This window comes from Peribacillus sp. Bi96, from assembly GCF_918698115.1.
Taxonomy (GTDB): domain Bacteria; phylum Bacillota; class Bacilli; order Bacillales; family DSM-1321; genus Peribacillus.
Window position 1 is genome coordinate 57672 of the sequence record NZ_CAKKLV010000014.1, and the last position, 57671, is coordinate 115342.

59 protein-coding genes and 5 pseudogenes (2 of these 64 cut by a window edge) are annotated in these 57671 nt (G+C 36.9%); 46 read left to right on the forward strand and 18 right to left on the reverse strand.

From position 1 onward, the window contains the following. On the reverse strand, positions 1 to 391 hold the 5' portion of the coding sequence (locus LQ203_RS17090; protein ID WP_230159563.1) for an SDR family NAD(P)-dependent oxidoreductase. It extends 269 nt beyond the left edge of the window; 391 of the gene's 660 nt are visible here — the first part of the coding sequence; it begins with the start codon at positions 389 to 391; its stop codon lies beyond the left edge, outside the window. Between the two features lie 126 nt (positions 392 to 517). On the opposite strand from LQ203_RS17090, the gene LQ203_RS17095 reads away from it, so the two are divergent. Continuing rightward, on the forward strand, positions 518 to 1072 hold the full coding sequence (locus LQ203_RS17095) for a TetR/AcrR family transcriptional regulator (protein ID WP_230159564.1): 555 nt from the start codon (positions 518 to 520) through the stop codon (positions 1070 to 1072). 105 nt (positions 1073 to 1177) lie between these two features. Here LQ203_RS17095 and LQ203_RS27695 read toward each other — a convergent pair. Beyond that, positions 1178 to 1270: pseudogene (locus tag LQ203_RS27695) on the reverse strand (IS3 family transposase); the annotation flags it as partial. Between the two features lie 3 nt (positions 1271 to 1273). Between LQ203_RS27695 and LQ203_RS17100 the strand changes: the two are divergent. Further along, positions 1274 to 1418 (forward strand): annotated as a pseudogene (locus LQ203_RS17100) (LLM class flavin-dependent oxidoreductase); the annotation flags it as partial. A 464-nt stretch (positions 1419 to 1882) separates the two neighbouring features. Here LQ203_RS17100 and LQ203_RS17105 read toward each other — a convergent pair. Continuing rightward, a complete protein-coding gene (locus LQ203_RS17105; protein WP_230159565.1) occupies positions 1883 to 2437 on the reverse strand; it encodes a helix-turn-helix domain-containing protein in 555 nt (184 codons plus the stop codon). Between the two features lie 110 nt (positions 2438 to 2547). On the opposite strand from LQ203_RS17105, the gene LQ203_RS17110 reads away from it, so the two are divergent. After that, positions 2548 to 3135: a LysE family transporter gene (locus LQ203_RS17110; protein WP_230159566.1), complete on the forward strand. Its 588-nt coding sequence runs from the start codon at positions 2548 to 2550 to the stop codon at positions 3133 to 3135. 400 nt (positions 3136 to 3535) lie between these two features. On the opposite strand, the gene LQ203_RS17115 is transcribed toward LQ203_RS17110, so the two are convergent. Both LQ203_RS17115 and LQ203_RS17120 read right to left on the reverse strand, forming a co-directional pair. Next, on the reverse strand, positions 3536 to 4099 hold the full coding sequence (locus tag LQ203_RS17115) for a hypothetical protein (protein WP_230159567.1): 564 nt from the start codon (positions 4097 to 4099) through the stop codon (positions 3536 to 3538). A gap of 248 nt (positions 4100 to 4347) precedes the next feature. Further along, positions 4348 to 4509, reverse strand: coding sequence for a hypothetical protein (locus LQ203_RS17120; protein WP_230159568.1), 162 nt, complete (start codon positions 4507 to 4509; stop codon positions 4348 to 4350). Between the two features lie 272 nt (positions 4510 to 4781). On the opposite strand from LQ203_RS17120, the gene LQ203_RS17125 reads away from it, so the two are divergent. Next, positions 4782 to 5516: an alpha/beta fold hydrolase gene (locus LQ203_RS17125; protein ID WP_230159569.1), complete on the forward strand. Its 735-nt coding sequence runs from the start codon at positions 4782 to 4784 to the stop codon at positions 5514 to 5516. Positions 5517 to 5827: 311 nt separating this feature from the next. Here the strand turns inward: LQ203_RS17125 and LQ203_RS17130 are convergent, their stop codons facing one another. The 3 genes from LQ203_RS17130 to LQ203_RS17140 all read right to left on the reverse strand — a co-directional run bounded on the left by LQ203_RS17130 (position 5828) and on the right by LQ203_RS17140 (position 7374). Further along, positions 5828 to 6121, reverse strand: coding sequence for a putative quinol monooxygenase (locus LQ203_RS17130; RefSeq protein ID WP_230159570.1), 294 nt, complete (start codon positions 6119 to 6121; stop codon positions 5828 to 5830). Positions 6122 to 6218: 97 nt separating this feature from the next. Continuing rightward, positions 6219 to 6860 (reverse strand): nitroreductase family protein, encoded by a 642-nt coding sequence (locus tag LQ203_RS17135; protein WP_230159571.1) that lies wholly within the window; start codon positions 6858 to 6860, stop codon positions 6219 to 6221. 85 nt (positions 6861 to 6945) lie between these two features. Beyond that, on the reverse strand, positions 6946 to 7374 hold the full coding sequence (locus LQ203_RS17140) for a MarR family transcriptional regulator (protein ID WP_230159572.1): 429 nt from the start codon (positions 7372 to 7374) through the stop codon (positions 6946 to 6948). 554 nt (positions 7375 to 7928) lie between these two features. Between LQ203_RS17140 and LQ203_RS17145 the strand changes: the two genes are divergently transcribed. Further along, on the forward strand, positions 7929 to 8567 hold the full coding sequence (locus tag LQ203_RS17145) for an NAD(P)-dependent oxidoreductase (RefSeq protein WP_230159573.1): 639 nt from the start codon (positions 7929 to 7931) through the stop codon (positions 8565 to 8567). Positions 8568 to 8787: 220 nt separating this feature from the next. Here LQ203_RS17145 and LQ203_RS17150 read toward each other — a convergent pair whose 3' ends face one another. After that, a complete protein-coding gene (locus LQ203_RS17150) occupies positions 8788 to 9423 on the reverse strand; it encodes a hypothetical protein (RefSeq protein WP_230159574.1) in 636 nt (211 codons plus the stop codon). A 532-nt stretch (positions 9424 to 9955) separates the two neighbouring features. Between LQ203_RS17150 and LQ203_RS17155 the strand changes: the two genes are divergently transcribed. From LQ203_RS17155 to LQ203_RS17185, 8 genes are all read left to right on the forward strand, one after another. Next, entirely contained in the window at positions 9956 to 10981 is a 1026-nt protein-coding gene (locus tag LQ203_RS17155) for a LacI family DNA-binding transcriptional regulator (RefSeq protein ID WP_230159575.1), read from the forward strand. 251 nt (positions 10982 to 11232) lie between these two features. Beyond that, a complete protein-coding gene (locus tag LQ203_RS27535) occupies positions 11233 to 11604 on the forward strand; it encodes an SDR family NAD(P)-dependent oxidoreductase (protein WP_290370604.1) in 372 nt (123 codons plus the stop codon). A gap of 386 nt (positions 11605 to 11990) precedes the next feature. After that, a complete protein-coding gene (locus LQ203_RS17165) occupies positions 11991 to 13001 on the forward strand; it encodes an ROK family protein (protein WP_230159576.1) in 1011 nt (336 codons plus the stop codon). Positions 13002 to 13022: 21 nt separating this feature from the next. After that, positions 13023 to 14234 (forward strand): MFS transporter, encoded by a 1212-nt coding sequence (locus tag LQ203_RS17170; RefSeq protein WP_230159577.1) that lies wholly within the window; start codon positions 13023 to 13025, stop codon positions 14232 to 14234. A gap of 243 nt (positions 14235 to 14477) precedes the next feature. After that, complete coding sequence (locus tag LQ203_RS17175) at positions 14478 to 15188, forward strand: glycine betaine ABC transporter substrate-binding protein (RefSeq protein ID WP_253074193.1); 711 nt, start codon at positions 14478 to 14480, stop codon at positions 15186 to 15188. Then, entirely contained in the window at positions 15166 to 15420 is a 255-nt protein-coding gene (locus tag LQ203_RS27360; protein WP_253074194.1) for a glycine betaine ABC transporter substrate-binding protein, read from the forward strand. The genes LQ203_RS17175 and LQ203_RS27360 overlap by 23 nt, the downstream gene beginning before the upstream one ends. Before the next feature lies 1 nt (position 15421). Further along, the gene (locus LQ203_RS17180; protein ID WP_230159578.1) at positions 15422 to 16036 is read left to right on the forward strand and encodes an MmgE/PrpD family protein; all 615 of its coding nucleotides are present in this window, start codon (positions 15422 to 15424) and stop codon (positions 16034 to 16036) included. A gap of 34 nt (positions 16037 to 16070) precedes the next feature. Continuing rightward, positions 16071 to 16751 carry an MmgE/PrpD family protein gene (locus LQ203_RS17185; RefSeq protein WP_230159579.1) on the forward strand — a complete coding sequence of 227 codons (681 nt, stop codon included), beginning with the start codon at positions 16071 to 16073 and terminating at the stop codon, positions 16749 to 16751. A gap of 267 nt (positions 16752 to 17018) precedes the next feature. On the opposite strand, the gene anmK is transcribed toward LQ203_RS17185, so the two are convergent. Next, positions 17019 to 18170, reverse strand: a complete 1152-nt coding sequence (anmK, locus tag LQ203_RS17190; protein WP_230159580.1) for an anhydro-N-acetylmuramic acid kinase AnmK — start codon at positions 18168 to 18170, stop codon at positions 17019 to 17021. A 167-nt stretch (positions 18171 to 18337) separates the two neighbouring features. Then, positions 18338 to 19948 (reverse strand): family 10 glycosylhydrolase, encoded by a 1611-nt coding sequence (locus LQ203_RS17195; protein ID WP_230159581.1) that lies wholly within the window; start codon positions 19946 to 19948, stop codon positions 18338 to 18340. 302 nt (positions 19949 to 20250) lie between these two features. On the opposite strand from LQ203_RS17195, the gene murQ reads away from it, so the two are divergent. The 12 genes from murQ to LQ203_RS17255 all read left to right on the forward strand — a co-directional run bounded on the left by murQ (position 20251) and on the right by LQ203_RS17255 (position 30316). Then, positions 20251 to 21144, forward strand: a complete 894-nt coding sequence (gene murQ / locus LQ203_RS17200; protein ID WP_290370605.1) for an N-acetylmuramic acid 6-phosphate etherase — start codon at positions 20251 to 20253, stop codon at positions 21142 to 21144. A 33-nt stretch (positions 21145 to 21177) separates the two neighbouring features. Beyond that, positions 21178 to 21483: a PTS sugar transporter subunit IIB gene (locus LQ203_RS17205; RefSeq protein ID WP_230159583.1), complete on the forward strand. Its 306-nt coding sequence runs from the start codon at positions 21178 to 21180 to the stop codon at positions 21481 to 21483. 52 nt (positions 21484 to 21535) lie between these two features. Further along, positions 21536 to 22825 carry a PTS sugar transporter subunit IIC gene (locus tag LQ203_RS17210; protein ID WP_230159584.1) on the forward strand — a complete coding sequence of 430 codons (1290 nt, stop codon included), beginning with the start codon at positions 21536 to 21538 and terminating at the stop codon, positions 22823 to 22825. 74 nt (positions 22826 to 22899) lie between these two features. Next, complete coding sequence (locus LQ203_RS17215) at positions 22900 to 23184, forward strand: hypothetical protein (protein WP_230159585.1); 285 nt, start codon at positions 22900 to 22902, stop codon at positions 23182 to 23184. A gap of 49 nt (positions 23185 to 23233) precedes the next feature. Further along, positions 23234 to 24565 (forward strand): 6-phospho-beta-glucosidase, encoded by a 1332-nt coding sequence (locus LQ203_RS17220; protein WP_230159586.1) that lies wholly within the window; start codon positions 23234 to 23236, stop codon positions 24563 to 24565. Between the two features lie 83 nt (positions 24566 to 24648). Beyond that, positions 24649 to 24978: a PTS lactose/cellobiose transporter subunit IIA gene (locus tag LQ203_RS17225; RefSeq protein ID WP_230159587.1), complete on the forward strand. Its 330-nt coding sequence runs from the start codon at positions 24649 to 24651 to the stop codon at positions 24976 to 24978. 24 nt (positions 24979 to 25002) lie between these two features. Beyond that, a complete protein-coding gene (locus LQ203_RS17230; protein ID WP_230159588.1) occupies positions 25003 to 26088 on the forward strand; it encodes a MupG family TIM beta-alpha barrel fold protein in 1086 nt (361 codons plus the stop codon). A 66-nt stretch (positions 26089 to 26154) separates the two neighbouring features. Next, positions 26155 to 27048: a BadF/BadG/BcrA/BcrD ATPase family protein gene (locus LQ203_RS17235; RefSeq protein WP_230159589.1), complete on the forward strand. Its 894-nt coding sequence runs from the start codon at positions 26155 to 26157 to the stop codon at positions 27046 to 27048. A 24-nt stretch (positions 27049 to 27072) separates the two neighbouring features. Beyond that, on the forward strand, positions 27073 to 27948 hold the full coding sequence (locus LQ203_RS17240; RefSeq protein ID WP_230159590.1) for a MurR/RpiR family transcriptional regulator: 876 nt from the start codon (positions 27073 to 27075) through the stop codon (positions 27946 to 27948). Positions 27949 to 28052: 104 nt separating this feature from the next. Beyond that, positions 28053 to 28781 carry a GntR family transcriptional regulator gene (locus LQ203_RS17245; RefSeq protein ID WP_230159591.1) on the forward strand — a complete coding sequence of 243 codons (729 nt, stop codon included), beginning with the start codon at positions 28053 to 28055 and terminating at the stop codon, positions 28779 to 28781. A 101-nt stretch (positions 28782 to 28882) separates the two neighbouring features. Next, positions 28883 to 29131, forward strand: a complete 249-nt coding sequence (locus LQ203_RS17250; RefSeq protein WP_230159592.1) for a hypothetical protein — start codon at positions 28883 to 28885, stop codon at positions 29129 to 29131. Positions 29132 to 29467: 336 nt separating this feature from the next. Then, positions 29468 to 30316, forward strand: a complete 849-nt coding sequence (locus tag LQ203_RS17255; RefSeq protein ID WP_230159593.1) for a pentapeptide repeat-containing protein — start codon at positions 29468 to 29470, stop codon at positions 30314 to 30316. A gap of 231 nt (positions 30317 to 30547) precedes the next feature. Here the strand turns inward: LQ203_RS17255 and LQ203_RS17260 are convergent, their stop codons facing one another. Continuing rightward, positions 30548 to 31225 (reverse strand): DUF1796 family putative cysteine peptidase, encoded by a 678-nt coding sequence (locus LQ203_RS17260; RefSeq protein ID WP_230159594.1) that lies wholly within the window; start codon positions 31223 to 31225, stop codon positions 30548 to 30550. Positions 31226 to 31526: 301 nt separating this feature from the next. Between LQ203_RS17260 and LQ203_RS17265 the strand changes: the two genes are divergently transcribed. The 4 genes from LQ203_RS17265 (at position 31527) to LQ203_RS17280 (ending at position 35436) form a co-directional block, all read left to right on the forward strand. Then, on the forward strand, positions 31527 to 31799 hold the full coding sequence (locus LQ203_RS17265; protein ID WP_230159595.1) for a DUF4190 domain-containing protein: 273 nt from the start codon (positions 31527 to 31529) through the stop codon (positions 31797 to 31799). 314 nt (positions 31800 to 32113) lie between these two features. Continuing rightward, positions 32114 to 33643 carry a multicopper oxidase gene (locus LQ203_RS17270; RefSeq protein ID WP_230159596.1) on the forward strand — a complete coding sequence of 510 codons (1530 nt, stop codon included), beginning with the start codon at positions 32114 to 32116 and terminating at the stop codon, positions 33641 to 33643. Positions 33644 to 34023: 380 nt separating this feature from the next. Continuing rightward, positions 34024 to 34479 carry a GNAT family N-acetyltransferase gene (locus tag LQ203_RS17275; protein WP_230159597.1) on the forward strand — a complete coding sequence of 152 codons (456 nt, stop codon included), beginning with the start codon at positions 34024 to 34026 and terminating at the stop codon, positions 34477 to 34479. Positions 34480 to 34662: 183 nt separating this feature from the next. Then, positions 34663 to 35436 (forward strand): GH25 family lysozyme, encoded by a 774-nt coding sequence (locus LQ203_RS17280; protein ID WP_230159598.1) that lies wholly within the window; start codon positions 34663 to 34665, stop codon positions 35434 to 35436. Between the two features lie 47 nt (positions 35437 to 35483). Here the strand turns inward: LQ203_RS17280 and LQ203_RS17285 are convergent, their stop codons facing one another. Continuing rightward, positions 35484 to 35663, reverse strand: a complete 180-nt coding sequence (locus LQ203_RS17285; protein WP_230159599.1) for an H-type small acid-soluble spore protein — start codon at positions 35661 to 35663, stop codon at positions 35484 to 35486. Between the two features lie 235 nt (positions 35664 to 35898). Here LQ203_RS17285 and blaOXA point away from each other — a divergent pair, with 235 nt between their 5' ends. Both blaOXA and LQ203_RS17295 read left to right on the forward strand, forming a co-directional pair. Further along, positions 35899 to 36693 carry a class D beta-lactamase gene (gene blaOXA / locus LQ203_RS17290; protein WP_230159600.1) on the forward strand — a complete coding sequence of 265 codons (795 nt, stop codon included), beginning with the start codon at positions 35899 to 35901 and terminating at the stop codon, positions 36691 to 36693. A gap of 301 nt (positions 36694 to 36994) precedes the next feature. Further along, complete coding sequence (locus tag LQ203_RS17295) at positions 36995 to 37741, forward strand: hypothetical protein (protein WP_230159601.1); 747 nt, start codon at positions 36995 to 36997, stop codon at positions 37739 to 37741. Positions 37742 to 37827: 86 nt separating this feature from the next. Here the strand turns inward: LQ203_RS17295 and LQ203_RS17300 are convergent. Both LQ203_RS17300 and LQ203_RS17305 read right to left on the reverse strand, forming a co-directional pair. Beyond that, positions 37828 to 38094, reverse strand: a pseudogene (locus LQ203_RS17300) (IS3 family transposase); the annotation flags it as partial. Between the two features lie 389 nt (positions 38095 to 38483). Continuing rightward, on the reverse strand, positions 38484 to 39914 hold the full coding sequence (locus tag LQ203_RS17305; RefSeq protein WP_230159602.1) for a sigma 54-interacting transcriptional regulator: 1431 nt from the start codon (positions 39912 to 39914) through the stop codon (positions 38484 to 38486). A gap of 307 nt (positions 39915 to 40221) precedes the next feature. Between LQ203_RS17305 and LQ203_RS17310 the strand changes: the two genes are divergently transcribed. The 5 genes from LQ203_RS17310 (at position 40222) to LQ203_RS17330 (ending at position 47228) form a co-directional block, all read left to right on the forward strand. Beyond that, positions 40222 to 41256: an SRPBCC family protein gene (locus LQ203_RS17310; protein ID WP_230159603.1), complete on the forward strand. Its 1035-nt coding sequence runs from the start codon at positions 40222 to 40224 to the stop codon at positions 41254 to 41256. Positions 41257 to 41402: 146 nt separating this feature from the next. Next, a complete protein-coding gene (locus LQ203_RS17315; protein ID WP_230159604.1) occupies positions 41403 to 42959 on the forward strand; it encodes a BCCT family transporter in 1557 nt (518 codons plus the stop codon). 543 nt (positions 42960 to 43502) lie between these two features. Then, positions 43503 to 44606 (forward strand): endospore germination permease, encoded by a 1104-nt coding sequence (locus tag LQ203_RS17320; protein ID WP_230159605.1) that lies wholly within the window; start codon positions 43503 to 43505, stop codon positions 44604 to 44606. Then, a complete protein-coding gene (locus LQ203_RS17325; protein WP_230159606.1) occupies positions 44578 to 46089 on the forward strand; it encodes a spore germination protein in 1512 nt (503 codons plus the stop codon). Before LQ203_RS17320 ends, LQ203_RS17325 begins: the two co-directional genes overlap by 29 nt. Before the next feature lie 5 nt (positions 46090 to 46094). Continuing rightward, positions 46095 to 47228 (forward strand): Ger(x)C family spore germination protein, encoded by a 1134-nt coding sequence (locus LQ203_RS17330; protein ID WP_290370607.1) that lies wholly within the window; start codon positions 46095 to 46097, stop codon positions 47226 to 47228. Positions 47229 to 47381: 153 nt separating this feature from the next. Here the strand turns inward: LQ203_RS17330 and LQ203_RS17335 are convergent, their stop codons facing one another. Then, positions 47382 to 48521: a LuxR C-terminal-related transcriptional regulator gene (locus LQ203_RS17335; RefSeq protein ID WP_230159607.1), complete on the reverse strand. Its 1140-nt coding sequence runs from the start codon at positions 48519 to 48521 to the stop codon at positions 47382 to 47384. A gap of 267 nt (positions 48522 to 48788) precedes the next feature. Between LQ203_RS17335 and LQ203_RS17340 the strand changes: the two genes are divergently transcribed. The 5 genes from LQ203_RS17340 to LQ203_RS17360 all read left to right on the forward strand — a co-directional run bounded on the left by LQ203_RS17340 (position 48789) and on the right by LQ203_RS17360 (position 52414). Next, entirely contained in the window at positions 48789 to 49541 is a 753-nt protein-coding gene (locus LQ203_RS17340; protein WP_230159608.1) for a glucose 1-dehydrogenase, read from the forward strand. A gap of 52 nt (positions 49542 to 49593) precedes the next feature. Next, positions 49594 to 50337, forward strand: coding sequence for a glucose 1-dehydrogenase (locus LQ203_RS17345; protein WP_230159609.1), 744 nt, complete (start codon positions 49594 to 49596; stop codon positions 50335 to 50337). A 447-nt stretch (positions 50338 to 50784) separates the two neighbouring features. Beyond that, complete coding sequence (locus LQ203_RS17350; RefSeq protein WP_230159610.1) at positions 50785 to 51210, forward strand: DMT family transporter; 426 nt, start codon at positions 50785 to 50787, stop codon at positions 51208 to 51210. A gap of 23 nt (positions 51211 to 51233) precedes the next feature. Next, positions 51234 to 51923 (forward strand): cyclic nucleotide-binding domain-containing protein, encoded by a 690-nt coding sequence (locus LQ203_RS17355; RefSeq protein WP_230159637.1) that lies wholly within the window; start codon positions 51234 to 51236, stop codon positions 51921 to 51923. Between the two features lie 17 nt (positions 51924 to 51940). Continuing rightward, positions 51941 to 52414, forward strand: a complete 474-nt coding sequence (locus tag LQ203_RS17360; protein WP_230159611.1) for a DMT family transporter — start codon at positions 51941 to 51943, stop codon at positions 52412 to 52414. A gap of 90 nt (positions 52415 to 52504) precedes the next feature. On the opposite strand, the gene LQ203_RS17365 is transcribed toward LQ203_RS17360, so the two are convergent. Then, positions 52505 to 53275 carry an SDR family NAD(P)-dependent oxidoreductase gene (locus tag LQ203_RS17365; RefSeq protein ID WP_230159612.1) on the reverse strand — a complete coding sequence of 257 codons (771 nt, stop codon included), beginning with the start codon at positions 53273 to 53275 and terminating at the stop codon, positions 52505 to 52507. Between the two features lie 89 nt (positions 53276 to 53364). On the opposite strand from LQ203_RS17365, the gene LQ203_RS17370 reads away from it, so the two are divergent. The 5 genes and pseudogenes from LQ203_RS17370 to sda all read left to right on the forward strand — a co-directional run. Beyond that, positions 53365 to 53724 (forward strand): MerR family transcriptional regulator, encoded by a 360-nt coding sequence (locus tag LQ203_RS17370; protein WP_230159638.1) that lies wholly within the window; start codon positions 53365 to 53367, stop codon positions 53722 to 53724. Between the two features lie 353 nt (positions 53725 to 54077). Further along, the gene (locus tag LQ203_RS17375) at positions 54078 to 54464 is read left to right on the forward strand and encodes a VOC family protein (RefSeq protein ID WP_230159613.1); all 387 of its coding nucleotides are present in this window, start codon (positions 54078 to 54080) and stop codon (positions 54462 to 54464) included. 252 nt (positions 54465 to 54716) lie between these two features. Beyond that, positions 54717 to 54893, forward strand: a pseudogene (locus LQ203_RS17380) (EamA family transporter); the annotation flags it as partial. A gap of 1140 nt (positions 54894 to 56033) precedes the next feature. Continuing rightward, a complete protein-coding gene (locus tag LQ203_RS17385; RefSeq protein WP_230159639.1) occupies positions 56034 to 56954 on the forward strand; it encodes a patatin-like phospholipase family protein in 921 nt (306 codons plus the stop codon). Between the two features lie 311 nt (positions 56955 to 57265). Beyond that, positions 57266 to 57370, forward strand: a pseudogene (gene sda, locus LQ203_RS17390) (sporulation histidine kinase inhibitor Sda); the annotation flags it as partial. Positions 57371 to 57601: 231 nt separating this feature from the next. Here sda and LQ203_RS17395 read toward each other — a convergent pair. Then, positions 57602 to 57671: the final stretch of a hypothetical protein gene (locus tag LQ203_RS17395; RefSeq protein WP_230159614.1), read on the reverse strand. Its footprint extends 218 nt past the window's final position; only the last 70 of its 288 coding nucleotides appear in the window; its start codon lies off the right edge, out of view; the stop codon is at positions 57602 to 57604.

The window sequence follows — 57671 nt, forward strand, 5'->3', positions numbered from 1 at the left end:
CACTTTTTTGTTGCATACCTGGTAATACGCTTTGGACGGCTTCAATTGCAGGCAATAAGTAATAATTAATTTGTTCTGTCACATTTTCCGCAGTTACGTCTAATGTGGGAATAAATGATTCAGGTCCAGAATATGGACTGAATTCTAGTACATCAATATTATGAAAATCTGTTTTTGCAGCTTCTAACGCTTGCTTTAATTGTTCTAAATTTCGTAAGTCTGCTAAATAATATTTAGCCTCAATATTTAAGCCTTTTAATTCTTTAACCATAGCTGATAACTTTTCTTTGTTACGAGCGATAAGTGCCACGTTAAATTGTTCAGAACCAAATTTCTTAGCGATTGCTAGACCTAAACCAGGGCCAGCACCGATAATCGCAATTGTTTTCATTGATTATTACCACCTTATTCATTAAAATTAAAGCAACATATGTTGCTTTAAAGTCATTGTAAAACAGCAAATATGATGGAACAACCAACAAAAATAACAGTTTGTTGTGATAAGGAGAAATAGTAAATGAAAGTTCAAAATATCCGTAGTACACCTACACGGAAAACGATTGTGAAGGCATTTACGGAACTTTTAAGGGAAAAAGAAATTGAAAAAGTAACAATAAAAAATATTACTGAACAAGCAAATATAAATCGAGCCACCTTCTATGCTCATTTTGAAGATAAATATCAATTATTTGATGAAATGATAAAGGATTCAGCAACTAATATACTTAAAAAACATACAAAAGAAGTGAATATATGGAATGAAAAGGGAATTGAGTGTTTATTCCAAGCCATTTTTGAATACTTACAGCAAGTAAAAAATAGCTGTCCATATAGCTATCAAAATTTATTCCCATTATTAAGAGTGAAAATGCTTAATGCTTTAAAAAAACATTTAGAATCATTGTTTCAAAAAAGTGATGTAAGTGATATACATGAATTTAAAATATTGTTATATTCGAGGATTTTATATGATGCTGCAGAGTTATTGGTAGTGGAGAAAACGAATTTATCTCAAAAGAAAATTATTAAAGAGGTATCTGCGCTATTGTTAAATAAGTATAAAAGTATGTAAATAGCTTCCCTTCAACAAATGGGGCTAGAGTAAAACAAGCCAAACACCAAAGCTCGATTCCTTAACGTATAAAGTGTAACCTTTGTAAAGGACATTAAAAAAAAGCTAGGCAACTTGAAGGAGATGCTGTCTATATTTTGCAGGCGGCATCTTTTTTAGGTTCCACTGTCCTCGATAATGGTTGTAATAGATCATATAACTTTGAATGATTTTGTCGACTTTGTCGTACCAATTCTCAAGTAAACGAGGACTACTTAGAACGGAATACGAAGCGGATACATTGAGTGGCAACCAAGGACTTCCTTTTCCAGAAAACCGTTATGCGAAAGAGCCGATAAATCATTGAATATAATTCATACAAAATCTATGACAATTATTTAGTATATGTGGCAACTAGAGGCCCACTATTTAAGATCGTACATCTTGAATGGTGGGCCTCTTTAGTATCCATTTCTAAATAGTTTATAAAGAAACGATTAGGTTCTGTTTGTTTAATTGATTGATAGGTTTTTAAAATATATTATTCTATCAGTTAAAGTATTGGCACTTCAATTTCTTCTGTAATAGATAAATTTCAACGAAACAAATGTTGATTTTCCATATCACCCTGGCAAGCCCCCCTAATATGATAATCATCTCTACTACAAGGGAGACCCTGCAGGCGCAAAGAGCTCCGAGGGCGGATCGCCAACGGAAAGCGAATGCCTGGAGGCAACGGTCAAATTTTAAAACCTAAAAAAAACTGTAGACAGACTCATTTATTATCGAGTTTGTCTACAATCTGACCCTGTTAACTTAAAACGGGGTTTTTTAATTTGGATAATATAAGATCATGCTCAATCGAGTTAATGTTTCCCCTGAATTGAGATAAGAGTGGGGCTTGTCTGCCTTGAATCGGATAGAATCACCTTTTTGTATTGTGTATTCCTTGTCTTTTACTCGTACAGTTAGTTCCCCTTCAAAAACAGTTAAGAATTCTTCAGTTCCCTCTCTGTGCGGATCCGCGCTTAGAAATCCACCTTCGTCTATCTCGATCGAATAAACTTCAAATCGTTTATCATCTTCGAAGGGAAAATAGGGATAGACCCGATATTTCCCGTTGTCCTCAGATAATGTTTGAATATCACTTCTGTGAACAACTTTTGTATCTGGCTGCGGATTATTTATAAGGGAAGAAAAAGAAATTTTCAAGCCATTTGCAATTTTCCAGATCGTTGTAATAGTGGGGCTCGACTCTCCTCTTTCAATTTGACCAATCATCGTTTTACTTACGCCACTCAACTCTGCAACCCTTTCAAGGCTCAATTTTTTACTTTCTCTAAAGGCTTTTAAGTTTTTTGCAAGGATAAGATTTATTTCCTCCATAAATACACTCCCATATATACAATATAACGATCGTATTGTACAATAAAAAGTAAGTCGTTATACTGTTCTTTATAGGCATTATAACATACATTAAAGAAAGAGGGTTCAACATGCCATTATTCACGTTTTTGCTATATGTTTTTGTCACGAGTTTTACCCCTGGTCCCAATAATATTATGGCAATGCTTTTTGCTAACAAATACGGGTTTAAAAAGACACTTAAATTCTGTTTAGGAGTTGGTGCTGGTTTCTTTGTAATCATGTTATTGTCCAGTTATTTTAATCTTTTGCTTAAAAATTTCATTCCTAAAATTGAATTTTTTATGACAATCCTAGCTGCAATCTATATGCTATATCTGGCTACAAAAATTATAATGAGTAGTAAAAATAAGGATAAAGGTGAAGATGGAGATAAAAATAACCGTTTTCTTTCAGGAATGCTTTTACAATTCGTAAATCCGAAAGGTATTTTATATGGGATAACAGCAGTATCAACCTTTATCATTCCTTATCACACTTCAAATATCAGTTTACTGTGTTTCTCTATATTTCTAGCTTTCGTTGGCTTTCTTAGTACCATGAGTTGGAGTGTATTTGGTTCGCTGTTTCAAAGGTTCCTAAAAAAGTATAGAAGTCAGTTTAATATAATTATGGCTTTGTTATTGGTGTATAGTGCCATTTCGATTCTTGTAGAATAAAATAGGTGTTTTGTTAACCTAGTGCTTTTCTTTAATACTTGGTATGTATCCCTATTGCCCCAACAATCTTTAAATAATACGAGATTGGATACTGTCCAATTACAGGGTTGCTGTGACAGCCCGTATATCGGATATAAGAAAGACAATAAGAACCATTTCCTTATATCTTTGTTGACCAATGATAAGTAAAGGCTACGGAGAGAAGGTAACTAACTTTAGCAGATATTAGTGAAATCTAATTATGGATAAAGGACTTGTTATGAGATACTATCTCTGAATTATTTTTGAGCGTATAAGATCAATAAATAAATATAATAGAAGAAACGCGACGAAAAGAAGCCTTTGGTTCAACTAGAGGCTTCTTTTTGATTGCTTCCATTACGTTAATGAGTCTCGACTTTTATTTTACGCTTTTTCCTTGTATCTCTAGGGAATTATCATTTTGTGGGAAGTGGGGATCTAGCTTGTAGTTTGTAAGCCATAGTAAACATAGAAAAATTAACTCAAATGCATTTGTAACAGCCGAACTTTCTAGTGGGATGGGGATAGCACTTCCAACAATCATGACAAGGACTCCTAAAAGCATCCAAATCCAACGTGTTCTCACATAAATGTTGAGGCTGATTATCAAAAGGGTAAAGGTTACAATAACCACCATAAGAGGGGGACCAGAAGATTCCTCACTAACATATCTTAAAACGCCATACTTGTAGACGGGTACAAATGTCTTATGCATATTGACAATGAATTCATAGATGATAAGTCCCACCGTAAGAAAAAAGAAAAAATAGAATGATATGATTTTTTCTGAAAAAGGAATATGTACCCTCTTTGCCATTCCCCAGCCAAACAAGATCAATGTGGGGGTGATAAAACCATGACTCCAGAAACGAGATGCATTTAACATTTCTAACAAAGGGCCATCACCTATAAATTTTCCAGAGGCAATGATTAAGTTATCCACGATGAGCCCGAAAGTAATTAAGAGGAGAAAGCTTGAAGACGATAAAAAACTACGATCCTGCCGAATGAACATCATTCCCATTATAAAAAGAATAATGTAAATGAATGAATAACAATAATAGAGAATAGTATCCAAATACATCCCCCCAATTATGTTTTTATCATTATAAAATACATCAAAACAAGTCACAAGAAATAACTGTAAATGAGACAGGAAGGAGTATCGATGTCAGGCATCATAGGTGCTTACTAGGTCCAATGGGTCACTTCATATATTGATTTCCCTGGAAACTTACTGGTCTGTATCGCATGTATCACATAGCTTGGACCGAGCACAATTACGACTGCTATCACGCAAATAGGCGTTTTAGAATTTTTGGAGCTGCCACCGCTTGTTTCTGTCTCCATCATTATTATTACGCTCTTTCTAGATGCCTTGATTCTTGTTATGATCATATATAAATAGTCATTCGTGACTAATGTGCTCATTCTAAGAAGAGATGATTATCTGTCAGCAAAAGGGAAGAAATTGACAAAAACATTAAAAAGTATTGGGAAGGAAATGTTAGTTCGTTTTATCCAAACAGAAAAAGAATTTTCGAAAAGGCGAAAAAACAAGACTACTATCCATTTTGTTTAGTCATCGTACACCAAGAGATAAGTTTTAGGAATAGAGGTATAGCATGAAGAAGGCTATTAAATACGGTCTTATTAGTATCATTGCATTAATGGTTATCGCATTCGGCGGCTTTTACATTTGGTCGGAGCAAACATATAAACCATCCGATGAATTGTATTCGTTTGTTGGGAAGGGGAATATAACAAAGGATAATGGGTTTGTCACATTCCAACCAACCAAAAGCAAGAAAGAGGGCATTGTCCTGTATCCAGGTGCTAAGGTAGAGCCGGAAGCATACAGCTATTATGCAAAGGAATTAGCGAAAGATGGATATACAGTAGTTATTCCAGATGTGAGGTTCAACTTCGCTTTGTTTGATAAAAACAAAGCTGCAAAAGCAAAAAATGAATATCCATCTGTGGAGAAGTGGTACGTTGGCGGACACTCGTTAGGAGGAGTAGCTGCGGCCGCATATGCGTATGAGAATCCGAGAGAAGTGGAAGGGATTATCTTCCTCGGTTCTTACCCGAGTGATTCTAATGACTTTTCGAAAACGAAAGTTCCAATGCTATCGTTATATGCAGAATATGATGGACTGTCCAAAGTAGAGAAGATCGAGGAGACAAAGCATTTATTATCTAAAGAGGCAAACATGCATAAGATAGCGGGGGGAAACCACGCCCAATTTGGCCTATACGGAAAGCAAAAAGGAGATAATGAAGCGACTATTTCAGCTAAGGAACAACAAGAAGAAATGATTGTCGTCACAAAAAAGTGGCTTCATGGAAATGGGGAGTAAGTAAGATTCTACATGAGCCTTGAGAGAAAAACATGGGACTAAAGGAATTGGTTGAGGCAGGAAAAGTCAGCTATAAAGGCTGAAAATCGTAAACTCAATCAATAATAGTTTCAGAAACTTGATTATGAACAACTGGGCGACCTTCTTAAGTAAGAAGGCGTCTATTTTGGTTTGTAGTGTTTATCCAAAGCCGGGAGCTTTATTACTGGTAATTGTCTAATAAGAAAAGACACTTTTAATCGGGATTAAATAAACAAGGGTTACAGCTTGAGCTGCAACCCTTGTAAGAATTCGATATAGTTTTTATCTTATTAGCTTAAAGGTTGTCCATCAAATGCTTTAACATCTAATGGCGCAGTGAGGAATTCTTTAGCTTTTCCAACAAACGAGGTGAAGTGCTCACTTGAATTATGGCTTGCTACCGCTTGTTTATCTTGCCAAATTTCAACCATTGTAAATTGATTGTCTTTCTCTGTAGCCTTGTGTAGGTTGTAAGAAACATTTCCGCTTTCCGCTCTTGAAGCTTCAATTAGTGGTTGAATCTCCTCTAGAAATGCATCTTGTTTTGCTGGGTTAATATTGAATACGGCATGAATGATAATCATTAAACGTCATCCTCTCTTTTGCTAAGCATCAAATTAATTATTTAAAGAAAGTAAAAATAACATACTTGTAAATATAGTGAATGGATTTATTAATAAATTACTTCCATTGAGCGACTTTATTAATTGGAAGACGAACAGATTGATGACCATTATCAGCTGCTTTACCGATTGAAATTAGCATGACTGGTACGTAGCGCTCTTTTTCTAATCCAAAAGCTTCTGCAATTTTGTCTTTTTCATAGCCGCCAATAGCATTCGTATCATAGCCATAAGCACGTGCAGCAAGCATAAGTTGCATGGATACAAGACCGCCATCAACTAGAACGACGTCTTTCATCTGTTCATTAGTGATGTTTTCGAAATATCCAGCAAATGAGGCTAATATTCCTTCTTTTACATCTAAAGGCATATACCCTAGCTCTACAGCTTTACCGTAGATTTCTTCAGCGTTATCAAAATTTTTCAAATCACCAAATACAGCAATTACGGCGGAAGACGTTTCGACCTGATTTTGGTTGAAGCGAGCAAGAGGTGCAAGTGTTGCTTTTGCCTCAGGACTTTCAATTACAAGAAAGCGCCATGGTTGCATATTGATTGAAGAAGGAGCTAGTGTTGCTAAGGTAAGTATTTCCTCCATTTCTTCTCTACTGATTTTTACGGATTGATCATAATTTTTTATGGACCGGCGTCCTGTGACAATTTCTTTGAAATCATTTGTTAATTGTACTGTTGCAGTCATAGTTGAAGTCTCCTCTTTTTATCTTATTTATCTTTAGTAGTTTTATTTTTAGTTATGCTTATTTCAAATGGTAATGAAGCGAGCATTAAACTTGGCTTATATTTTTTTGTATGCGTGTCAGCATATCTGTTAACTCTTGACGTTCTTCTTCGTTAAAATCTTTAAGCATCAAAGTGACAAAACGAGCTTTTTCTGCTTGGTAGGAAAAAATTTGTTTGCGGCCATGATCTGAAAGACAGACAAGTGTAAATCGATTATCCTCCGGATCTTTGCGTCTTACAATCATCCCAGTCGCTTCAAGTTGTTTTAAATGCCGTGTAATCGCTGCACCGTCAATGTTGACCTCTTTTTGAAGAGCTGTTTGACTCATTTCATCCGCTTGATAAAGCTGATATAAGATATCATGTCTTGATTGACTGATGCCCATACAACTTTCGAATTTTGAACTTATCTGTTTGTTAAGGCAGTTCATTTTATATAAAATAAGAGATTCATTAGAACATGAATTCGTCAAGTAACACCCTCTTTTCAGTTAGTGAAAAATAGTTGATAGCTCAATAGTTGATGCGTCAATTAATATACTACAGACCAAATAATATAGCAAGCATTTATGTGGTGCAATATTTTTGCCTACAACTGTATCCCATTATAAATACAGTCAAACTCGATTACTAGATCATCCTATGTGCTCATAATACTCTTGCATATTTCCTCCTCCACATTCCCATACTCTCCGTATGAGTAAAAAATTCAGCTGCACTTATTCATATACTTTAATGTTTTTCATTTAGCCTTTTTCTAATTCCTTTTACTTTATTCGTTTTGAAATTCCAGGCACCAATCTTTCAAGTTCACTGATTCGACTTGTTTTTTACAAATGGCACAGGATACTGATTTTTCTGTTACCTGTAATGAAGTTCAAGCCATGTAAATCCCTTTCTTTCCGAATGGTTCTGTTTTTGTGACTATGTTATAAAAAAATAACTACTTACAAATATATAGCTACTGAAATAAAATAAGAATGTGCGTAAACATAATCAAAAAAATAATCATTTGGAGGAATTAATTATGAAAATTGGAGTCATTGGTGCAAATGGTAAAGTTGGAAGCCTTATTTCGAAAGAGGCTATTGATAGAGGATATGAAGTAACAGCAATAGTGAGAAATGCTTCAAAAATCACAGATTCAAATGTTAACGTTCTTGAGAAAGATATTTTTTCTCTTACTGAATCAGACCTTAAATCATTTGACGTTGTTGTAAACACATTTAAAGCACCGGATGGCGAGGAATATCAGTATGTTGAATCTGGAAAAGTCTTGGTTTCAGCTCTTAAAGAAGCTCCAGATACAAAATTAATCGTAGTGGGAGGTGCGGGAAGTCTCTTTGTTGATGAAGAAAAAACAACAAAATTTATGGACACCCCTGATTTCCCGGATTTTGTTTATCCAACTGCGTCCAATGCGGCGAAACAACTTGAGGAATTACAAAGTGCAGATTCGATAACATGGACTTATATCAGCCCTGCTGGTTTCTTTGACCCAGAAGGAAAAAGGACGGGTTCTTATCAAGTAGGAAAGGATCATGTCATCTTAAATAGTAAAGGGCAAAGTTATATTAGCTATGCTGACTATGCCATCGCGGTATTGGATGAAATTGAAAAGCCACAACATGTTAATGAAAGATTTACCATTGTCGGAGAAGCATAATAAATGAAAGAGCTGTGATCTGTATGGATCACAGCTCTTCATTTTATACAGAAAAACGCTAAGCTAGAGGGAGGAGAACCACTTTGCGAAGATTGATTTACGAGTTTTTTAAATCCTATGTCTACAATAGGGTTGTTTACTGTATTTGTTACATTTATCGTTATCTTGACTTTAGCGATTCTTTACCTTTGCGTTTAGAGCAGCAAAATGGAATAGGTATTCATGTGATAACTTGAGAACCTTTGTGTTTGCGTTCAGCTGAATGCAGAAGTTTTCTGAAAAAAGCTAAAGAATATTGAAAAACTGGGCTTTGAATAAACGTATAGATAAAGGTCATGACAAAAACAGGTCCTCCCAAGAAATAACCTGCAATGAGAACTAGGCTTTCTACGATGATCCTAGCCTGACTAACCGATAACCGTGTCCTATCGGAGAGTGAAAGCATAAAACCATCTCTGGGACCGGCTCCAAGCCCAGCTGCTATATATAAACCTCCACCCATTCCAGTAATAACAATTCCAGCTAACAGGATCAAATAGTCCGTCCATGTATGTGAAGCATTGGGAAGAATATCAGACCACAAGAAAAAGTCAATAATGGGACCAATTAACATGGCGTTCAAAACCGTGCCGATATTAATATATCGACGGTCTGCCACAAAAGAAACCGCCATGAGAATCAGACCGCATATTATGCCCCAAGTTCCTATTGTTAAACCATGTTGATCATACAATGCAACATTCAAAACATCCCATGGGTGTAAACCGAGGTATTTTACCTCAACAGCCATCGCGGTTCCCAAACCAAAGAGAATCAGGCCAGAAAATAAAAAAAGGTAGCGGAGTAAAACCATCATTGTATTCACCTCTCATATTGTATATGTAATTTAGTGTTTATCTGGGCTCAAAGCTGCAAGATAAAGGAATTAAAACGCCTGGAAGGGCGATGCTTTGCAAGTGATTCATCATACCTCATGTTTCTTATAGGAATATGATATACGAGCTAGTAATACGTTCTTTTTCCACGATGGCAACTTTTTAGCCTTGTGGGCATCAACGAAAAAATATGAAGGGTTAATAAAGACAAATTGCTGTTTAATAAAGAGGCAGAAGGGACGATCGTCTAGATTTGGGAAAGAACTAGTAGTATCAATATCTTAAGATGCTTTCCATACTTGCAACTTAATTTGTCAAAGAGAAAAACGGCACAATGTTCGTATTATTTGGGTGTTCTGAAAAACAGCTTTTAACCAAAGAGAAATTTTGAATATTATGATATATTATAAAGGAAAGAAATTCATAAATGTTTACTTTTGTATAAATTATATAAAAAAGTTAATTTAGTTTTTTAGGATAACAATTTCTATATAGAGAAAGGAATAATGAAGTATGAAAAGAATAACAACAGAAGATGTGGCAAAAATAGCCGGTGTTTCACAGTCTACAGTATCTAGGGTTTTAAATGATTATCCATATATGAAGAAAAATACGCGTGATAAGGTTCTTGCTGTCATAAATGAGTTGGGATTCACAAGGGATGAAATTGCCAGAAGTCTTGTTGAAAAAAGAACGAAGTCAATAGGTTTAATAATAGGGAGCATTTCAAATCCATTCTTTGCCGAAACTGCGGAAGCCATCATAGAAAGGGCCCAGGAATTAAAATATGATGTAATCATATACAATACTGGACATAAAGATGAAAACTTGGAGCAGGCCATAAATTTATTGATAGGTAAACGCGTGGAGGGAATCATCTTAACAAGTGTTAGTAAAAACTATACTGAAAAAATCAAAAAACTACATGATAGCGGATTTCCAGTATTATTATATAATAGTTTCCTGGATATCAAAGATGTTAACTTTATCGTAATGGATAATAATAAAGGTGCAAGGCTCGCTGTTCAACACTTACTAAAATTAGGCCATAAAAAAATAGCGAAAATATCTGGTCCTTCCAAGTACTTAGCGACTTATGAGCGTACCATAGGTTATAAACAAGAGCTGAGGGAGAACGGATATGAAATTGATGAGGATTTAATATTCAATAGTGAATTTTCCTATGACCGAATTTATTCATTTACAAAAAAATTACTGAAAAAAAATGACAGACCCACTGCAATTCTTGCTGCATCAGATCAAATGGCACTCGCAGTTTTGGATGCAGCATCAAGCCTTAACCTGAAAGTCCCCGAAGATTTGTCTGTTGTTGGGTTTGATAATATTAGGTTGGCTGCTAATGAATTTATTGGGTTAACGACAATATCCCAACAAATGGACCACATGTCGCTAACCGCTTTAGAAAAACTAATTTATCTTATAGAAAATAAAGAAGCCTCATCTTCATCCATTCAAGTTTTCCTTAAGCCTGAACTAATTGTTCGTAAAACAACAGGACCAGCTCCCATACAAGCTTAAGGTAATAAGACCGGTTTTGGATTGGACCTTATACTTTCCTTTACATTCCTAAAAAAGAAATCGGTCATTTTTCTATGATTACAATTAGATTTTTATATTCGAAAAATTAATTTTACTATTTACAAAAGTCAGATAATTGTTTATATTTTTATTTGTAAGCGGGTAGAGGTTCTTGATGTTCGATTTTGAATACGTATTCAAAATCGAATGCTTAAGCCCGGTATTCAAAAAATCTCCTCGAAGAGGTAAAGATGGGTGATGGGTTGGAAGTAAATCAATTATTTAATTTAAGCGGTAAAGTGGCCATCATTACAGGTGCAAGCAAAGGCATTGGTAAAGATTTGGCCAAATTACTTGCACAAGCTGGGGCTAATATTGCCTTGGTCGCACGTAATAAGGCGCAACTGGAAGAAGCTGCACATGAAATTGAACAAACAGGTGTAAATGTATTACCCGTCCATGAAAAGCTCATCCACTACAGCTTTTGGAAGCATCAAGTGATATCGAACACAAAATCAAAGAAATGGACACTTCCACACAATATATCGTTAAAGGCATTCAACAAGTTGCAGGAGCTACAGAAGTACAATTGCACAGAAGTGAAGAATCATCTAGAGTCATAGAGGAAATGACCCTAGGGATACAAAAAATCGCCGAAGCTTCGTCGCAATGTGCCACTTGCTTTGATGCCTCAGCTGTTTCCTTTGTTAAACCAGCAAAATCCTCTATCGAAGCATGGATTTCCTGCGAACCTGCAGCCATTTGCTCAGTAATGGCAGATATTTCTTGAATCTGATCCATGTTGATATGGTGGTTTTACTTATTAAACCAATTTAATAAGTTAAGATAATAAGTGTGGGATGTGGAACATGACAACAATATAAGAAAAAATGATAAAAGGTGGGTTTAGACAATGCGGTTAATCGTCTCTGTTAGATTGATGAAACATGCAAGGAATTAGAGTACATACATATACTTATTAAACAATTTAATTAAGTGGGTGATCTACATGGATGAGCAATTGTATACCCCTAAAAACTTGAGGATACGGATACTTCACGGAATTCGATTAACTCTAATAAAGCTGGGGAGTGCAACTAAGGTTGAACTTAGCCAGAAGTTAGACATCAGTTTTCCCACTGTCAGCAAAATGATTGTCCAAATGGAGAAGAGCGGGGAGGTACTTGTTGTCGGTTTGGATAAATCCAGTGGAGGCAGGCGAGCACATCGTTATGCATATAACCCCGAGCATAAGCTAGGAATGTCTATTTTATTGGAAAAGGAAGAAACAGCCTGTACGATATTTAATTGTTTCGGTGAAGTTAAGGAACAAGGAGTGCATAAAAGTATTATCCATGACGATCTGGACTCCTTAAAGAGATTGATTGGGGATACTCTTGCACAATTTCCGGAAATTTGCGCAATAGCAATCGGTGTACCTGGTTCCGTTGAAAATGGGCGAATTATCTATATTCCTGGTTATGAGAAGTTTCTTAATCTAGACTTACAAAGTTGCCTAGAAGAAACATTCACCATCCCAGTAGTATTGGAGAATGATATGAATGCGGCCATTCTTGGGTATCATAACCGGACTGAAAAATTCCAAGAAAAACAATCAATCGTTTATATTTACTTAGGACATAATGGACCGGGAGCCGGTTTGCTGATTAATGGTGATGTTGTTCGGGGAAGCTCCTTTTTTACAGGTGAGATTTCTTTCGTTCCATTGTATGATGATCTTAATTTTCTTCAGGCAGTGAAACAGGAAAAGGAATCAAAAAAGGGCGAGAGCATTGAGTCTCTCAGTCGATTAATCGCGTCGCTGACAGCAATCATCAACCCTCATGCGGTTATTTTCAGTAAGGCAGAAGTCAGTGTGGAAATGCTTGATCGGCTAAAAAAAGAAAGCGCAAAATACGTACCAATGAAGCATCTCCCTAACTTTGCATTAAGTGAATGGCGGGAAGATTATCTTCATGGGCTGCAGCATCTTGCGCTCGAGCAAATGCTAAGTTTATAGAAAGAAAGTGAGGGGAAATTCTTGGCTACTCTCTTATTAATTATGATCTATTTGGCATTTATTAGCCTTGGAATACCGGATTCTTTATTGGGTGTCGCATGGCCGGTTATGCAGTCGGATTTTGGGCAGCAACTGGAGACTGCCGGTTTTCTTTATATGATCATCGCTGCAGGTACAATCCTCTCGAGCTTAGCTAGCGGGTGGCTTAATGACCGTATGGGGACCGGGAAAGTCACATTAATTAGTGTAATCCTTACGGCTGCAGCCTTGTTAGGCTTTTCCTATGCCCCCTCCCTCTATTGGCTTATCATATGTGCGGTGCCGCTAGGGCTTGGTGCCGGGGCTATCGATGCTGCATTGAATAACTATGTCGCGCTCCATTATAAATCTCATCATATGAGCTGGCTTCATTGTTTTTGGGGTGTGGGAGCAAGTATAGGGCCAATCATGATATCTTACTTTATAGCAAATAAAGGTTCATGGAGAGATGGTTATTTTACCATTGCTTTTCTCCAATTAGGCTTAGCCTGCTTGCTTTTATTGACTCTTCCTTTATGGTCCAAAGTTTCAAGAAAAAAACAAATGGAGGCTGAAGCAGGACGTTCAGAGCCTTTGCCGGATGAGCGAGCTTATGGGGTGAAACCGTTAAAAATTAAAGGTGTCAAATTTGCATTGCTTTCATTCTTCTTTTATTGCGGAGTCGAATCAACACTGGGACTTTGGGGAAGCAGTTATCTTGTTGGTAGCAAGGGTATTTCCGCAGCTGTGGCCGCGCAGTGGGTTTCTTTTTTTTATGGTGGAATTACACTAGGTCGGCTTATTACAGGGTTCATTACCTTTAAGGTCAGCAACGAGAAACTGATTCGATCGGGACAAATTACAGCGATAATTGGTATAGCGCTTTTTATTTTGCCATTACCGGTTTACATGTCACTAGCAGGCTTCATTTTGGCTGGACTAGGCTTAGCCCCTATTTATCCATGCATGATTCATGAAACGCCAATTCGATTTGGAAAAAAGCATTCACAATCCATTATAGGTTATCAAATGGCTGTCGCTTACACGGGCACTACCTTTTTGCCGCCATTGCTCGGGGTATTGGCTTCGCATACGTCAATCGGCATATTCCCGTACTTTGCACTAGCTTACATGATTGCCATGCTTCTTGGTTCCGAAAAAGTGAATCGAATGATGAAAATCCGTCACAAAATTTCAATTGAAAAAGAACTCTAGGTTCTTGATTAAACTCCAGATGGAACATTACTACAGTAGAAACATCATATCTATTTTAATAGGTACAATCACATCAAAGGTTGACGAAATCAGTGGCTCCTGAACTTCCTGGCTTAAACTAAAAACGGGGGTTCATTCTTTGCAGAACAGTAATTGTAGAGGGTGCTTTTGATTGAGAGGTGCACTCCTTCCTAGAAGGAGTAACACTTTGCACGGTTAGTGGCAAAGGGAACGTAATTAGGAATGAAGTGCCACGTAGATAAAAGCCAATTAGGCGCTCCATTTTCTTGTGCCGCACTTCTTGCCTGTATGCTTACAGCATGCAGTTCTTCGGAGTCTAATGCCGGTTCAAATGAAAATAAAGGGAAAATTACAGTAGGCGGAAAGGATTTTACTGAACAGCACATTTTGACACAAATTACTTCTATTTATTTGAAAGAAAAAGGATACAAAGTCGATGAAGCAAGTAGTATGGGCAGCACAGTGGCACGGTCCGCGCTTGAAAATGGTCAGCTCGATGTGTACTGGGAGTATACGGGTACGGCACTGATGGTTTATTTAAAGGAACCTGTTGAAACTGATCCCGATAAGGCATATAAAAAAGTAAAAGAACTCGACAAAAAGAATAAACTTGAATGGTTAAATAAATCTGCATTTAATAACACATATGCTATTTTAATGCGCGAAGATTATGCAAAAGAATTAGGAATCAAATCCGTATCAGATCTAGCTGAATTTGTAAATCAAGATTCTAATCAATTAAAATTTGGATCGAACTCTGAGTTCTATGCGCGAAAAGATGGAATGAAAGGTTTAGAGAAAGAATATAATTTCTCTTTACCAGCTAAAAATGTTGTCAAAATGGATACAGGACTTCTATATAACTCTTTAAAAGAAGGCCAGGTTGATGTAGCTGTAGGTTTTGCGACAGATGGACGCATTAAAGGTTTTTAAACTTGTTGTGTTAGAAGATGATAATCAGTTTTTTCCGGCATATAATGGAGCCCCGGTCATTCGTCAAGAAGTAGTAGAGAAATATCCGGAATTAAGAGATCTTCTTAATGCACTGTCAGATAAATTAGATTCAGATACAATGAAGAATTTAAATTATCGTGTAGATATTAAGCATGAAGATATTAATGAAGTAGCTAAAACATGGCTGGATGAACAGGGATTGCTAGATTGAGATGAAAGCTAATAATTCACTCATCACCTATATTGAATCTGAGTCGATACAGAGTTTGGACAGAGGCACACTAACTTCACTCAAAGAAGCTCTAGCAGACATAATCGCTTGTACCATTGCAGGCCGTAATACGAAAGCAGCAGAGATTGCAAAAGAATTTGCTGCTTCGCAGTGGGGGATGGGAAACAGTTCGCTGTTCCTGTTCCCAGAAAGATTAACGCCTGCCGGGGCAGCCTTTGTCAATGCGACAATGGCAAATGCCCTCGATTTAGATGATGGACATCGCCTCACAAAAGGACATCCGGGGGCAGTTATTTTTCCCGCGGTACTCGCCGTTGCAGAGGATCATAATATAAGCGGAGCAGAATTTTTGACGGCACTTCTTATAGGCTATGAAGTGGGGATCCGTGCAGGTATTGCTGCACACCTGACCCGGCTAGATTATCACTGCACCGGTTCATGGGGAGCCGTTGGAGCTGCCGCTGGTGTTTCGTACATTTTAGGGCTTAAGGGAGGAACAATTGGAGCACGCACTGGGCAATGCAGAATATTTTGGTGCTTATTATCCAATGATGCGCTGCATCGAACATCCTTCCATGTTAAAAGACGGGATTAATTGGGGGTGTATGGCCGGGGTTAGTGCTGCCCATTTGGCAAAAGCAGGCTATACAGGGATTCCATCATTATTTACAACAGAAGAAGCTGTGGGGCTTACAGACGATTTAGGAAAAAAATATCGTGTAAATGAACTATATTATAAGCCGCATGCATGCTGTCGGTGGGCACAACCAACTATTGAAGCAATCAAGGAAATTCAAAGTAGGCATATACTAATATCCCAAAATATAAAAAAAATAGTCATTCATACATTTACAGAAGCTGCAGCATTATCGAAAGATTATCCTGAAACTACAGAGGAAGCACAGTATAATTTGTATTTTCCTGTTGCAGCATTTCTTTCTTATGGTGAAGTTGGACCAAAACAAGTATTAGGACAACTGGATGATCCAATAATTCTAGGCATGATGAACAAGATTTCAGTGGTAATTGATCAGCAACTTAACGAAGCTTTTCCTGAAAAAGCATTAAGTAGGGTTCAAATAATCATGCAGGATGGTAACACTTATCAATCTTCTATAATACAAGCAAGGGGAGATTATGATTTTCCGTTAAAGGCTGAAGAAAAAAAAGAAAAGTTTTTCTGGCTGACCACGCCGCTCCTAGGCAAAGAATCTGCGAAGTGGATATTTGAAACCATTCAAAACATTGAATATATGAAAAGTATTCGGGAGTTTATGCCTGCCATGGAGACACATAAAAAAACATTCTAAGAATTGTAGTGGTGCACATCAAGACATTGGTGTGCACCACTATTTTTTAACCATAAGGAGTTGCCGTAGGATGCACCTTTAAGAAAACATTCGGCCACGTTCGATTTTTCCAAAATAGAACTCATTCCCAAAATATAATCCGACCTACACCGGAAAGAATCCGACCTACAATCAAAGAATTCGGCCGAAAGGGTGCTCTCAATGAAAATTCCCCTAAGATATATCATCTAAGGGGAATTGATTATTTTATAGTATTTTCTCTATCATTCAATGTTTTGAAGGAGGGAAGGTGATGTTTCCAAGAATGACATCATTTTTAGCGCCGGTTGCTTTGGGAACGTTACTTGGGTTACGGTGAAAGGTCTCATTTGCAAGCAGGGCAAATGCTACCGCTTCTTTTGCTTCAGAAGAGTATCCCAACTCTTCTTGGGTTAAGACTTGAATAGACGTTCCAAGTAAGGATTGGATCATATCTAATAATGTTTTATTGTAGCTGCCACCGCCGCCAATAATCACTTCTTCTATTTCGGTTTTTGGAAAGATGAAATTGCGATAGTTCTCTACAATAGATTTTGCCGTAAACATCGTGACGGTTGCTAAAATATCATGGCTTGGAAGTGCTTCGAACCTCTTTAATAGTTCGATTACATACTGCTTGCCAAACATTTCTCTACCAGTTGATTTTGGTGGAGGGCTCATAATATAAGAGTGACTGATACAATAAGATAATAGTTCGTCATTAATGTTTCCTTGCTTTGCTAATTTACCACCGTCATCATATTTTAAATGGAACAGTTGGCGGCATACTTCATCAATGATCATATTACCAGGCCCTGTATCAAAAGCATACATGTCATCCAGAGATGCTTGCTTGGGTAGGACGGTTACATTTCCTATGCCCCCTATGTTTTGAAGTAATCTCCCCTTCGTTTCACTTCTATAAAGAATATATTCAGTAAAAGGAACAAGCGGAGCTCCTTGTCCTCCTGCAGCCATGTCCATCGTACGAAAATTTGATATCACCATAGTGTTCGTATCATGAGCGATAACAGCAGCCTCCCCAATTTGCAAGGTTGAGGGTATCCAATTTTGTTCCTGTAAAGGATGGTGGTAAATGGTTTGACCGTGGGATCCTATTAGATCCAATTCTTCAATTGGAAATCTAGCTTTATTACAAACTTCCTTTACCGCTTCGGCAAATAATTTTCCTAACTTAAAATTCAAGCTGCAAATTAACTGCACATTGGATGTTTCTATGGACAAAGACTGCATAATTTCATTTTCAATATCTTTTGGAAAAGGATAGGTAATGAACTCAATCATTTCAATTTCAGTCTCTAGCCCACTATTATTCACTCGAACAAGTGCAGCATCAATTCCATCTAATGATGTTCCAGACATTAATCCAACTATGTACATTGTCAATCCACCTACTTCTAATTGTCTTATCCTTAATAACCAATCATTTTGCAAGAGTCCATTTATACACAAAGATACTTGCCTGTTTTATCCTTCACCATTGTAAGGAAAAAAACGCTTATTATGGTTACTTTTCGGACTCTATCATACTTTAATGATGTTGATGATTATTTTACTTTTATTATCATTTGCTTCGTTTGTTTGCTTTCATTATGGGTGCGGTCCAAGGCTGTCACAACATATGTGTAAGTCTTTCCTTTTTCTACAGTGGGATCATTAAATAATTGACTTTTCATTTCTTTATGAACTGTTGTCAGCAAGTTCTTAGAATCTTCAATGTTTCCTTTTTTCTTCCCTTCAAAACGATAAATAGCATAATAGGATGAATCTGAATGCTTGTGATCGGCAATTTCAAATTGTATGCCATCGCCTGTTGGTTTTGCTCTGCTCAAATTTGGAGCCTTTGGGGCATTATCGTCTATCCAAGGCATTGGCGGAACCAATGCGGGATATTTATAAATATCGTTGCTTAATCGATCTGCTATCCCCAGGGGATTATTACGAAGATCTTTCGCACTGAAATGCATGCTTCCATCAAATTCTTTATAGGTTCGATTTAATTTTAACTGATTTGGCATTTCCTCTGGATTAAACCAGTTTTGGACACCGTTCGACTCTGTATTAATTTTATAGTCTCCTTGTCCAATATAGAGCTGAACGTTTTTACCTTCGACTTCTTTAGTCCACCAATCAAGGAGTTTTGCATAGTCGGCTACTGGCAACCCTATATTCCAGTATAATTGGGGAGCGATATAATCAATGTATCCATTATTGATCCATGTTCTAGTATCCGCATATAAATCATCGTAATTCGTTTGTCCTGCAGCAGTGTCGGAACCTGTGGGATCGGCTGCTTTGTTACGCCAAACTCCAAATGGACTAATACCAAACTTCACATATGGTTTTTCGGCTTTGATTTGTTCATTAATATGCTTTACAAGATTGTTTACATTATTCCTGCGCCAATCTTCTACATTTGGAAATTTACTTGCACCATATTTTTGATAGGATTCTTCATCAGGGAAAGGTACTCCAGCAATCTTGTAAGGGTAAAAATAATCGTCCATATGGACTGCATCGATATCATAATCTTTAACAACTTCCATAATTCCGTCAATCACAAACTGCTGTACTTCAGGAACGCCTGGGTTAAAGTACAATTGTTGTCCATAGGGTATAACCCAATCCGGGTGCTTTCTAGCAGGATGAGATTCTGGAAGTTTATCAAGATCCGTTAGCTCAGCCGTTTTACCTAGAGGCATGGTAATGCGGTAAGGATTAAACCACGCATGGAATTCCATATTGCGTTCGTGTGCTGCTTCAACCATGAATGCAAGAGGGTTGTATCCCGGATCTTTTCCTTGAACGCCTGTTAAATATTGTGACCAAAGACCATATTCAGAAGGATAAAAAGCATCAGCGGTCGGTTTAATCTGCATGACGACAGCATTCATCCCCATCGCTTTTTGTTCATCCAAATATTTTATAAATTCTTCTTTCTGAGTGGAAACAGATAATCCAGGTTTGGACGGCCAGTCAATGTTTAACACACTCGCAATCCAAGTTGCGCGCAGTTCCTGTTTTACGTAAGTCGTTTGTTGTGGGAGTGGTGTTGACTCCGCACTTGCAATCAAATCAGCTGGAAGGAGAAGGGATCCTCCCACCAATGCAGACAGTGCCAATGAACCTAATTTTCTCTTTGCAATTCTTCCATTCATCAATAGAACAACCTCATTTCATTTTGTAATTTTTATATGCGATTATTTGTAAGCGTTAACAAATAATGAATATACGCATGTCGTCACATCAATAGAGAGAGGTCTAGTAAAAACATCGAAATAGCTATTTTAGTGTAAAACGACATTTTTAGTAGAAATATAGCAAATAATTCAAGTAGATTACGTATATTCTAAAATTAATTTTTAAAAAAGTATATACAATATTGAAATTTATTTTTAGTAATGTTATATTCTCTATAGATAAAAGATATTTCAACACCATCACTACTGAATTAAAAAGGATGATATGTATGCTAGAGCATTTAACGACAGAGCGTCGTAATGAAAAGACCATGTGTTTGGATGAAATGAAAACGCTTGAATTTTTAGAGGTGATGAACGAAGAAGACATAAAAGTTGCCCATTGTGTAAAAAAAGAACTTCCGCAAATTTCAAAAGCTGTGGAAATGATCGTTGAAGCAATGAAAAATAACGGCAGATTAATTTACATGGGTGCCGGAACAAGCGGGCGCATCGGTTTATTGGATGCCGTGGAATGTCCCCCAACATTCAATACTGATCCTAGTGAAGTAGTAGGTATAATAGCAGGCGGGGAAAAGGCTTTCATTAAAGCAGTAGAAGGTGCCGAAGACAGTTTTGAATTAGGCCCTGAAGATTTAAAGAAAATCGAATTAACAAACAAAGACGTTTTAGTAGGGATTGCGGCTAGTGGACGCACTCCATATGTCATTGCCGGTTTGGAATATGCCAATCAAGTTGGGGCAGGTACAGTATCCATTAGCTGTAACAAAGGATCAGAGATAGGGAAGATCGCAAAAGTTGCGATTGAAGTTGTAAGTGGGCCTGAGGTTCTGACTGGTTCTACACGTTTAAAAGCTGGAACATCCCAAAAATTAGTATGTAATATGCTTTCCACAGCTTCAATGGTTGGTGTTGGAAAAGTTTATGGGAATTTAATGGTAGATTTACAACTGACAAACGAAAAGTTAGTTGAACGTGCAAAACGCATTATCATGGACGCTACTGACTGTAGTTATGAAGTTGCAGATGAATTTTTAGAAAAGGCACATTCTCAGCCTAAAGTTGCAATTGTCATGATATTAACAAATGTTTCATATGAAGAAGCATTAAATCGTTTGGAAAAGGCACAAGGATTCATTAGAAAAACGATTTAAAGCTTTTAATAAAAAATAATGGAGGAATTAATAATGAAAGTATTATTCGTATGTTCAGGTGGAATGTCAAGTGCAATCGTTGTAAGCGCTTTAAAAAAGGAAGGAGAAAAACAAGGTGTAAATATAGAAGTGTTAGCTGTTGGCTCACAAGAATTTGATGCGGAGGTTCGAAACGGTTGGGATGTTGCAATGGTAGCTCCCCAAGTCAAGCATCGTTTTGATGGCTTTAAGGCATCTGCCGATGAAGCGGGAGTCCCATGTGAAGCAATACCTGCTCAAGCTTACAGTCCTCTTGGTGGTCCTAAGCTATTAAAACTAGTAATCGACCTAGCAAAATAATAACCTAACGAGAACTTCTTATCTATCAAAACGTAAAAGGGGAAAACAACCAATGGACAAGTTTGTAGCTTTTTTAGAAAATAATCTTTCAACACCGATGGCTAAATTGTCTGAGCAAAAACATTTGCGCGCAATTCGGGATGGTGTGGTTTCTGCGTTACCATTCATCATCTTTGGGAGTTTATTCTTAATCATTGCTTTCCCGCCTGTTTCAGCAGACTCTGCAGTAGGTGAATGGGCAGCAAAACACATAGCAGAAATTTTAATACCGTATCGATTAACGATGTTTATTATGACGTTATATATTACTTTTGGTATAGGCTACAGTTTGTCTCAAAGCTATAAACTTGATCCGCTTTCAGGAGGTTTACTATCTTTAGCAGCCTTCTTGTTCACAATAGGTGTAAAAATGATGGATGGTGTAGGGTTTGTATTGCCAATGACAAATCTCGGGGGCCATGGTCTTTTTGTAGGAATGATTGTTTCCATTTTTGCTGTTGAAATTTTACGTCTATGTAAGACCAAAAATATCACGATTAAAATGCCGGATTCCGTTCCAACTTCAGTAGCCCGTTCATTTGAAGCTTTAATACCGGTTACAATCGTACTGCTTGTCATGACCTTAATTACAGTCGTTTTTGCTGTTGATTTACATTCACTTGTAGATAAAGCGGTTGCACCTCTCATTAGTGCAGGCGATACATTGCCAGGTGTATTGATCCCAGTGTTCTTGATTACATTCTTCTGGTCATTTGGTATTCATGGCGTATCAGTAGTGGGTGCAGTTGCTCGTCCCGTTTGGGAAGTGTACTTAGCGAATAACTCGGCAGCAGTTGCAGCTGGAGAGGTAATTCCCCACGTGGCTCCTGAAACATTCTTCCAATGGTTCATTTGGATTGGTGGGTCTGGTGCAACATTGGGGTTAGTCATCGCCATGCTCTTAACGGCAAAATCTACCTATAGTAAAGCAATGGGGAAAGCAACAATTGTTCCAAGCATCTTTAACATCAATGAACCTGTTATTTTTGGGATGCCAATCGTATTAAACCCAATTTTGATCATTCCATTTATAATAACGCCATTAATTGGTGCGACACTTGCCTATATAGCAACGTCCATAGGACTGGTAAACCCCACATATGTAATGGTTCCCTGGACATTACCAGCTCCAATAGGTGCCTACCTTTCAACAGGCGGTGATTGGCGAGCCATTGTTCTAGTCATGGTGAATTTAACAATTTCCGTTATTATTTATCTGCCATTCTTTAAAATGTACGATAAAAAGCTTTTGGCACAAGAAAACATGGTAGAAACAACAGATAATAAAAATATCGCTTTATAAGGAACACGCTAAAAGGGAGTTTGGACTAAGTGCTCCAAGCTCCTTTTACTATAATAGAGAGAGGGAGGATAAACATGAATTCAACATCCAGAATTCACTTTTTTAGTTACAAAAGTGCCTTTCTATTTTTTAGCTTTATTCTTGTTTTTAATTTTATCTTTAACACAGTAATGAATGCCTTTGAGATAGATAAACGATTTTCACTGTACTTAGGAAATACCTTTGCCATAAGCGCAGGTTTGACGATGGTTGTTTGTTTGGTTGAAGGTAAGTTTAAAAACAAGAAACAAGCGTCACTATTATTCTTGTCATTACTAGCAGTAAGCGCAATGGTTTGTTATGCCATTATTTATGTGTAATTGGCTAAAATGTTATTAAAAATATGCTTACTTATGAGGTGTTAGGAAAATGGAAAAGAAGAAAGGGCTAAAAATCGCCACAATTGGTGGTGGCTCTAGTTATACACCAGAATTAATAGAAGGTTTCATTAAACGTTTTGATGAGTTGCCTATTAGTGAACTTTGGTTAGTGGATATCGAAGCAGGAAAAGAAAAACTGGAGATTGTAGGAACCTTAGCAAGGAGAATGGTAGAAAAAGCAGGGATTCCAATGGAAATTCATCTTACATTAGATCGCCGTCAAGCCTTGAAAAATGCGGATTTTGTCACAACGCAAATGAGAGTCGGTTTACTTGATGCACGGGTCAAAGACGAGCGGATCCCGTTGGAATTAGGATTAATTGGTCAAGAAACGAATGGTGCGGGTGGATTGTCTAAGGCATTACGAACAATCCCCATTCTGTTGGAAATTGCAGAAGAAATGCAAGAGCTTTGCCCTGATGCATGGTTAATTAACTTCACAAACCCCGCTGGCATGATAACGGAAGCTCTTCTCCGGTACAGTAAGCATAAAAAAGTCATTGGGGTATGCAACGTCCCATTCAATATGCATATGTCCATTTCTAACATGTTGGGTGTTGAAATGAAGAGAGTACACATAGATTTCGCTGGGTTAAATCATATGGTATTCGGGATACATGTGTTCGTTGATGATCAAGAAGTAACAGATAAAGTGCTTGATATGCTTGGTGACCCGGAAATACAGATGACGATGAAGAATATTGCTCCTCTAGCTTGGAACAGAAGGTTTTTGAAATCATTAGGGGTGGTTCCTTGTCCATACCATCGCTACTATTACAAAACAAAAATGATTTTAGAAGAAGAGCTGGAAGCATTCAAATCAGGGAAAACCAGAGCTGAAATTGTGAAAAGATTAGAAGAAGGTTTGTTCGACCTATACAAAGATGAAAACCTGGACATCAAGCCTCCACAATTAGAGCAGCGTGGTGGAGCTTACTATAGCGATGCAGCATGTAATGTCATTTCTTCTATTTATAATGATAAAAAGGACATTCAAGTGTTAAATGTACAAAATAAAGGATCGCTTACTGAAATTGATTATGATTCAGCAGTCGAAGTAAGCTGTATTGTCACCAAAAATGGTCCAATTCCGATGACAATGGGTAAATTACCCGTCCAAGTGCATGGCTTGATTCAACAAATTAAATCATTCGAAAGAATAGGAGCAGAAGCAGCTGTTACAGGTTCTTATGATAAAGCGTTGTTAGCTTTAACGATTAACCCGCTTATCCCAAGTGATGATCTGGCGGAATTGGTTTTACAAAGACTGTTAAAAGCACATGAAGAATATTTACCAAAGTTCTTCAATAAAAATGCGTGAATGATTTTCAAGCATTAATATGGAATACAGCTTTTTAATGAAAGATTACTTCAAAATCGAACATCAATAGGAGTGTAAATGATATGTCAATGGAAATGAACAATAACGAAATGGAAATTTTTGAAATAATATCACATAGTGGAAATGCGAGAGGATTAGCATTTGAAGCATTGTCAGAAGCGGAAGAATTCAATTTTGAAAAAGCAGATGAACTTATTAAACAGGCTCAGGATGAATTAAACTTGGCCCATAAGACTCAAACCAAGCTTATTCAAGCAGAATTGAATGGAGCTCCCAGTGAAAAGACTTTATTAATGATTCATGCTCAGGATCACTTGATGACGGCAATGAGTGAACAAAAACTAATTGAACATATGATTCGGATTGTAAAAAAGCTAGCCCCACAACAGTAATAAAAACAAAGAGGTGATTAAACAATGGGCAAACTAGGTATTTCCATCTATCCAGAGCATTCCACCGTTGAAAAAGACATGGAATACATTGCATTGGCACACAAATACGGATTCAAAAAGATTTTTACATGCTTGCTTTCAGTCGAAGGTGATAAAGAGAAGATTTTAAAAGAATTTAAAGAAACGATTTTATTTGCCAATCAATTGAATATGGAAGTGATGGTCGATATTTCGCCTCGAGTATTTGGGGCTTTAGGCATTTCTTATAATGACTTATCATTTTTTGCAGAGTTAGGTGCGTATGGAATCAGACTTGATATGGGCTTTACTGGGAATGAAGAGTCGATTATGACACATAATCCATATGGCCTTAAAATTGAGATAAACATGAGCAATGCAACAAAATATTTAGAAAACATCATGGATTACAAACCTAATAAAGAAAACTTGGTCGGATCACATAACTTCTATCCTCATCGCTATGCAGGGTTGAGCTATCCTCATTTTATAAAATGCTGTGAGTCTTTCAAAAAGCATAATATCCGCACGGGGGCATTCGTAAGCTCACAAGCAGCAACATATGGACCTTGGCCTATAACGGAAGGATTATGTACATTAGAAATGCACAGGGAATTGCCCATTACGACACAAGCGAAGCACTTGTTTGCGACAGGATTAATAGATGATGTAATTATTGCAAATGCCTACGCATCTGAACAAGAATTGAAACAGCTTAGCATGCTAAACAGTGGTCTGTTAGCATTTAATGTAAATCTACACGAAACCATTACTGATTTAGAGAAAAAGATCGTCTTGGAAGAATTTCATTTTTACCGTGGAGATGTATCCGATTATCTTATTCGCTCGACTCAATCACGCGTGAAGTATAAAAACGAAGATTTTAAACCAACATTTACGCCAGATATTAGACGTGGTGATATTTTAATTGAAAATGAGCTCTATGGGCAATATAAAGGTGAATTGCAAATTGCATTGAAAGATATGAAGAACTCAGGGAAAACGAATGTAGTTGGCAGATTAGCAGAAGAGGAAGTTTTTCTGCTAGATTATTTGGAGCCATGGGGAAAATTCCAATTCAATATGAATTAGAATCTTCAAAGGGAAAGGGGCAGGAAGATTAACATTCCTCCCTTTTTTCATGAATAGGAGAATGATATGAGTTATATTATCGGTGTTGACGGTGGTGGCACGAAAACCGAAGCAGTTGCTTATGATTTGGGTGGTCATAAAATAAGTGAAGGCAAAGCGGGATATGGAAATTTGCTTATAAATGAAAAACAAGCCATTGCTAACATCATTTCTGCAATAGAACAATGCTTGGCCCCTATTAAAGGAAAGTGTCACTACATTTGCTTAGGATTAGCTGGGTTTGGAGGAGTAGAAAATTCAGAGGGGATAGAAAATGCATTAAGAATGGCATTTAATACCCCATTTACCATTGTAAATGACGGAATTATCGCTCATGCTGCATTACTAAAAGGCAAAGATGGCATTTTGACCATTTCCGGAACAGGTTCTGTAAGTATTGGCATCCATAATGGAACCGAGAAGATGGCTGGTGGCTGGGGACATATACTTGGAGATGAAGGAAGCGGCTATTGGATTGCCATGCAGGCTTTTATAAAAATGACCAAGGAAGAAGATGAAGGATTGAATTATAGCCACTTAACTAAGTCATTCCTTAAAAAACTAGGCTATCACAGTGTAGTAGAACTGAAGAAATTCATTTATTCTTCAACGAAAGCCCAGATTGCAGCTTTTGTTCCTCTGATTGTCCAACATGCAGATACTGGCGATGATTTCTCGCAAAATATTCTTAGAAAAGCAGGTTATCACCTTTCTAAAAATACCCTTGATGTTTGCAGGAAGTTAAAGTTTAGTGAACATGTTACAATTGCAATAAAAGGTAGCATTTTGACTAATATCCCATTAGTGCAAAGCTCTTTTATTCATCATATTCAACTTGAAAAACCGGACGTAAAACTTGTTATAGAAGACGTATCGTCCACTTTAGGTTGCTATTACATAGCATTGAAGCATTTAAGGTAATTAAAGATCAAGGGAGCCAATAATATGCACGTTGAAAATGTCTTATTAAAAATAGAAAGTTTATTAAATCAATTGCCTAAATCTGAAAGAAAAATTGCCCAATATATCTTAGAAAATCCTAAAGATACAATAAGGATGACGATACATGAATTAGCTGCTCAAGCCAACGCCAGCAGTTCGGCTGTAACAAGATTTTGTCGTTCCATAAAAGTTAACAGTTTTTCAGAATTAAAGGTATCTTTATCATCTCTTACTTCGCAACCAGAGAAAAAAGGATTCTATGACATTGAACCTAATGAAACGATTGCTTCAATTAAAAATAAAATAGTTTCTAACTCTGTCCAAGCTATACAAGAAACAGCACATTATCTAGATGAAGCCGTGCTAGACAATATAGTTGAAACCATGAGAAATGCAGATGTCATTTATGTCTATGGATTAGGAGCTTCATGGCTCATTGCTGAAGATATTACACAGAAATGGTTGCGATTAGGAAAGATTGTAAGTGCCAATCAAGACCCGCATGTTACGGCCACGGCGCTTGCTTCATCATCGAAGAATACCGTTTTTTTCTGCATTTCTAATAGTGGCGAAACGGAAGAAGTTCTGCAACTTGTTGATATTGCAAAAGCATATGGGATTAAAACAATTGGATTATCGCGCTTGGGGAACAATGGATTAACTAAAAAAGTCGATATGTCTTTACATCATGTACGTGCACCAGAGGCTAAGTTTCGAAGCGCAGCAACAAGTTCGCTGTTTGCACAATTTCTAACCGTCAGTATTATTTTCTATGCGTATGTATCAAAATACTATAATGAAAATAAAAGTGGAATTGAACGTTCAAGGGAATCTGTATTAAAATTCACAAAAAGAAATCTAGATACTTCTGATAAGTGAGATCTAATCTGCAGGAATTATTTATCGTGAGTTTTTTACTTGAGATGTCCCCAATCTGGATGCCAATCAAATTGACATCACGATGAAAGGAAGATGTACGCTAGATGATCCAAAAGAATATTCCGCTTCCGATTTATTATCAACTTGAAGAGACGATTAAACAATCGATTCAAAATCATGAAATAGTGCCAGGAGAAATGATCCCTTCAGAAAGAGAATACACTGAAAAATATCAAATAAGCAGAATGACGGTGAGACAAGCCATTTCTAATCTTGTGAATGATGGCTATTTATACAGGCAGCGCGGAAAAGGAACATTCGTTTCCCACCAAAAACTCGACCAACCCCTACAAGGATTAACAAGCTTTTCAGAGGATATGCGTTTAAGAGGACTTGAACCAAGTTCACGTGTAATCAGTTTTACAGAGGTCAAAGCTGATCAGGATCTTGCGGCAAAGCTTGAGGTTGAAGCGGGAACAACTATTTTCGAGCTAAAACGTATAAGGCTTGCTGATCGGTTGCCGATGGCATATGAAAAGCTATATATTTCAAAAGAACTTGCCTACGGTCTCACGGAAGAAATAGCTGCAACCTCCATATATAGCTATGTAGAAAAAACGTTTGGCCTAAAAATCCAGCATGGCAGACAGGTGATAGAAGCCTCCATTGCTCAAAAAAGGGAGGCGGAAATGCTCGAGATTGCAGAGGGTTCCCCGGTAATGCTAATTGAACGAAGAAGCACCCTTGATACAAAAAAGCCACTTGAGGTTGTCAGATCCGTTTACCGTGCAGATCGATATAAACTAACAATTAATTTGGACCGATTATCATAATTAGCAAAACGAATTAATAATTGACTAATATTTTTTCTGAAGCTAATAAAAATCGTTGGTAATAAAGAAAGTTACAATAATTTGTAAAGTGATATACATGAATGCTGGAAAACAAAGATTATCAAGGCGATTCCTTAGCAAGGAGAATCGCCTTTTCGTGTGACAGGCATGTTCAGCAATTAGTTGGGGCAATTCGATTATGGATACTAGCTGATGTTGATGCCATTGATCAGCCTCAAGCAATATCGTCATTCGATGTTCAAAACTCCTTAAAATTATGGACTACGATTAGGGAGCAAGCAAGGTGCATCATAAAACCCCTTATACTGCAGTTCTTGAGATATAGTTGATCTAATGGAACTAAAAGCTCCTCGAATCAATTGATTCGAGGAGCTTTTTAAAGCGATAATATCAAACTCAGCAGTAATGGCATTTAATATTTACTAGCTGCTCAAACATTGAGAAAGAGGAATTACAATTTACAAAGATGAATTCCTTGAATAAAAAAGGTGACCGCCCGCGGAAAGCGAGTGCCTGGAGTGGAAGACAAACTCCATTATTATCGAGTTTGTCTACTGTCTGAATAATCATAATGATGATTGTTTTTATATGGTATTATTCTTGTAGAGGAACACATCTCAAGATAAGTATTTAAAAGGAATTTTTCATTAAAGGATGTGTAAGTATTGTCTAGTCAATTGAATAATGACAATATTCAAAATGAATTTAGTGCAGACTGTAAAAAATGTTTTGGTTTGTGCTGTGTAGCTTTGCCTTATGCAAAATCAGCGGATTTTGCTCTTAATAAAGATGGAGGGACTCCTTGCAAAAACTTGCAATCAGATTATCGTTGTGGGATTCATAAAAATCTCAGAGTGAAAGGTTATCGAGGTTGTACTGTATATGAGTGCTTTGGGGCAGGTCAAAAGGTTTCGCAAGTGACATATCAAGGAAATGATTGGCGAAATAACCCAGCATCAGCAAAGGGAATATTCGATGTATTTCCAATTATGCAACAACTTCACGAGATGCTTTGTTACTTAAATGAAGCACTAAACTTAGAAGAAGCTCAACCTATATATAAAGAATTGCAGGATGCATTGACGGAAACTGAACAACTCACTTTTCTAAATCCAAAATCTATCATGGAACTAAATGTACCGGCTCATAGAGCTATTGTTAATGATTTACTTCTACAAACAAGTGAATTAGTACGTGTAAAAGTTAAGAAAAACAAAAGTCAAAGAAAAAAAAGCAAAATAAATAGGGGAAGTGACCTTATCGGTGCTAATTTAAGAGGTGCTGACCTTAAAGGAACCGATTTAAGAGGTGCTTTACTCATAGCCTGTAACCTTAGAGAATCTGACATGAGAGTGACTGACCTAATTGGTGCAGACTTGAGAGATGCTGATTTACGTGGAGCTAACCTCATGGGAAGTATCTTTCTCACTCAAGCACAAGTAAACTCGGCTAAGGGCGATTTGACTACTAAATTGCCACCTTCTTTAAGTATTCCTGAACATTGGTTTACTTAAATTTGTAATAATCTATTTTAATAATTAATTAAATTAGACTGTAGACAAACTCAATTTTCAAAAAGTTTGTCTAGAGCTTGAACCTCGGACTATTAAAAGGAAACCCATCTAGTTTGCTCCTATCATTCTTCCCTCAGTTAGAAGCTTCCAGAATAATGAAACCAGTAAAGTGAATGAAGTTCATATTGTACAATACCTCTGCCTCCCAAATAAGCAGTTTTCCAATTCTTACTATGTTAAAATTACTCCTTTAAGAACTTCATCCCAAATGGCATGATCATCAGGGTTTTGACGTGGAACCTGTACTAAACAAATCCCATTCAAACCCCAGTTCACTTCTTTTACTCCCTGTAAACCATCAAGGGGCTCCATTATCAGGATATTTATTTTCCCCTTTGTTATTTGAGACAAGATAGATTGTAATTCAACGACTTCATCATCATTCGCCTTTCCCCATTCGTATCTTATGAATAAAATAGATTGACTTTGAGTAATATGCGTAAAAAATCTCTCTATCCGTTGCTTCAATTTTTCTTTATAAGAGGGATATTGAACAATCCAATCTTGATTGGGAATCCTAGGGAAATCATGGACGGAATCTATATGATAATAGCTATCATGAATGAAATGTGCTTTGGCCGGTTCAGTACCTCCCTGCTCAAAGACAGTATTTCCTTCATCAACAAAATGTGCCAGTATCTCTTTTTCAACCATATTTCCTAACTCCATATAGCCCTCAAATCTATTTTTTAACAATTTATTTACATCGGAGAGAAAGGGGGATTGAACCCAATCAAATGGAAAGGAATTCTTTCTCAAATTATGACGTTTTGTGTGTAGTGCAGGGCCACACCAAGAACCTAAACTAGCTACAAGGTCATATGATCCCTGTATTTCTCGTAAATTCATATTATTATTACCCCCACCTAATTTTTCTATATTTTACGCGTGCAAGCCTCCATTCGATTGGATAAGAGAGTAATTATTTGATGAATGTTTTCAAGCAAAAATGGTGAAAGTGGGATTTTTTTAGAATTTCACTAACTTTTCTTCCTAACTGGGTAGGTTAGTTGTTGAACATTAATTGAACACGTATGAAAAGAAATGATTATTTGTGCAGAGATAAAATGAAATAAAGAGGACGGATGTTTAATAATAGATAGTCATTTCGAATACAATCTAGGAGGCGAATCATATAAGGAGGGGAACTATGAAAGGTACTACAAATAGAAAATCTATTTATTCATTAACGCTAGGAATTTTGTCCATCATTATTCCTTATATAGGTTTAGTACTTGGAATGATTGGGCTATTGCTCTCATCAAAAAGTATGAAAGAGATAGAAAAGTCCAAACAACAAGGTAGAAAGCTATCTTCTTCAGGAAAGATTTGTAGTATTGTAGGTATATGTTTGCAGGCTCTTCTGATAGTACTTTTAACGTTGTCAATCAGTGTATATTTTATTACCGATGTTTCACCATAATTTCACAAACGTGTTCTAGAGCCGAAGATCAAGCGAAGGGTTTTGTACTATGAAGAGGTTAGTGGGATAGCTAGTTTAGAATTATTCCTAGTAAATGAAACAGGTTATGGCTCAGCAACTTAAATCAGAAAAAGAAATACCGGTGTAAAGAACAGCCAACAGTAGGGGTGCTGCGGTAATCCTTTTTTTGCAGCTAATAGGGCTGGATACTATTTTTACCTTAAGACTAATTTGAATTGTCATACAAGGCTAGTACTTTTAATAAAATTTAGAAGGAAGATAATGATTAGCAACAGTTAATAAGGAGCGAAAATATGATTCTCTCTAAATTTGTAGATGAACTCCCCATTCCCCCTATTTTAAAACCTCGATGGAAAGATCAGGTTCATACTTATTATGAAGTGAATATGACGGAATTTAAGCAATCACTCCATAGTGAGTTAAATGATACAACTGTATGGGGCTATGAAGGCAGCTATCCTGGACCTACAATTGAGGTAGAGAGCGGAGAGAAAGTGTTTATTAAATGGATCAATAACCTTCCAGAAAAGCATCTTTTTCCGGTAGACTATTCGGTTCATGGTGCCCATTTTGACGTACCGGAAGTTCGAACGGTGGTACACGTACATGGCGCTAGTGTTGAATCGGACAGTGATGGTTACCCGGAGGCTTGGTTTACAAAAGGATTCGAACGAGTAGGACCTTATTTTAAAAAGAAAGTATATCAATATGATAATAACCAAAAATCTGTTACTCAATGGTATCATGACCATACACTTGGGATTACAAGACTCAATGTCTATGCGGGACTGGCAGGTTTTTATCTTATAAGAGATAAAAAGGAACGTGTATTGAATCTGCCCTGCGGTGACTATGAAATTCCTCTTATTATTCAAGACAGGTCCTTTCATAAAAATGGCGCTCTTTTTTATCCAAACCAGCCAGTTAAACCGATCGGGGAATTAGAAACATCGATCGTTCCTGAATTTTTTGGGGACACCATCCTTGTTAATGGAAAAGTATGGCCCTATTTAAAAGTGGAACCACGAAAATACCGATTCAGGTTGTTAAATGGATCTAACAATCGTTTTTATAGGATAAAGCTTGATTCAGGGCAACGCTTTTATCTAATCGGGACGGATAGCGGTTTAATGGAATATCCGATAGGGGTCAAAGAAATCATGCTTGCTCCTGCAGAAAGAGCGGATGTCATCATTGATTTTACTAATCTTGCTGGAAGGAACATTATCGTGACAAATGACGCCCCGGCTCCCTTTCCTGATGGAGATCCCGCTAATGCGGTTGGAGTAGTGATGGAATTCAGAATCACTCTTCCTCTTACAAGTATTGATACCAGTGTTATTCCGGCTAATATGATGCCTCTTCCAAAAATGAATGAACAGTCAGCTTCAAAGATACGATATCTAACATTAAATGATAATATGGATAAGTACGGCCGTGAATTTATGTTATTGGATAATAAACAGTGGGATGCACCCGTAACAGAAAATCCAAAATTAGGATCAACCGAAATATGGTATCTTATAAACTTAACTACAGATACACACCCAATTCACGTTCACTTAATTGATTTCCAGGTGATAGACCGAAGACCTTTCGATGTCGATAAATATAATATGGAAGGGCTCATCCAATACACTGGCCCAGCAATCCCCCCCGAACCAGAAGAACGAGGAGGGAAGGATACAGTAAGAGCCAATCCGAAACAAGTAACGCGGATTATCATGAATTTTGGTCCTTATACAGGCAGATATGTATGGCATTGTCATATCTTGGAGCATGAGGATTATGAAATGATGAGACCGTATTTCGTTATTCCATAAAGATGGGAACTGTTAACTTATATATTCGAAAAAAGAAAACCCCTGAATTTAAATTTTCAGGGGTTTTCTTCTAATGTTTAAGTAAAGCTAGCTAGCTGCTTCAACTTACGGAAATGAGAATTGACATGAAAAGCCCCCTTGCCTGATAAAAGTGTCCTGGAGATTGCCAAATTATTAAAATCTGGAGGGTTATCATGAATGATATGGACAAAGGCACCTGGTAGGGTTCATGGATATATGGTGTGTTCCTGCCTTTTTCTTACAGAACTAAAGAGCAGATTAACTCAATAAAAAAAAAGTGGTAAAATATGAATTGTGAGTGTGCACATGGAAAATATTTGGGCACCTTTTTCATTATAATGTCGTGGGAGGGTATTTTTATGGAAATTAAAATAGATGATTTAACTGGATCTGAAGTGATTGAATTGGTGAGGGAGCACCTTCATGGTATGACGCTTCATTCCCCGCCGGAAAGTATACATGCATTAAATCTAGAGGAATTGCGGAGACCAGAGATTACATTCTGGAGCGTATGGGATGGAGAGGTATTAGTTGGATGCGGGGCACTTAAAGAACTTGATGGTCAACATGGTGAGATCAAATCAATGCGAACGTCTTCAGCACATCAAAAAAAAGGTGTTGCAAAACAACTCCTTCAATACATAGTTGATGAAGCCAAGCGACGTGGATATCGGCGTTTAAGTTTGGAAACGGGATCAATGGATGCTTTCTTACCGGCAAGAAAACTATATGCAAGTTTCGAATTCCAATATTGTAAGCCGTTTTCCGATTACAAGGAGGACACGAACAGCGTATTTATGACAAAGGAACTATGAGTTCTTTTTCTTCAAGAAAAGTCACATATTATTATAGTATGGCTTGAACGTGGAAAGTAATGTTATTTATAATAGCGGGAATGTTTTTTAAATGCAATGTTCATCTGAACTATTACACAATCTTATGTTGTAGAAATAATATGTCAGTGAATTTAGGTAGAAAAAGAGGAGGAGAATAATAATATGACACATTTAAAGGGGATTGATGTTTCGCACTGGCAAGGAAAGATTAATTGGGATAAAGTTGTAAAGGCAGGAGTGCAGTTTGTATTTATTAAAGCAACCGAGGGAACCAGCTATTCTAAGCTATCCTATTTTCAAGAAAATGCTCCTAAAGCTCTGGAAGCCGGATTAAAAGTCGGGGCCTATCACTATGCCAAGTTTGCCACTGTAGAGGAAGCAAAGGCAGAGGCTGCCTATTTTTTAGAGTCTATCAGTTTTGTTGCTTTAAATTTCCCTATTGTTCTTGACCTTGAAGAAAATAAAAAAGAGGCTAAGAAAAAAACACTGACAGATGCTGCAATAGCTTTTTTAGAAGCTATTGAAGAAGCAGGACACATTGCTATGCTTTATACTGGAAAATCATTTCTTGAAAATACTTTAGATGAATCAAGATTATCGAAGTACGCTTTATGGATCGCACGATATAACAGCACGTTGGGACGTCACACAGACATTTGGCAGCATTCAGATTCAGGTCAAGTAAACGGCATCAGCACAAAGGTGGATTTAAATGTAGCTTATCGGGATTTTACAAAAAACGTAAATACCTTTAGGACACCCAATAGCTCCTGTGCATTGAAATCTACATCTGCAAATTATACTGTAAAAAAAGGTGACACACTTAGCTTGATTGCAAAAAAACACAAAACAACCGTAAAATCCCTTGTTAGTCTTAACGGAATTAAAGACCCGGACAAAATTTATATTGGTCAAAAATTATTGGTGAATAAGTAAAAGCCCTTCTCTTAACGAGAGGAGCTTAATTTTAATGGAAGAGTTCCTTAAAATTCTTTAAGTTCATCAATTCCGACTTCAGATCTTTCCTCCAATGGCCCTCTTAGATGTACTGTAGCTGTTTTACCATCTGCATTTAAATTATCAATCCAAACTGAAGATCCATTATATCTTACCTCAATGTCAGATGAAGAAGATAGAATCTGTTTTACACGATTAGCATCCACATAAATCCCTCCCTGATGATTAGTCTAATTATTATTAGGAGAATTATTGAATTTTATTCTTTATAAAAAGTAAGCAAAAAAATTAGATACCAAAGTAAATTTAACTACAGATGTTCATTAACGTTATCCGAGAAGGCAGCTTCTAAATTCACATTCATTATTTTAATTTTAAAAACATTCGGTTAATATGATATAATGGAATGGTTTGTAAATAAATGTATAGAGGTGATTATATATGAAAAAACGTAAGGTTCTGATGCTAATTGGTGCCCTAGTTCTAATTACATGTATGCAACAACCTATTGGAGCTGATGCTACCAAGGATAAGCTAAATATAAAGGAACTAGACGTCGATGAATTTTTTTCAGAACATGAAGGAACCTTCATATTACGTGAAATGAAAAAAGACAAGACTTTTATCTATAATAAAGAACGAGCCGCTCAAAGATTTGCGCCGCAATCGACTTTTAAAGTACCCAATGCACTCATTGGATTACAGGTAGGAGCCGTAGAAGATGAATATGACATTAAATATTGGGATGGAGTGAAACGGGAAATCGAAATTTGGAATCAGGATCATACGCTCGGGTCTGGTTTAAGGAACTCTGTAGTCTGGTACTATCAAGCAATGGCCCGGGATATTGGAGAGGATCGTATGGAGGAGTGGGTTCAAAAAATTTCTTATGGCAACCAAGATATTAGTGGGGGGATTGATCAGTTTTGGTTAAGTAGCTCACTAAAAATTTCTCCTATTGAACAAGCGGATTTTATGGAATCTTTATATAAAGAGAATCTCCCTTTTGATAAGGTTACCATGAAAACCGTTAAACGAATGATGATTCAGACTGAAGGGGACAACTTTACACTTTACGGTAAAACAGGTCAAGGATCAAACTTGGGCTGGTATGTTGGTTTTATTGAAACAAACGATCACGATTATGTTTTTGTAACAAACATTTCCGGTACTTCAGCAGACGCTAAAAGCATCACAATGGCCATTTTAAAGAAATATCACTTAATGGCACAGTGAGGAGAAATCTATACAAAAAATCTTGATTATGTACTTCAACGAACGTGGTTGGTTGCAGGCCTTAATCAAGTTTTTTTTATTAGTCCTAGATGAAAAAATCCCAATGTATCCAAGTGGAACTATGTCTGAATAAGAGAATATATTATAGAGCTAACGGGACTGAAGTGTTGAATAAGGAAGTGGATACAATGGAACAATATTGGAATGAGAAAAGGTTCAAGGGTGACTTATGCCTGTAATGAATGCAAGACGTTCAAGATTATTTTTACTGGCTTAGGAAGAGATATTTTAGGGGGGCAAAATGGAACTATCTTTGTTATTGGAATATGGATGGGTTTTAATCATCTTAATTATTTTAGAAGGTTTATTATCTGCTGATAATGCATTGGTTTTAGCCATTATGTCAAAGCATTTACCACAAGAACAGCAAAAAAAAGCGATCAATATTGGATTGCTATTAGCTTTTGTATTTAGGATCGGTGCAATCTTCATCATTTCGTACCTTTTCCACGTTTGGCAAGTTCAAGCAATTGGGGCTGCATATTTGATTTTCATCTCCATAAAACATTTACTTAAAAAGGACCACGGGGAAGATGGGGAAAAAGGGAAAAGTTATCGTATGACTGTTGCGCAAATTGCATTAGCGGATATTGCGTTTGCTGTTGATTCTATTTTAGCTGCAGTTGCTCTTGTTCTTGCTTTGCCAGATACGCCAATGGGTGATATAGGTGGTATGGACGGAGCTAAATTCATTGTTATTTTAATAGGAGCAATTGCAGGCTTGATTGTCATTCGGTTTGCAGCAGGATACTTCGTTAAGATATTGACGGAACGACCTAGCCTTGAAACGGCAGCCATGTTAATCGTTGGTTGGGTTGGGGTGAAGTTATTAATGCATACACTTGCACATCCATCCCTGCACATTATCCCTCACGATTTTGTTGAAGGGCCGATTTGGAACATAATCTTTTGGTCAGTCATGCTCCTTATTGCTTTAGGTGGATGGTTTTTATCTGGAAAAACAGAAAAAAAACGATTAACAAAATGACTAACTTTATCAGAATAAAATTCCCTATTTTCCTAAGGGTTAATTTTTATAACGTTATGTTTGCTAAATAAGGATTTAAGACGACTTCAAATTTGAAGTGAACCCAAAAATTTTAGACACTCGGCAACCTTGAGGGTATGAACCCGGTAATTTACTGGGCTCATGCCTTTTAATTTCACTTTGATCCGTCGGTGATTATAATAAAAGCTATATTCATATAGTTCTTGTTTGTAATGCTCCATGCTGCCGAACTTCTGTAAAGAAAGCAATTCAATTTTTAGTAAGCCTCCTTTTCGGGACATACTTTGAGTAAGACCATGTGTTTTCAGGGCTTGTTAATAAGATCTTCGTTTCTTTTTTCATGAATGGACGACCTTTTTATTCGTTTCAAGAGCGCCAATTCCGTTCTCCTCCAATTGCTTTAGCCACTTATTAATAGTTTTGAAGGAGAAGCAATGTTAAATACAGCAGCTGAATGGGTACTAAGTACTCCAAAAACGTTCACATCGTTTAGTATTTGTGTACTATGCAATGATGAGGATACTATGGGCACATACATCGTTCAGAACGATCAGAGGCAGCACTGCGAAAAAGTAAGAAAGGGCATAGCTCCGTTTATAAATTCAACCCGATAACCAGGTCTGATCGGCTGGGATATTTTCCTGTTTTTTATGACTCCGAGGACGTGTGGATTGTGCCGTAAACAAGCCCACTAATATTTATGATTTACTATTTAATGGAATCAATTATAAAGGTCTAAATCTTTACAGTATTTCCGCACTAACCGTGATGCTTTTGATTGGCTAATCGATAATTGATGAGCGACCTTCCTTGTATTCCTGAATTTTGTATAAGAGGTAACAATCAGGTTTCTTTCAAGTTCTTCTAAAGCTGTATCTAATGTATAATCTTGGATCATTTGACTTGATTTGTCTTGGATTGTGCTGTTTTGTCTAAGTGGTGTTTCTTGACTTGGGGTTTCTTGAGCATTTTTTTGTTGTAGTATTATCGGTAAATCAGATACTTGAATGATAGCATCACTTGTTACAACTAAGCTTTCTATCAAATTCTCTAATTGACGTATATTTCCGGGCCATGGATTGTCATAAAAAATATCGAGGACTTCCTTCGATATAATCCGATTAACCTGATACTTTTTATTGAATACTGAAAGAAAATAGTAAGATAGCGGGATGATATCTTCGTTTCTTTCCCTTAAAGGCGGTATTTGTAAATTAACCACATTAAGTCGATAATATAAATCTTCCCTAAATCGTTTTTTCTGCACCATCTCAAATAAGTCTCGATTGGTTGCCGAAATAATACGAATGTCCACTTTCTTTAGTTCTCTGCCCCCGATAGGAAGAAATTCAAGGTCTTGAATGACCTGTAAAAGCTTTGCCTGAATATTTAACGGGATTTCTCCTATTTCATCCAAAAATACGGTACCGCCGTTTGCCATTTCAAGTAGACCTTTTTTTCCGCCTTTGTTTGCCCCGGTAAAAGACCCACCCGTGTATCCGAAAAGTTCTGATTCTATTAATTGTTCCGGTATAGTAGCACAGTTAATTGATAAGAAAGGCGAGTTCTTTCGTGGTCCTCTATTATGAATGTATTTAGCTAACACTCCTTTCCCTGTACCAGACTCCCCTTGAATCAAGATGGTCGCATCAACCATTGAAACCTTATCACATACCTCCATTACATTGTTCATCTGTTCGTTGTTCGTAATTACGCTTTCTTGATAAGAATTCTTTTCGCTTAGTTCTTCTGGTTCCTGTTCCTCAGGAATGTATAACCCTTTATAGTTTGGTTCTTGGGCTGTTGTAATAATAAGTTCAATTTCCTGATCATCGTTGAGTAAAGGAATAGCTGTTGTAATCATTTCCTTTCCAATATATGAAACTTGTTTTATTGTAACCGGTTTCTTTTCTTTCAAAACAAAGGGTAAAATACTTGGTTTCCAATATCCTTGGGAGAATATTTCATTATTATGTTTTCCAATTATTTCGCTTAACTGCTTTCCATAATGCCTTTCATAAGCTTTATTTGCGTAGATAATGCAGGCATCTTTATTAAGAACATAGATCTCATTAGGTGAATGATCTAAAATTTTTTTCAATATCTCAGTACTCATTTCAATTTTTTCTTCATTATTCATTAAGTTTTGCATGAGTTAGCTCCCTTCATTTCCTTTTAAGATGTAAATTGAGTCAATAATAACTAAAATGAGTCTATTATGGTTAAATTGAGTCAATTATAAACTGTTTTTATACATTAATGAAGGGGGAATTAGTAAATATCAGTAATAATAGGGAGCTTTCGAATTGGCATTATCCTTGCATAAGAGTTAAGTAAAGCATGCTACAGATATAAGGAAATATGGTGCTAATTGGAAGAGTGGGTTTAAAAGTAATACCTGCATCCTTATTCAGAGCAAGTCTTTAATCTTATGTATAATTAAAGGAGGAACTTCCATTATGTCTACAAAAGAAGATATGAAAAAGTTGGAATACACACTACCTTATAATCAGTATGTGGATCCTGAAGTCATGAAGGAGGAAAGGGAAAATATTTTCTATAAAAACTGGATTATGGTTGGGCATACAAGCCAGGTAGAGAAGGTTGGAGACTTCTTTACATTTGATTTGGTTGGGGAGCCGATTATTGTAACACGGGGCAAGGACGGAGAGTTGCATGCTTTTTATAATATTTGCCCTCACCGTGGTGCGATAGTCGAGCGTACAGAGCAAGGCAATAAAAAAATTCTCCAGTGTATTTATCATGGATGGACATTTCATTTAGATGGTAAGGTGAACAGGACTCCAAATTTCAAAACAAATGATATAGAAAAGCCTAGCTGCATGACTTCTATTCGATTAGAAGTACATCAGACGATGATATTTGTAAATCTAAATCAGGATGCCCCTGCTTTTGAAACAGATTATCAATCCTTTTTAAATAACATAAAAGACTATACTTTTCTTAGTTCCTTAAAAAAGGTCAGGGAAAACCGTCGAATTGTTCGTGCTAACTGGAAATCAATTATTGACAATTATTTGGAATGTGATCATTGTCAAATTGCACATCCTAGCTTTTCGAAGGCCTTCGATTTAACTAAATATAGTATTATTCCTTGTGATAATTTTTCCTATCAGTGTACAACAGCAAGTGATGAAGATGAAGGTCCTGGTGCACGTTTTTACTGGGTATGGCCCAATACCATGATTAGTATTTACCCGGGTACTGGAAATATGACGACGAGCCATATTATCCCGGTTGATGAAAAAAGTTCATTGGCAATTTATCGTTATTATTTTGCTGATGAAAACTTAACTGTAGAAGAGGAAGATTTAATTAAATTTGTAGATGAGGTGCGAGAAGAAGACTTCGAACTAGTTGAGTTATTACAAAGTGGATTACATTCTAGGGCTTGTGGAAGAGGAGTATATTCTCCGACCGAGCACGGTTTGAAACATTTTCATCAATTAGTCACAAAGTCGATGCAAAGCTAGTCTGTAATCGATAAAAGACCTATAGTTGGATAAAATGAAAGCGCTTTATATGTGTTGGTCATTTGTTAGTTGAATGATATAAAAGCTAGAGCTGAAAGTGTAGTTTTCATACTATCAAAAAGCAATGAAAGAGGGGTTCTTATTTTATGAAACAATCAAATGTTGATAAAGCAATCTTTTGGCCGGCTCTAGCTATTCTTGCTGCTTTGTCAATTCCTGTACTATTAAATCCTAAACAAGGGACTGCCATCCTCGGAGATATTCATCATTTAATTGCCGAGAGTTTGAGTTCATTATATTTATGGGCTGTGGTAGCGGCTTTAGTTTTCTTGATTTGGTTGGCATTTAGTAAATATGGAAAGATAAAATTTGGTGCGTCTGATACCAAGCCGGAATTTTCAACATTTAGCTGGTTAGCTATGTTATTTACGGCCGGAATTGGTGCAAGTATCACATACTGGAGCGCGATTGAATGGGCGTATTATTACACAGCTCCTCCTTTTGGGGCTGAACCAAAAACTGGGGCAGCGGCAGATTGGGCGTCTACCTATGGATTATTTCATTGGGGCTTTAGCGCATGGGTACTATATTGCTTACCTGCTTTGCCAATTGCCTATAACTTATATGTGAGGAAAAATCCGAGTGTAAAATTGAGTTCAGCGTGTGAAGGTGTTCTTAAAAAGGGAGCAAATAGCTGGCTAGGAAAAGCGATTGACGTTTTTTTCATGGTTGGTCTAGTTGGAGGAATAGGGGCTGCTCTAGGCTTGGGACTTCCGATGATTTCTGAAGGTATTTCTGAATTATTTAATATACCACGAAGCTTTATGTTAGATATGACGCTTATTGTGGTCTTGACATTAATCTTCTGTGTTAGCACGTATTTTGGTCTAAAAAAAGGTCTGAAAAGGTTAGCTAACATCAATACGTACCTTTTTCTAGCACTTTCTGCATTCGTTCTTTTAGCTGGTCCAACTTTGTTTATAATATCCAGATTTACGGATAGCGTTGGGATATTGTTACAGAATTTCTTTCGTATGAGTTTCTACACCGACTCTGTTGCCAATTCTGGCTTTCCGGAAGCTTGGACAATATTCTATTGGGCTTGGTGGTTTGCTTGTGCTCCTTATATGGGCATATTTGTAGCGAAAATCTCGAAAGGAAGAACGATAAGACAAGTCATTTTTGCTGAATGTATTGGTGGAACAGTAGGGTGTTGGGCGGCGTTTTCTATAATGGGCAATACTGGTCTTTACTTTGAACTTAATAAACTTGTTCCTGTCATTGACATTTTAGAGAAGAAAGGTGGAGAAGCAGCCATTGCTGCCATTTTCCAGGGCCTTCCCGGAGGCAGTATTGCCTTGTTTGCCATTATCATTATCACTCTTATTTTTCTTTCTGCTACACTGGACTCTTCATCATTCACATTAGCAAGCGCAGCATCAAAAAAGTTGTCATTAGATCAAGAGCCAGCTGGATGGCACAAAATATTTTGGGCTTTGGTTATAGAGCTTGTAGCGTTTTCAATGATGTTCGGTGGAGGACTACATGCTCTTCAATCAGTAGTAGTCATTACCTCCGTTCCACTCATCTTAATAATGGCGATGGCATCGATATCGCTCATTAAATGGATAAAAGAGGATCAGGCAGAAAGCAGTAGCATAGAAAAAACGATCAATGAAGAACCTACAAAACTAACATCTTGATGTATTATTCAAACTGGGAGGATATAGGGAAGGTGCGGATGCTTTAAAGGATAAAAAGAAACAGGCACCAGCTAATGCTGGTGCCTGTTTGGCGTTTGCAGATATAAAGGAGCCCATGCCTGCCAGATCTTTGCGATGAAGATGATTGAACAGGCAGTATTATTAATATTGCATCGTTTTCATCGACCTCAAACATCAATAAACCGCCTCCACAGAACAGTGGGTAATCTATGGCCAATGGGCCATAAGGGAATCTGTTTGTGAACGGTTATTGAAATGGAAGAAAATCCAGTAGATATTGGAACAAACGCAGTAGATGGGCAATAACTGTTCCCTAAATTAGACGAATCCCATAAACGACCTGTAAACAAAAAAAAACTTCTAAATTATTCATCGTAAAGCCGATAATAAATGGCGGTTGATTCAGCGGAGCTTATAGACAGGAAGGGTGTTCAATTACCTATCTGTCCATTAAAGAAATGATGTACTGTATGAATAAAAACAAAAATGCCTCCTCATATTAAAAGAGAGGGGATGTGTCACATGATAAAAAGTATATCTACTTTTCAAGCAACAGTGGTGCTGATTCTATCTATTGGACTGATGAACCATGTTATCGTTTTGCCTTCACTGCTTGGTGCATCTGGAAGAGATTCATGGATCAGTACTTTAGTCACCGGGATGCTTTTTCTATTATGGCTTCCCATGGTTTATTGGATCATACATAAAACAAAGCAACAGCATATCATTGGCTGGCTACATACTCACAGTCACCCGCTCGCCGCCTGGTCCATAAAAATCCTTCTTTTCTTATATATTTTATTAAACTTGTATGTCACTTTATTTAGCACATTTTCCTGGGTAAACAGTACTTATATGATTCAAACGCCAGAATATATATTATTTATACCTTTCATCATCCTATGTTTTATTGCTGCCGAGGCTGGAATCAAAACAATAGCCATTGCCGGGGGATTGGTTTTGCCCCTTGTTGTGGCACTTGGATTAATGATAATGACGGCAAATACACAGTTTAAGGATTACTCCATGCTTTTCCCTATTTTTGAAAATGGGATTACACCTGTTTGGGATGGGGTCGTGATACTAGGTGGAGGTTTTACAGAAATATTTTTTCTCGTTTTGATTCAACAGTTTGTAAAGACAGAAATAAAGTTCAGGAGTTTACTTTTTTTAGGTTTATTTCTTTTGTTTATCAGTATGGGACCCATAATAGGCTCCATTACAGAGTTTGGTCCGGTACAGGCTGCTAAAATCAGCAATCCTGCATACGCTCAATGGCGGTTACTTACCATGGGTAAGTATTTGAACCGCCTTGATTTTTTATCAATATACCAATGGCTTTCAGGTGCATTTATCCGTGTATCGTTATCGATATTCCTAATCGGGGAACTGTTTCAAATTAAATCAAAAAAAATAAAAAATATTGTATTGCTTGCTATATCAGTCTCCTTAATCATTGCGCTTTGTATACCAATCGACATGCCAGTATACAGGGATTTTACAGAACGATATTATTTTAAATTGAGTGTGATTAGCATTTTGGTCATAACCTTTTTTATTAACATAGTCATTTTTTTGAAAGAAAGGGTGAAAAAGAATGGAGCCTCTATTGAACAAGGCAAATAAGGGGAGTTCTTCGGAGATCCAACTAAAAACGGAGTATTTCAATGAATTATTCGGAATGAGCTCGGATGTAAAATTCAAAAAGCATACCATTACATCTGAAGGGAAATCAGATCCGCCCCTTATTTGTACTTTGATCTATTCAGAGGTGTTGGTCGATGTCAAAAAATTGTGGGAATCAGTAGCACGGCTTGAAGGTAATGTATTCATACATTCTAAACTGAAGGAAGAAGAGGTTATAGAGGATCCTCAAGACGAATTTAAAGTCAGCAGGGTTTTCCCTTCCTCCACTAAAAAAGAAGATGTGGAGGAAAACGTATTTTCCGGGATGGTCCTGATGCTATTTGAAGAATTGGAATTATTATTTATGTTTTCCCTACCAAGCATCCCAAATCGAAGTCCCGAAGAAACAAGTAGTGAAATTTCCATCCGAGGTCCACGTGATGGATTTATTGAAGATATCTCTGTTAATTTAGGGTTGATCAGAAAAAGATATAAAACCGCATCACTCGAAAATCAAGCATTTACCATTGGGAAAAGAAGCAAGACAAAAATCAATTTATTATATGTGAAGGATGTTGTTAATCCAGAAACCATTGAAAAGGTAAAGAGGAAAATCACTTCAATAAACACAGATGTCTTGTTGGGAACCACTGAACTTGAAGAATTTTTATCAGGCAGTAAGTTCAACCTGATCCCGTTTTTTGATTACACGGGAAGGCCGGATTATGCTGTAGCCAGTGTAAATAATGGGCGCTTTGCCATTTTAGTGGATGGGTCACCAACTGCCTTAATTGGACCAGGTAATATTACATTATTGTTAAAAGCCGCGGAAGATCGTCATACTCCATCTTACTATACAAATTTCGAATATTTCTTTCGCATTATCGGACTAGTGATATCAATATTTCTACCAGGTTTTTATATAGCACTAATATCATTTCAATTAGATCAGCTCCCCTTCCCATTTTTGGCGACGATAACCGTATCTAGATTTGGGTTGCCTATATCACCTCAACAAGAGGCCTTCTTGATTTTGGGTTTATTTGAGTTGTTTCGAGAGGCAGGGATTACACTCCCCAAAGCAATCGGTCAATCACTGGCCGTTGTGGGTGGCTTAATTATAGGGGATGCGGCAATTAGAGGAGGGATTACATCCCCGACGATGTTGGTGGTGGCAGGTACCACTGCGGTAGCCACCTATACATTAATCAATCAATCTTTAGGTGGAATTGTAAGCATGGCCAGGTTTTTTGTATTATTTCTCTCTTCTGTTTTAGGTTTATTCGGTTTCTTTCTCGGTGTTTTCTCCATTGTCCTTTATTTATCAAGGCTGCAGATTTATGGTTTACCCTACTTAGCGCCTATATCACCACTATCCTTGAAAGATCTTCTAGGGGGCGGTGTCTTTGTGAAGCCATATCTCTTTAGAAAGAAACGAGCCGAAATGCTGAAAACTAAGGACAGAACAAAAGGAAATCGCTAATGAAAATGATCCTTAGATTTATACTATTCGTAATGAGCCTTGCTCTTTTAAGTGGCTGCTGGGATGCTAAGGATATTCAAGATATTCAATATATAAGTGCAATGGGAATAGATTATCAAAATGGGCAGTATGTCATTTATGTGCAGGTGACGTCTTTTGCAGGTGTGGCTAAACAAGAAGGCTTGGAACCAAAACCAACACCTGTTTGGGTCGCCGAGGGACGCGGGAAAACAATGAATGAGGCCATGAATGACATTTATAAAAGGTCAAACCAGTATATTTATTGGGCTCATGTTAAATTGATCATTTTCTCTGAAAGCTTACTAAAACAGGGATTAGTCAACGTAAACGATCCCATTTTAAGATTTCAGCAAATTAGGGAAACAACTTGGTTATATGGAACCGATGATTCCTTAGAAAAGATCCTCTTTGTCAATAGTTTATTCGGCTCTTCAGTGCAAACAAGCATTTTCAATCCGGATGATATTTATAAATTAAGATCCTTTGTCGAACCCATCCGGATCCAAAGATTTTATACGCAAAATTATGAAACAGGAATGACAATAAAACTACCGAAGGTTTCGTTGAAAAATGAGGTGTGGAAAGCAAAAGAAAAAACACAGAACACCGTAAAACTATCAGGGGCCTATTTTATTAAAAACAATCAACTAAAGGGGGAGGTAGCAAATAAACATCTCGGGGGGATGAGATGGTTAACAAAATCAACGGTAAGGTCCCCAATTGGAATAAAAATCAATAAAAACAAAAATGTTCAAATATCTCTAATGAGGCCAAAATTCAATATAAAGCCAATCTATGTAAATAATAATGTCGAATTCGATATGTCAATTGAAGTAGAAGGTGCCGTAATGGATATGGAAGAAAACATCTCCTTACCCCACCTTAAAGAAAAAATACAGAGGGCATTAGAGAAAGAAATTAGGGATACTTACAAATATGCTCTTGAAAAAAATATAGACATCTATAATTTAGAAGGAGTTATCTACAGAAAGGATTTAAAAAAATGGAAAGAAGTTTCTAAAAATGATTTCAGCATTAATGAGGAATCCATTCGTAATATTCAAGTGGAAGTTACTATTAAAAAAACAGGCGATTATAAATATGAGTACATGAATTGATATCTTCAGAAGTGGATCGTAGGCTGCCATGACAGAATCTTTCTTCAAAGCCGTTTCCAAAGATTATGATATGGCAGCTACTGTAAATGATATATTCAACAACTAACTATGTAAGGATTTTTGACTTACATAACGATTAAAGGAAACTCGATCTTATTTTAATAGACCTAAGCGAAATCCAAAGACCACGACTTGTGTACGGTTCTTGGCTTTAAACTTTGTCATTAAACTGCTTACATAATCCCTTATAGTATGCTCGCTTAACTGCAATAATTCGGCCATCTTTTTATTGTTATACCCCTCCGCCAGCAAATTTAAAATCATGGATTCCCGTTCCGTCAATTGTAGATCGGTATCAATGGATACCTCATCATCCTTTCTTGATAAATATAACCCTAACCGTTTTCCGACCTGTTCGAGTAAAGTTAGTTCATCTTTTGAATAATCGAATTCCTCTCCTAATTGATCAAAGGTCAGCCAGCCGAAAACTTGCTGGTCATGAACAATCGGCACAAATATGACAGATGAAAGATTAAATAACGTTATATGTTCCTTTTTAATATAATGATTGGGATTCTTTAAGAATACAGGCTTTTTTGAATTGAAAACAAAGGATTGCTTCAAGCTGAGTTGTCCTCTCATGCTTTGAACCTTAGGCAGCTCCAATCCAATGGTGCCGTAAAATTGATTGGACCAAGGAATATAAGCATAGAAAACACATCTTTTATAGTGAAAGAACTCTTCACATTTTTTTAGGATATGAGCAAAATCCTTAATACCTGATGAGTTAATTAGAAGCTCATCTAATTGGTCTAATAGTTGCAGTCTTTTAAGTTCAGCATTTTCTTCGTGGGTTTTTGAAAGTTGCATTGGTTCGACATCCATCCATTTGTTATAGCTATGGATGAGATGAGAGAAAATGGATAATAAGAACATGAGAATGGAAATGGTATGTGCATGTTTCAGGTGGGCCATTAAGGTAACAATGGACTTCTCAAAGATTAATCGGAACATGCTAAAATGGTTCTCATCTAAAATGGGCAACTGTGATTGAAGCCAAGTTTCCAGATACTTATCGTATGTTTCATTTATGTCTTCGATGTTTGGAGCGGATAAAAATAGTAGAAATGATTCCAGCAATGTTTGTATCAACTTACGTTCCTTTTCTAATATAAGGGGCTCTAGATTCAAATAAATATTGATATTTTCTTCAATCTGTTTGTTATGACTTTTTATGAATAAGATGAATTGCTGAAACGATAGCTCTTCATAAGCATGAGAGGGCTGGGTCATAAGAGTCTCTTCTCCTTAAACAAAATACCCCTATATAAGGGGGATACTTACCCTATTATTATACAGCATAATATAGGATAGTATTTCAAATTGCGAGGAGTAAAATAAAGGCATAGACAGACAATGAAGCTTTTTTAGCGGCATTCCATTTAAAGGGATGGACAATTGTTAAAGTCAGCTTTATTTGCTTGTATAGGAATACTTGTCTAGTGACAACCTCTAAGGTTGGCAGTATCAGAAAATAAGTAAAGGGGATCTGGTGAAATCATGAGACTTGAAAACAAAGTGGCAATCATTACTGGCGGGGGTACAGGGATTGGAAAAGAAACAGCTTTACTTTTTGCGAAAGAAGGAGCAAAGATCGTCATTACTGACATAAACCAAGAATCCGGTGATCAAGCTGTGAAAGACATTCAGGCAATGGGAGGAGAGGCCTTATACATCCGTCATGATGTCAGCAAAGAAGAAGATTGGAAAAAGGTTGCGAAGGAAACCATCGGTACTTTCAAGAAAGTGGATGTTTTATTCAACAATGCGGGTATATATATCATTAAACCAGTTGCAGAGATTGAACTGGAGGAATGGAATCGTCTCATGTCGATTAATGTGACAGGCGTATTCCTGGGAATGAAACATATCATGCCACTGATGGCGGAACAAAATAAAGGTTCAGTCATTAACGCATCATCCATTGCAGGCTTGATTGGCGCTCCAGGCCATGTTCTATACGGTGCAAGCAAGGGAGCGGTCAGGGTTATGACAAAAGATGCTGCCATCGAGTATGCTCCAAAAGGAGTACGTGTAAACTCGATTCATCCAGGATACATCGATACTGGAATGGCAGACTATGCATCCGAACAAACGGGTAGTACAAAAGATGAATTGGGTAAAGAATTCCCGTTGGGACATCTGGGCAGCGTCAAAAATGTAGCGAATACGGTACTTTTCATCGCCTCGGACGAATCTTCCTATACGACGGGTGCCGAATTTGTGATAGATGGCGGAGCAACTGCTCGCTAAAATGCCTACCATTCCAGTGGATATAAGAAACTAAACTAAGGAGTGTTTATATATGAGATTAGAAAATAAAGTGGCGATCGTAACAGGGGGAGCAAGTGGGATTGGAGCCAGTACGGCTCAATTATTTGCAGAAGAAGGAGCTAAGGTCGTCATTGCGGATTATGCCGATCATGGACAAGCGGTATCAGAAGAGTTAAATGGAAAAGGATATGATACTCTTTTTGTTAAAACTGACGTGACAAATGAAAATGACGTAAAGAATATGATCGAAGAAACCGTTAACAAATATGGAAAACTGGATATCATGTTCGCAAACGCAGGGATTGCCAGGGACGGAAACATCCATGAGTTAAGCTATGAACAATGGCAAAAAACAATCGATATTAATTTATCCGGTGTCTTCCTTTCCGATAAATATGCGATAGAGCAAATGCAAAAACAAGCCACAGGCGGCGCCATTGTCAATACAGGCTCCATCCATAGCCATGCAGGGAAACCGGGGGTAACAGCCTATTCTGCTGCGAAAGGCGGGGTCAAACTATTAACACAAACATTAGGTTCGACTTATGCGAAAGATGGCATCCGTGTCAATGCTGTTTGTCCTGGATATATTGATACACCACTTATTGCGGAAGCACAAGGTGAGATCAGACAAGGTTTGATCGATTTACATCCAATCGGCCGTTTGGGCAAAGCGGAAGAAGTGGCTAAAGCTGTTCTCTTTCTTGCAAGTGACGATGCATCATTTGTTACTGGTACAAGCCTTATTGTAGACGGCGGTTATACGGCAGTATAAAGCGTTTAGATTCCATGCCATGAATGAATCGCTCGCTTTTTCGATCACAACAACCTCGTTGGATATACTAATATTTGAGTTCTTTTGTGGAAGAGTGGTGTTACGCCACTCCTCTAACGGAAGAGCTTTTTTTATGAGAAAAAATCTCCAGGAATGCTAACGGATTTCCCACGAATAAGATGAAACGATAAGAGCCATTTGTGTCTTGTTAATTAAGTCAGGAATCGTTTCGAGAACTTGTTTGAAATATGATGGATTAACAGTAAATTTATCAGATGTTACAAATCATGTATTCAAGAGGGGGTCATTTGGATATTGTATACAAATAATGGTATAAAATATTTTCCATAAATAAAGATTAAATGACCATAAGGGACATATGTCCTTTCTCTAACTCGACTTCTATACTTTAATTAGTATAAGAAATCGGAGAGAGAAGGGGTAAGGATGAAAGGTATCATATATTCCATAATTGCAGGTATGTTTATTTCGTTGCAAGGAGTGTTTAATTCAAGAATGAGTGAGGAGCTTAGTGCCTGGCACACTACCGCGATTGTACATCTAGTCGGCTTTATATTTTCCATCATACTTTATGCATTTGTCAGGGATGGAAGGGCCGAAGGTTTTCGCGAGGTTCCGGTTCTATATTTGCTTGGAGGAATGCTCGGCGTTGTGATTGTGTTTGGAGAAATGACAGCGATAAATTTGTTAGGCATGTCGTTTGCAATTGCAACGATTTTAATTGCTCAGCTTCTATGTGCCTTCATTATAGATGCAAAGGGTCTTTTCGATATGATTAAGCGAAAGGTCACGATCCAAGAGGTAATCGGAATGGCTATGATGTTAACGGGAGTAGTCCTATTTAAATCGTAAGAAGGTGATGGATTTTGAAAAAAGTGAATAATAGTCCCAGTCTATTCGAATATCTAGATCAATTTAAGCTGAATAAGATTTTTTCAGAGGGATTAAAGGAGAAATTATCTCTTTATCAATTCCAAAATGGAGAAATATTATGTTCCAAGGGTGATGAGATTCATAAAATGTATTTTCTTGTAAAAGGAAAGGTGAAGATTTATACAACTTCACCCGAAGGAAAGGCGTTAATTGTTCGGTTTAAAACGCCCTTGGCCCTTATTGGAGATGTGGAATATATTAAGGGAATGCACGTGCTTCATTCAGTTCAGGCAGTCAGTGAAGGTTATGTAATCAGCGTTCATTATGATGACGTAAGATCGATGGAAAATAACCGAGTTGAGTTTCTGCATTTTTTGTTACAGGTTGTTACACAAAAGTTTTACACGGAATCCCATGCCACAAGCTTGAACAGGCTCTACCCTGTCGAGATACGTCTTGCAAGCTATCTGTTGTCACTTTCATCAGAAAAATGTGGCTCTATCTTTCATGAAGAAATGAGCACATCGAATCTGACTGAAATAGCAGATCTCATAGGAACAAGTTATCGGCACTTAAATCGTGTCATCCATAAATTATGTGAAGAAGGCATCATACAACGAATAAAAGGCTCTCTTTATATTAAAGATTTATCTCGCTTGCGGGAACGGGCAGAAGGTAACATATATGAATGAGCTAGGAGGTTACATGTATGCAGGGAATTCTGTTTGGCGTGATGGCTGGTGTCTTCATCAGTCTGCAAACGGTCTTTAACACTAGAGTAAGTGAGAAGGTAGGATCTTTAGCTACAACGACAATTGTTCTTGGGCTTGGATTCATCTCGTCGCTCTCCATTTTTATGATCATGGAAGATACGAACCTGTTAGCGATTGGGAGCATAAACAAGCTGTATCTATTAAGCGGAGTTCTGGGAGTAATGCTCGTTTATTGCATTATGCAGGCAATCCGGCTCTTAGGACCGGCATATGCCATCTCGATCGTATTAGTTGCGCAACTTACTATGGCTGTTCTAATCGACACTTTTGGTTGGTTCGGATTTGAGAGGGCTCCTTTTACGCTAAATAAATTGATCGGGATCGGAATAATGATAGCGGGAATCATCATGTTTAAGTTGAAAAAGAACATGGGCCCTCAAGCGAATAAGGAGAATGGATTTTCTGAATAAGCCCGGGTACACTTAACCGCATAAAAAGAATATCCCCCTAATCAGACGTAAAGAGTCGATTAGGGGGATGGAAATCCGCATTTTCATGTTTTATGAATTAGTATTCGTTGTTCTGGTAGCATATTGAAAAATAGGATCTTTAAGTTCAAATTCATAGGTTATGCCATTTACAATTCCAACAACTTTTTCACTTTCATATAGTTTAATCAAAAAATCTGCCATTTCCTTTGCCGTATGGTATTTCGGCAAAGTGGCATCATAATGAAATTCTTCAACATCAAAGGAACGTTTGGCAAATTCTGTTTCAGTTGCAGCTGGAGCCAAGACCTTTGCTTGCATTTTAGCACCTTGGCTTTTTAGCTCATGAGCAAGACCTTCTGTAAAGGCGCTGACATAAAATTTAGTCGCACAATAAGTTATGGCATCTGCAACAAGTGTATACCCTCCGCCAGACGAGATATTGATCAGTTGTGTGCCAACTACATTTGAATAGTCCCGAACATATAGAGAAGACAATAATGTTAACGCCTCAGTGTTCAAGCGGAGCATTTTCTCGATTTTCGGCAAACTTTGCTCCCCTACTTTATCGAAATTACCAAAGCCTGCATTGTTGATCCACGTTTCAATCTGGAAGCCTTTAAGGTTTTCATATAGTCCGTAAACATTCTCGGTAACCGATAAATCGGTAGCATGAACGATTATATCAAGTTCTTGGTTCATTTTTTCTATTATTGTTTTTAATTCGTTTAAATGTTGTTCTCTCCTGGCAACGAGAATTAAATTTTTTCCGAGTGATGCAAATGCTAAAGCCGTTTCATACCCTATTCCGGAACTTGCTCCAGTGATAACTGTATATTTCATGTAAATACCTCCAATGATTTGTGTTAGGATGTTATTATAAAGGTTAGAGTTCACTCTAAGTCAACTAGAATTTTAGGGGGGTGTTTTTTATATACACGATTAGTGAAGTAGGACAGAAACTTGGGATAAGTGCACATGCCTTACGTTATTATGAAAAGGAAGAAATCATAATGCCAGAACGTAATTCACACGGAGTTAGGCTTTATAATGATTCACATGTTAAATGGTTGGAATTCGTAAAAAGACTGAGAGAAACTCAAATGCCCATAGAGCAAATTAAAAAATATGCTCAGCTTTTCAAAGAAGGGGACCAAACTTCGAAAGAACGCTTGAACCTATTAGAGAACCACCACCGTTCGATTCAAATTCAAATTGAAACACTTAAATACACCGAAGAAATGCTAGATAAGAAAATCGCCGCATATAGACAACACCTATCAACTATCTGACATGACTATGTAGTAGGAAATGGCGATGCAACTATGAAAGCATTATTTTAGCTAGACGACTAATTCATTTAAAGAGGGATAGGTCTCCATATTCATGGTTGACAAAGATGCCCATTAAGAGAATGAATACCTTGGAAAACCTAGAACTTATATGATTAGGGGTACGTTATTTTCTTAGATATAGGCAATCATTGAGTTCCGATTGAATATCGAATTTGATGGTTGCCTATTCTTTTGGCAATCCGGCGAATTATTCGACCTAATTGGTGATAGTTCGAACTTTAAATCTATAATATAATATATGACTTTGGTAGAATTGTATTTAAAACTAACCTGTCCAGAGGAGGAAGCAAATGAAGGTAAAAAAAATACATCATGTAGCTATAATTTGTTCCGATTATGAAAAATCAAAAAACTTCTATGTAAACATTTTAGGATGTGATATTAAGCAGGAAACATATCGGGCAGAAAGGAAGTCCTATAAATTAGATTTAATGGTGGGAGGGGTATATCAGCTGGAATTGTTTTCATTTCCGGATAGTCCCTTTAGAAAAAGTTATCCAGAAGCAAGAGGGCTTAGACATCTTGCTTTTGAAGTGGATGATATTCATCAAGCTATTGAAGAGTTAGAAAGAGAAAATATTCTAGTCGAACCTATCCGTGTTGATGATATAACAGGAAAAAGGTTTGCATTTTTTTGCGATCCGGATGATTTACCTCTTGAAATATATGAAAGGTAGGAATTACAAGCTTCGCTAGGTTGATGAGAGAGCTTTAAGACATAAGCTTGTTAGGAGAGGTAAAACTTCAAGAATTGAAGTTGATTACATAAATGAATACGATGATTTAAAGAGGTTACTTATGCCAATTAAACTATGAAGATTCCCTATGATATGTCGATACTATTAAATTTATCTCCACTTGTATTCCATATTTCGATTAAAGTTGAAATATCGGTAGATCGGTTATTTAAATATGTCAGGAGGTAAAAAATGAATGTGTACAAATTTACACTGTTGATACTTTTAACGACATTTTTAATGGGTTCTTCTTTTGCAGTAGTTAAAATTGGTCTATCTTATTCATCCCCATTATTATTAGCCGCATTACGCTTCACACTTGCTGGATTGGTAATGGCGATGATCGTAATCTTTTTAAAAAGACCGCATTCATATTTAAAGTGATTTCTAAAAAGTTAGAAATCCACCAAGGCTATAGAATTAGGGTATAAAGCAATTTTTAAAAGAATCTTATTGAATTCGTCAAAAAGAAAGCGTTTTTAATAAAAATCTTTCTTTTTTTGTTTTTAAATTTTTTTAGTGAGTACTAAATTACTGAAAAATCAGCATTAGAGTGAAAAAACACCGAAAAAAATCAAATATCAATAATAAATTAACATAACTTTCTTGTTTTAGGCATGGTTTTTGCAAAATTAAAGTACATAGCAAAATTCTTATAGAAAGGGCAATGGATTTAGCTAAAAGGTATTTCAAAAATATGGCTTGGCAATTCAATATGGGTAAACCAGTATATAAGAAGTTTTGTTTTAAAGAAACTGATGAATGGTTAGTATTAAATTTTTTTATAATTTGTGAAGACACTTAAACAAACGGGTGCATTCGTAGTATATGGTCAACCAGTAAAAATGAAGTGAACCCAAAAAGTTAGACACTTTATTTAATTAGGTAGCTTTGAGGGCATGAACCCGGTAATCTACCGGACTCATGCCTATTAATTTATCTTGATTTGTTGATGATTGTAGTAATGGATATATTCTACGTTTAACAGAGCCTTAAAGAAAGGCAGGTTATGCAAAATCCCAAAAATCTATTACTGCCTAAAGGTCTTCAGCCAGCTTTACTGTTACCTGATGATTTGGAAAAGATGTTAGTACTCAAGCAAAATTCATGCATCTCACTGGCATTACACCGGCATTTAGCGAATCATGCAGGGAAAAGGTACTTTATACAATTACATTAGCGGGTTTTCGTACTCTAATTTCGTGGTCTTTTAATAACATTCGTTGACTAGTGAACCTTTTACCATATTAATGCATATAAAAATATAGGGACACTGGCATTTTTTTATCCTTGACATCTGTTAAATAATCATTAAAGAGCCGTTCGTGTTTTTTAAAAGAGTGGGGTTTAATGTTTGTCTCTAAGTAAAACACTTCATTGGTACTCTGTTGATTATAGTAACTGCTTTTTGTGTAGCTGTGGTAGTTTTTCAAAAATATATAGTCATAATTGTTATTTTATTAATATAGAAGGTTAATAATGAATAACTCTTATCGAGAGGTGGAAAATATGAGGGCTGATGCTGTTTTTGAAGGTGGTGGAGCCAGGGGAATTGCTTTTGTTGGAGCGATTCAAGCTATGGAAGAGGAAAAAGTAGAATGGGAAAGACTGGCTGGAACTTCAGCGGGAGCTGTAATAGCTGCTCTTTTAGCAAGCGGCTATAAAAGTTATGAAATTAGAGAACGATTGAGTGAAATTGATTTTTCAAAGCTTCGAGGGAAAACGACTTTAAATCGAATACCTATGTTCGGTACCTTTTTAGAGCTTATGGTTCATCTTGGAATTTACAAAAACGATTATTTGGAAACGTGGATGGATTCACTTCTTTCGAAAAAAGGTATTAAGACATTTGCGGATCTTCCAGATGGAAAGTTGAAGATTATTGCTTCTGATGTTTCGAATGGCCAAATGCTTATTTTGCCAGATGATTTGGAGCGCTATAGTATGACTCCTGCTGATTTAAAAGTTTCAAGTGCCGTTATGATGAGTGCATCCTTGCCATTTTTCTTCCGTCCAGTTATTTGGAAATCAAAAGACCGTAATAAATCCTACATTTTAGATGGTGGTTTACTTAGTAACTTCCCAATATGGATATTCGATACAACAGAGCAACCTCGTTTTCCAACTTTCGGATTCCGATTTGTTAAAGATGAAGTTAACTTAGATGCGGTTATACCAACGCCAATCCATCTTTTCAAAAATATATTTAAAACGATGCTTCAAGCCCATGATTTACGGCATATGAACGAAGAAACGATTGAACGCACGATTCAAATTCCAACTGGTCACATCAACGCGACTGATTTTGAACTGAATGAAGATGAAATTGACTTTCTATATAAATCAGGCTATACCTCTGCAAAAGAATTTTTGGCAAATTGGGATTTTGAACAATATAAGATCAAACGAATGACCAAGAGGACAGAATAGGTAGAGAAAGGAAAACCGCTATCGCTTAATATCGGATGCAAGAGTGGTACAAGCTGAGCTGTGGTTCTCGTGTGAAAATTATTTAAAAAAGTCACAGGATATTACCTTTAAGAAAATTAAGAAGGAACTTATAGATTTTTATAATTTGAAAGATTGGTATTGTTACTAGAAAAGAAAGTACTGAACCACATAAACAACGGCGTAATTGAGTAGAAGATTAATTAAAAACGAATTATCCTGATTTTGATGTTAAGGTGCGTGGTAAGGAAAGAATTGAGAGTTCTAAAAAGGTGCTGAAAGCGGGAATAATATTGCTTCAAAAGTTAAGCGATGAATTATTAATTAATACCTATCTTAAAGCAAAAAAATTAGAAATTGATCCCAGTTTTATATCGTTATTAACCAAAGAAATAAAAGATTTCGTTCTGATGTAATATAATCATTAAATTTCCTAGAACTATCATAGAAATACACCCAAACCAACAGAGAGTCTTTGCAAATGAAATTGTACCAGTAACATCGTTGAAAAAATTCATAAGGAACAAAAACAACTCAAAGAAGCGTAGAGCAGCTAAAAATGTTTTGAAATAATTAGGAAATGATATTCAGAAGAAGAAGTAGAGACAATTATCCAGTTGAAAAGCCTATTAATTAGGCTTTTTAATGTGTTTTAAAATAATTATGTGAGGGACATGTTCTAAGAAGTTCCCCTCAGCC

Excerpts from the sequence above, each read along its gene's own strand:
- LQ203_RS17095 (WP_230159564.1), top strand. The coding sequence starts at position 518 with ATGAAAGTTCAAAATATCCGTAGTACACCTACACGGAAAACGATTGTG.
- LQ203_RS17240 (WP_230159590.1), top strand. The coding sequence starts at position 27,073 with ATGCACGTTGAAAATGTCTTATTAAAAATAGAAAGTTTATTAAATCAA.
- LQ203_RS17120 (WP_230159568.1), bottom strand. The coding sequence starts at position 4,509 with ATGATGGAGACAGAAACAAGCGGTGGCAGCTCCAAAAATTCTAAAACG.
- LQ203_RS17245 (WP_230159591.1), top strand. The coding sequence starts at position 28,053 with ATGATCCAAAAGAATATTCCGCTTCCGATTTATTATCAACTTGAAGAG.
- LQ203_RS17235 (WP_230159589.1), top strand. The coding sequence starts at position 26,155 with ATGAGTTATATTATCGGTGTTGACGGTGGTGGCACGAAAACCGAAGCA.
- LQ203_RS17205 (WP_230159583.1), top strand. The coding sequence starts at position 21,178 with ATGAAAGTATTATTCGTATGTTCAGGTGGAATGTCAAGTGCAATCGTT.
- LQ203_RS17260 (WP_230159594.1), bottom strand. The coding sequence starts at position 31,225 with ATGAATTTACGAGAAATACAGGGATCATATGACCTTGTAGCTAGTTTA.
- murQ (WP_290370605.1), top strand. The coding sequence starts at position 20,251 with ATGATATGTATGCTAGAGCATTTAACGACAGAGCGTCGTAATGAAAAG.
- LQ203_RS17215 (WP_230159585.1), top strand. The coding sequence starts at position 22,900 with ATGAATTCAACATCCAGAATTCACTTTTTTAGTTACAAAAGTGCCTTT.
- LQ203_RS17175 (WP_253074193.1), top strand. The coding sequence starts at position 14,478 with ATGAAGTGCCACGTAGATAAAAGCCAATTAGGCGCTCCATTTTCTTGT.
- LQ203_RS17265 (WP_230159595.1), top strand. The coding sequence starts at position 31,527 with ATGAAAGGTACTACAAATAGAAAATCTATTTATTCATTAACGCTAGGA.
- LQ203_RS17305 (WP_230159602.1), bottom strand. The coding sequence starts at position 39,914 with ATGCAAAACTTAATGAATAATGAAGAAAAAATTGAAATGAGTACTGAG.
- LQ203_RS17180 (WP_230159578.1), top strand. The coding sequence starts at position 15,422 with ATGAAAGCTAATAATTCACTCATCACCTATATTGAATCTGAGTCGATA.
- LQ203_RS17330 (WP_290370607.1), top strand. The coding sequence starts at position 46,095 with ATGATCCTTAGATTTATACTATTCGTAATGAGCCTTGCTCTTTTAAGT.
- LQ203_RS17335 (WP_230159607.1), bottom strand. The coding sequence starts at position 48,521 with ATGACCCAGCCCTCTCATGCTTATGAAGAGCTATCGTTTCAGCAATTC.
- LQ203_RS17345 (WP_230159609.1), top strand. The coding sequence starts at position 49,594 with ATGAGATTAGAAAATAAAGTGGCGATCGTAACAGGGGGAGCAAGTGGG.
- LQ203_RS17310 (WP_230159603.1), top strand. The coding sequence starts at position 40,222 with ATGTCTACAAAAGAAGATATGAAAAAGTTGGAATACACACTACCTTAT.
- LQ203_RS17135 (WP_230159571.1), bottom strand. The coding sequence starts at position 6,860 with ATGACTGCAACAGTACAATTAACAAATGATTTCAAAGAAATTGTCACA.
- LQ203_RS17315 (WP_230159604.1), top strand. The coding sequence starts at position 41,403 with ATGAAACAATCAAATGTTGATAAAGCAATCTTTTGGCCGGCTCTAGCT.
- LQ203_RS17365 (WP_230159612.1), bottom strand. The coding sequence starts at position 53,275 with ATGAAATATACAGTTATCACTGGAGCAAGTTCCGGAATAGGGTATGAA.
- LQ203_RS17325 (WP_230159606.1), top strand. The coding sequence starts at position 44,578 with ATGGAGCCTCTATTGAACAAGGCAAATAAGGGGAGTTCTTCGGAGATC.
- LQ203_RS17350 (WP_230159610.1), top strand. The coding sequence starts at position 50,785 with ATGAAAGGTATCATATATTCCATAATTGCAGGTATGTTTATTTCGTTG.
- blaOXA (WP_230159600.1), top strand. The coding sequence starts at position 35,899 with ATGAAAAAACGTAAGGTTCTGATGCTAATTGGTGCCCTAGTTCTAATT.
- LQ203_RS17270 (WP_230159596.1), top strand. The coding sequence starts at position 32,114 with ATGATTCTCTCTAAATTTGTAGATGAACTCCCCATTCCCCCTATTTTA.
- LQ203_RS17360 (WP_230159611.1), top strand. The coding sequence starts at position 51,941 with ATGCAGGGAATTCTGTTTGGCGTGATGGCTGGTGTCTTCATCAGTCTG.
- LQ203_RS17105 (WP_230159565.1), bottom strand. The coding sequence starts at position 2,437 with ATGGAGGAAATAAATCTTATCCTTGCAAAAAACTTAAAAGCCTTTAGA.
- LQ203_RS17130 (WP_230159570.1), bottom strand. The coding sequence starts at position 6,121 with ATGATTATCATTCATGCCGTATTCAATATTAACCCAGCAAAACAAGAT.
- LQ203_RS17145 (WP_230159573.1), top strand. The coding sequence starts at position 7,929 with ATGAAAATTGGAGTCATTGGTGCAAATGGTAAAGTTGGAAGCCTTATT.
- LQ203_RS27535 (WP_290370604.1), top strand. The coding sequence starts at position 11,233 with ATGGGTGATGGGTTGGAAGTAAATCAATTATTTAATTTAAGCGGTAAA.
- LQ203_RS17230 (WP_230159588.1), top strand. The coding sequence starts at position 25,003 with ATGGGCAAACTAGGTATTTCCATCTATCCAGAGCATTCCACCGTTGAA.
- LQ203_RS27360 (WP_253074194.1), top strand. The coding sequence starts at position 15,166 with ATGGACGCATTAAAGGTTTTTAAACTTGTTGTGTTAGAAGATGATAAT.
- LQ203_RS17275 (WP_230159597.1), top strand. The coding sequence starts at position 34,024 with ATGGAAATTAAAATAGATGATTTAACTGGATCTGAAGTGATTGAATTG.
- LQ203_RS17225 (WP_230159587.1), top strand. The coding sequence starts at position 24,649 with ATGTCAATGGAAATGAACAATAACGAAATGGAAATTTTTGAAATAATA.
- LQ203_RS17295 (WP_230159601.1), top strand. The coding sequence starts at position 36,995 with ATGGAACTATCTTTGTTATTGGAATATGGATGGGTTTTAATCATCTTA.
- LQ203_RS17195 (WP_230159581.1), bottom strand. The coding sequence starts at position 19,948 with ATGAATGGAAGAATTGCAAAGAGAAAATTAGGTTCATTGGCACTGTCT.
- LQ203_RS17210 (WP_230159584.1), top strand. The coding sequence starts at position 21,536 with ATGGACAAGTTTGTAGCTTTTTTAGAAAATAATCTTTCAACACCGATG.
- LQ203_RS17385 (WP_230159639.1), top strand. The coding sequence starts at position 56,034 with ATGAGGGCTGATGCTGTTTTTGAAGGTGGTGGAGCCAGGGGAATTGCT.
- LQ203_RS17340 (WP_230159608.1), top strand. The coding sequence starts at position 48,789 with ATGAGACTTGAAAACAAAGTGGCAATCATTACTGGCGGGGGTACAGGG.
- LQ203_RS17165 (WP_230159576.1), top strand. The coding sequence starts at position 11,991 with ATGGATGAGCAATTGTATACCCCTAAAAACTTGAGGATACGGATACTT.
- LQ203_RS17250 (WP_230159592.1), top strand. The coding sequence starts at position 28,883 with ATGCTGGAAAACAAAGATTATCAAGGCGATTCCTTAGCAAGGAGAATC.
- LQ203_RS17320 (WP_230159605.1), top strand. The coding sequence starts at position 43,503 with ATGATAAAAAGTATATCTACTTTTCAAGCAACAGTGGTGCTGATTCTA.
- LQ203_RS17280 (WP_230159598.1), top strand. The coding sequence starts at position 34,663 with ATGACACATTTAAAGGGGATTGATGTTTCGCACTGGCAAGGAAAGATT.
- LQ203_RS17150 (WP_230159574.1), bottom strand. The coding sequence starts at position 9,423 with ATGATGGTTTTACTCCGCTACCTTTTTTTATTTTCTGGCCTGATTCTC.
- anmK (WP_230159580.1), bottom strand. The coding sequence starts at position 18,170 with ATGTACATAGTTGGATTAATGTCTGGAACATCATTAGATGGAATTGAT.
- LQ203_RS17220 (WP_230159586.1), top strand. The coding sequence starts at position 23,234 with ATGGAAAAGAAGAAAGGGCTAAAAATCGCCACAATTGGTGGTGGCTCT.
- LQ203_RS17110 (WP_230159566.1), top strand. The coding sequence starts at position 2,548 with ATGCCATTATTCACGTTTTTGCTATATGTTTTTGTCACGAGTTTTACC.
- LQ203_RS17125 (WP_230159569.1), top strand. The coding sequence starts at position 4,782 with ATGAAGAAGGCTATTAAATACGGTCTTATTAGTATCATTGCATTAATG.
- LQ203_RS17375 (WP_230159613.1), top strand. The coding sequence starts at position 54,078 with ATGAAGGTAAAAAAAATACATCATGTAGCTATAATTTGTTCCGATTAT.
- LQ203_RS17155 (WP_230159575.1), top strand. The coding sequence starts at position 9,956 with ATGAAAAGAATAACAACAGAAGATGTGGCAAAAATAGCCGGTGTTTCA.